Below are 57671 nucleotides of genomic sequence, written 5' to 3' on the forward strand. Positions count from 1 at the left end.
CGACGCCCCAGCCGATCCCGTTGTTGCCGTTGCTATTGCCGCCTACGTTGCTGGTCCCGCCGACGCCCCAGCCGATCCCGTTGTTGCTGTTATTACCGCCGCTTACGCCACCGACGCCGCCCACCCCGCCGGAACCATTCGCATTGTTGCCTTTACCATTCTTACCCGCATATCGATCGAGACCGTATCCCCATGACTCATCTTCCGTGCCATTCGAAGAGGCGGGTCCCGATACATCCTCGTTCGTCGGATCTTCATTCACGATACTGGTGGACGGCTCCGTGCTTCGTCCGTCCGTAACGGTGCCGCCGCCTCCAATGTCATCATGTATCCCCGATGTATCGAAGAGGTTTCCGTTTTCAAGACCCGCGACGATGGCTCCCCATGACTTCCCCGAATCACGCATGGAGGCGATCTTTGATGCGTCCACGTTATAATAGCCCGACAGCGTATCCGTGATTGACTTCTCCAATTCACGAAACTCCACACGGGCCAGCGCCAGTGTATTTTTCAAGGCATACCGTTCATCCGGTGTGGCTTCCGGGTGCCTGTTGATAATGCTCAGGTCCTTTTCAATAATTGATACGAGGTTGCCCGCAACATTCGCCTCGTGAATAAGAGAAAAAAGGCCCTCGGGGACAACTCCGTTTGGAACTTCATGCCCGAGGGCCGTTTGCGTCAGGGCACACAGAGGAATCATGCACACAACGATGAGCATAATCGCCGGGATAAAGCCGAACGGCTTTCTCCTTCCATATATGATCCTCTCTGACACGTCCCTGTCCCCAACATTTTTTCGTTAGTAAACGAAACCACTCCTCTTATACATTCTATATCATTATATTTAAACTAAAACAAGCGTTTTTTCCACATCGGCGATTCGACTACTTCTTGCCGCCGCCCTTACCGCCGCCCTTGCCGCCGCCCTTGCCGCCGCCTTTGCCGCCGCTGTTGCCTTTCCCGTTGTCGCTCTTGCTGTTATTGGATTTGTCCTTGTTCTTGCCGGGAGCGTTTTCGGAATTTCCGGGCGCCGCGGCCAGTGAGTCATCCTCCGCGGCTTCCGCGATGGACTTCTTATTCTCCTTCATGGCCTTGGCGGTGAGCTTGGCGGCATTCTTCACCTTTTCCATCGCCCTGACCGTGAAGCCCTCCTCGGCATGCTTTGTATGGCCGAGCCCCAGGGTGCTGGGATGAACCCCCAGTTCGTGACAGATCTCACCCCAGCCCATACCGCTTTCCCGCATCGCCTTGACGCTGTCGACATCAACATCAGCGACAGCCGCCGTTGCCTCTTCAGCTGCGGTCTCCTTTTCGGCCAGGTTGTCCTCCGCCGCGGTCAGGGCGTCTTCAGCCTCGGTTACCCCGGCTTTTGCATCCGCCAGAGCCGCCTCCGCGGCGGCGACCTCTTCTTCAGTGGCGTCGGGATTGCTCTTCACCGTATCCAGGTTCGCCTCGGCCTCCGCCACCGCTGCATTCGCGGCGTCCAGCGCCGCAGCGGCCTCATCCGCCAAAGATGCGGCCTCTTCCTGGGCCTCAACCGCCTCGGCTGCCTCCGCCTCCAGGGCCGCTACCGCCGCATCGGCGACGTTCTCGGCCTTCTCTTCCTGGGCGGGATTCCAGTTCGTTCCCCCCTCCTCTTCACCGTCTTCTCCCTCGGCAACCGTTCCCTCGTCCGATGTATCGTCGGTATCGCCGACAACCTCATCGCCGACTTCTGTATCAGTCTCGTCCTGTCCCATCACGACACCACCCAGCAAAACAAGCCCGGAGACGAGCAGGACCGTCAGAAGCAAGTGGAGTATTTTTTTCGATTTCATCATTCTTGGTATCCCCCTTTTCCAGATAGTATACACATTATGTGATAAATATATGCAAATACCTTACCAAGAAAACCATAAAAGCCTTGTATGTCCATATTGTGTAGTAATTTCAAATGGTTATCCTTGCCCCCTCTCATTTTCACGCTTCCGGCAAAAAAATTGTTGCTTTTTTGACACGGTCACTAAAGAACAATGATTTCAAGCGGTTAAAAAAATTTTCCTATATGGATTGTTGCAAATGAATTTTGCATGTGCAAAACGTATTTGCGACAATTTGCCCGTTCCCGGGCACATATCCCACCATTCACGATGAACCGACGCCCATTGTTTCCCGTAACTTCAGTTTTCGATGGACACACCGGCCGCGGCGTCTTTATCATACACGGAATGTGAAAAGATGTATCCGGCACATCTCGGCGTTACGATACATAGACCTGCCACGCCCGATAAAAAACCCGAAGCGACTCACCATTCGATGGTGAGTCGTTTCGGGTCGTCTCTCTGTGACGTATTGAATATGCCCTCCGGAATTACCCGACGGGCATGGGTCGTACGACTACTTCTTTTTTTCCTTTTTTTCCTTGACCTGCGTAGACGCAGACTTTTTTTCCAAGGCCGATACTGCGGGGAGCTTCTTTCCCTCTAAAAGCTCGATAAACGCACCGCCGCCGGTGGAGAGATACGAGATGTTCGGAAGCTCTCCGGCGTTCATAACGGCGACATCCGTATCGCCTCCGCCGACTATCGTGAGGGCGTACGATCCGGCCACCCGGGATATCATTGAATAGGTTCCCCGGGAAAACGCATTCATTTCAAACACGCCCATGGGGCCGTTCCAGATAATCGTTTTCGCATCCTGGATGACCAACCCGAACAGGTGTGTCGTCACCGGGCCGATGTCCATGCCAATCCAGTCTTTGGGAATTTCCTGGACCGGTACTATCTTCGTATCGGCCTTTTCATCAAACCGATTGGCGATGACCGCGTCGACCGGCAGGTAAAATTTCACTCCTTTTTTCCGGCATGTCTCGATGATGGCTCCCGCTCGATCCATCAATTCCCTTTCGACGAGGGACTTGCCCGTCTCGTATCCCATCGCCGCCAGAAACGTGAAAGCCATGGCTCCGCCGACGACGAGCTTGTCGACCCGCTCCACCATGTTTTCCAGCGCACAGAGCTTGTCGGTCACCTTCATGCCTCCCAGGATCGCCACCAGAGGCCGGGCGGGGTTCTCTATGGCCCGATCGAAGTAATTCAGCTCCTTTCGAAGCAGAAAACCGCCCACGGTTACATCAAAGTATTTCGTGATCGCGTCGATTGAAGCGTGAGCGCGGTGAGATACGGCGAAGGCGTCATCTATATATACATCCGCCAGGGCCGCAAGTTCACGGGCGAACGCGTCGTCATTGGCCGTCTCTCCGGGATGAAAGCGCAGATTCTCAAGAAGCATTACCTCTTCCGGCCGCATCAGGTCCGCCAGTTCCTGCACCTGCACCCCGATACAGTCCTTGGCCATGATGACGTCCTTATCCAAAAGCCGGGAAAGTCTCCTGGCCACAGGCTCCAGGCTCAGGTTCTCCACCCGCTTTCCGCCGGGACGACCCATGTGGGACATCAGGATGATGCTGCATCCCTCGTCGAGGGCGTAGTTGATCGTCGGCAGGACGCTGCGGATCCTCAAGTCATTGATGATATTCCCGTTTTCGTCCATGGGAACGTTGAAATCCACGCGAATGAGCAGCTTCTTGCCCCTGATGTCTCTGACATTCAAATCATCGATATACGTAACCGTCATACACACACCTATAGTTCTTCACCTATAAAACAGGCAAGGTCAAGCAGCCGTTCCGTATAGCCGCTTTCATTGTCGTACCAGGCCATGACCTTGGCCAGCATTCCGTCTACTACGTAGGTTATGGGTGCGTCGAAAATAGCCGAATACGGCGATGACTGGTAGTCGACGGAAACGAGCTCCTTCTCCGTATAAAGGACAATACCCTTGTAACGATCCTCACTTGCCTCGCGCACGGTATTGTTTATGTCCTCTACCGACGCCTTTGTCTTTAATTCCACCACCAGATCGACCAGTGATACGTTCGGGGTCGGCACCCGCATGGCGAGCCCATCCAGCTTTCCCTTCATATCAGGGATCACCTCACCGACCGCCTTGGCGGCGCCGGTGGTGGTGGGAACGATGTTCATGGCCGACGCCCGGGCGCGCCTCAAGTCCTTGTGGGAGCCGTCCAGGAGGCGCTGATCCATGGTGTACGAGTGGATGGTCGTCATCAGCCCCCGGTTGATACCGAATGCGTCGTTGAGTATCTTGACGATCGGCGCCAGGGCATTTGTGGTGCACGACGCGTTAGAGATGACATTGTGCCGTTCCGGCTGATACTCCTCCTGGTTGACGCCCATCACGACGGTGACGTCAACCCCCTTTCCGGGCGCCGCAATGATGACCTTCCTGGCTCCCGCCGACAGGTGCATGGCCGCATCGTCTCTCGAGCGGAAAATCCCGGTGGATTCCAGGACGACATCCACATCCAGGTCGCCCCAGGGGAGCTTCGATACATCACGGGGCTCGCGGAAGATCCGTACTTCCTTTTTGTTTATATATATCGCGTCGTCGTCGAAGTCAACCTCCGCATCGAAGGTCCCGTGGATGGAATCGTATTGAAACAGATGAGCGAGAATATTGGACTCTGCCCTGCTGTTGACCGCTACAATATCCACATCACCCCGTCGTATGGCGGCCCGCAGCGCATATCTTCCTATTCGACCAAAACCGTTAACTCCTACTCTCAGTGTCACTTGACTATCTCCAATAGCGCTTATATAAGACTGAATGATAATACACAATCCAAGAAGAAATCAAGAAAAATCACCCCCCCTCATACGAGAAATGAACGGTCAAATAAACAGATGGGTACATGTAAAAGAAGTACGGGCCGACATCCCAATGAAGAGAAATATCGCACAGACCGGCGGGAATGAGGGCGGGGCATCATCCGTCTTTCATCGATCCGGTTCGGGAGGACGGCGGGCACGGCGATCCGTCGGCTCGCAGCCGAAAAAAATGGAGCCACGGGGAATTTCCCCGTGGCTCCGTCTTTTTTTCCTTTTTTCCCCGCCCGCTTCGTACACATCCGGCGAGAAACGATTCGAGACGCCCCGTTCCTACAGGCCCACGTCGATGACGTATCCGGGACCGTGGTAGCGATACCCTCCTCCGAGATGTGGGCCCATAGGGGTCATGCAGCCGTCGATACCCACGGAGTGATCGCCGAACCGCTGTCCGTAGCCGCAGCCCACACTGACGCACCCCGAAAGGGCGACGGCGCCCGCCAGAAGCATCCCCACAATCAACGCTCTGAATATATAATATGTGCGTTTCCCTTCCATGACGTCCTCCTCCTCTCCAAAAAACAATAACCCGATATGACCCTTCTCCTCCTGATTATTATTGTGACAAAAAAAGAGAAAACCGTCTGTGCCCAGGCTCACACCGGTATCGGGCGGGATTTTTCACTAAAAAAGGACGGCGAGCGCGCCGAATACTCTCTGTCATGCAAGAAAAGATGAAAAATGAAACGCAATCGGCAGTATGCGGGCATTCGGGGCGAACGAGCCGACTGTCTTGACGCTCCGTCGTCTTCCCCGACTGTACGGTCGAGGCGGCCCCTCTCCCACATTTCAGCCTGAGCGGTTTGTGAAAAAAAAACGCCCCGCTGTGTGACGGGGCGTCTGTCGTCATCTCAAATTTTCTCTTTTTATGTGTGGGAGCGGGATGAGGGCACGGCCCCTCCCCGTCTCTCGCTGCTTCATACCCATCCTCTTCCCGACATTGTCCTCAATCCCCTCTCAACAGATTCGGGGCAGGTCTTCGCCGTAGGGCATGTCGATGACGCGATCGCCCCCGTAGGCGGTTTTCGCGTAGACGGAAACGGCCCGCCGCTTCTCCACAGTACCGATGATCGCCGCCGCCGCCCCGCCCGGTATGGAGCGGATGATCTCGATCGCCCGGGACGCGTCCGTCTCGGCGATATAGGCCACAAGCTTCCCCTCATTGGCCACCGTCAGGGGATCGAGGCCCAGCATCTCCGCCGCCGCCGCCACCTCCGGATTGAGAGGGATGTCCGTCTCCACCAGGGCCGTTGTCACGTCGAAATCGTCGGACAGCTCCACCAGCGCCGCCGCCAGTCCTCCACGGGTCGGGTCCCGCATGACGCGCACATCGATCCCTCCATCGATCAACGCCCGTACGAAGGGCCATACCGGAGCAGAATCCGATTTTACCTGGGTTTCGAACTGTATCCCCTCCCGGCGGCTCATGACGGCGATGCCGTGCTCCGCGATGGATCCGGACAGCAGCACCCGATCCCCGGGCCGAACCGTTCGGTCGTCAAGGTCTATACGACGTATCCCCACGCCGGCGGTGGTGATGAAAATCTCGTCCGCCTCCCCCCGGGCAACCACCTTCGTATCCCCGGTGACGATCGACACGCCGCTTTCCTTCGCCGCCCGACCCGCCGATGCGACGATCCTCTGAAGGGTCTCTATTTCCAGACCCTCCTCGATTACCAGGGAGAGGGATATCGCCAGGGGCTCGGCCCCGGAAACGGCGAGGTCGTTGACGGTGCCGTGGACGCTGAGGCTTCCGATGTCTCCCCCGCTGAAGAACAGCGGTTTGACCACGAAAGAATCGGTGGTGAATACCAAATCCTCCGTTCCGGGAATCCGGGCGGCGTCCGGCAGACGGGAGCTGTCCCCCCCCACCGCCGGGACGATGATTTTCTCCACCAGGTCCCGGGTCAGGGTTCCCCCGCCGCCGTGGGCCAGGACAATTCGATCATGTTTCATACAAGGCTCCTCTCGCACCGGGCGGTGCGCTCCGTGCGGCGATGCGCCGCCTGCTGTATCGGATGTAACCGGTCGATACCGTCGATGTCGTCCGTCGCGTTATCGGCCTTCCCTCTCCGCCCGGGCCGCGGCCACCGCCGCCTGTCCCAGGGAGATGCCGCCGTCCCCCGCCGAAACCAGGAAATTTTCCAGCACCTCTAATCCACTGTCTTTCAGGAGACCGACGAGTCGCTCGGTCAGAAAGGCGTTGGCGAACACGCCGCCGGAGAGCGCCGCCGTATCGACGCCGCACCCGTCCCGGATGCGCGTAACCATATGAAGGATCATCCTCGCCACGCTGTTGTGAAACCGGGCCGCCAGGACCTGCGCCGGGACGCCGCGATCCAGATCGGCTAAGACCGCAGGAAACATATCGGCGGCACGAACCCTCAGGACGCCGCCTTCGTCCTCCCGTATCGACACGGGGTAAAAGCCGTCCTCGTCCGCCGCCTCCTGGGCTTTCGCCTCCAGCTCCATCGGAGCCTGGGAGTGAAAGGTGTTTCGGTTGCAGACGCCGATCAGGGCGGAGACGGCGTCGAACAGCCGCCCCATGCTGCTGGTCAGGGGGCTGTTGAGGCCGGTTGCAAGAAGTCTCGCCGTCAGCCGCCGCTCCTCGTCCCCCAGCACCGGGAGATACCGGCGAGCGGCGTCGTCGGCCCGCTCCCCCAGGGCACAGGCGAGATAGGCATAGGCCATCCGGGGGGGGCTCTTCGCCGCCGCGTCCCCGCCGGGCTGAGGAAGCGGCTCAAGGCTGCCCGCCCGGCGATAGCCGATGATGTCCGCCACCAGGAATTCACCGCCCCAGAGGGTGTCGTCGTCTCCCCACCCCAGGCCGTCCAGGGCCACGCCGATGACCGGATCGGTCCTTTGATGCTCGGCCAGCACCGAGGCGATGTGGGCGTGATGGTGCTGGACATTCACGAGGGGGAGGCCCGATTCTTTGGCGTACCGGGTGGAGAGGTAATCCGGGTGAAGATCCGTCGCAACCGCTTTCGGCGTCACCTCGAGGATCGCCTCCAGCAGGCGAATCGCCTCCCTGAAGGAGTCGTACGCCGCTAGGTTCTTCAGATCCCCGATGTGATGGCTCAAAAAGACGTGGCTCCCTCGGCTTATGGCCACGGTGTTGTTCAGCTCTGCCCCGACGGCCAGGATCTCTCTTCCTTCGGTATCTATCGGCACGGTCACCGGGAAGGGGGCGTATCCCCGGGAGCGGCGAATGAACCGGGGCGCCCCACCGATGACCCGCATGACCGAATCGTCGTTCCTGGTGTGTATCCCCCGATCGTGGATGAAAAAGGCGTCGGCCAGCTCCCCCAAGTCCCTTTGGGCGCCGTCGTTGGTGTAGGCGATGGGCTCGTCGCTGATGTTGCCGCTGGTCATCACCAGGGCGGCATATTCCCCCTTCATCAGAAGGTGATGCAGCGGCGTATAGGGAAGCATGACCCCAAAGCCGTCGCTTCTGGGGGCCGCCAGGGGGGAGATCGGGGCGCCGTCCCTTTTTTTCAAAAGGACGATGGGACGCTCTCCGCCCGCGAGGAGTCGCTCCTCATCAAGTGAGACGACTCCGATCGCGTGAGCGGCGGCGATATCGGGAACCATCAGGGCGAAGGGTTTCTGGTCCCGGTGTTTTCGACCCCTGAGCGTCCTTACCGCGTCGTTGTTCCCGGCGTCCGCTGCCAGGTGAAATCCCCCCAGCCCCTTGACCGCGAGCACCCTCCCCGACTCCAGAAGGCGGATTGCCTCACCCACCGGGTCGTCACGGCCGATGTCCCGGCCGGTCCCGTCCAAAAGGAGCATCCGGGGGCCGCACACGGGGCAGCAGGTGGGCTCGGCATGGTAGCGTCGATCGAGGGGATCGGTATATTCCTCCCGGCAGGCCTCACACATCGGAAACGGCGCCATCGTCGTCCTCGACCGGTCGTAGGGGAGGTCGGTGACGATGGTGTAGCGGGGGCCGCAGTTGGTGCAGTTGATGAAGGGATAGCGATACCGGCGGTCCGTCGGATCGAAAAGCTCACGCAGACACGCCTCACAAGTGGCGATGTCCGGGGAGACCAGGACCGTTCGGGATCCTGTAAGGTCGCTCTCTTGAATGACGAAGCCCGTCTCGCCCAGGACCGGGACATCGTCGGTCGTGATCTTCTCGATACGGGCCAGGGGAGGGGGATCGTTTCTCAGGGCGTCCAGGAAGGAGTCGATACGCATCCGGTCCCCCTCAAGCTCCAGGGTGACGCCCCTCGGCTCGTTACGGACGAACCCACCGAGGCCCAGCCGGGACGCCAGGCCGAAGACGAACGGTCGGAACCCGACCCCCTGCACCACCCCCGTCACCTCGCATCGTACCCGCACCGTCACCTCACGCGCCTCCCGTCCCCGCGAGGTTCGCGGCGTGATTTCCCGTGGGGGATCCCCTGATCTCTCCGCTTCGACATGTCCCTTTGCACCTCGTCAATAATACCGGTAGTAGGCCGCGCAGGTCCCCTCCCGGGAGACCATGCAGGGACCGACGGGATGTGCGGGCGTACAGCGGGTGCGAAAGAGGGGACAATCGGCAGGCGATTTTCTGCCGGTAAGGACCCCGCCGCACAGGCACCCCGCCACCTCTTTCGATTCGACCGTCGGGATATCGAACCGATTGAACACGTCGAACGTCGCATACTCGTCGGCCAGGGCCAGGCCGCTTCCGGGGAGTTTCCCCAGGCCCCGCCACCGGGCGTCCATCGGGCGAAAGACCTCGGACATCATCTTCCTGGCGACCGGATTGCCCTCACGATTGACCGCCCGGCCGTATTGTATCTCCACATCCACCTTGCCTGTTGCGATCTGCGTAAGAATCATCATGACTCCCTGCAGGATATCGGCCGGCTCAAACCCAGTGATGACCGCGGCTTTCCCGCGCCGGGGGATCGGCTCATACGCGTCCACTCCCAGTATGGTGCTCACGTGCCCGGGACACAGAAATCCGTCCACGGAAAGCAGAGGGTCGTCCAGGAGAACCTGAATCGCCGGGGGTATGACCTTGTGGACGGAAAAGACGGAGAAATTCCGTACGTTCCTTTCACGACACCGCCTGAGGGTCGCCGCCACCGTGGGGGCGGTGGTCTCGAAACCGACACCCAGAAACACGATCTCACGCTGAGGCTCCGCCGCCGCGATCTTCACGGCGTCCATGACCGACGCCACAACCCGCACGTCCGCACCCTGTGCCCGGGCGCGCTCCAGGGTATCGCCGTCGGTTCCCGGAACCCGGACCATATCGCCGAAAGTGGTCAGGATGACGCCCGGCAGCCTCGCCATTAAGATCGATCGATCGATATCCTCCACCGCCGTCACGCAGACGGGGCAGCCCGGCCCCGAGATGAGCCGAACGGTATCGGGAAGTCGTGATTTTATGCCGAACCGGCCGATGGCGTGGGTGTGGGTGCCGCATATCTCCATGATGGTGACGGGGGCGTCGATGCCGGCGGCGACGTCCCGCACCCCGGCATAGAGGCGCTCCACCAGGGCGGGATCGCGGTATTCATCGCTATATTTCATCTTCCAACAACTGCCGCAGCATGGCGATCTGCTCCAGGGCAAGCTCCTCGTCCACCTTGTGTATGGCAAATCCGGCGTGGCAGACAATATATTCGCCGATCGTCACCGCTTCATCCATCAGATCAAGGCTCGTCTCGCGCCTGGTGCCTTCAACATCAATAACGGCCTGGTTGTTCTCGTCTATTGAAATAATCTTTCCCGGAAATGCCAAGCACATATTCCGTCTCCTATTCCACCATCATGTCTATAAGTCTCAACTCCTCGGTTCCCCCGACAATCACCACGGCGCTTCCGCCGCAGAGGGGGCACTCCGTATACGAGAATCTGTCCACCTCGCTTTCCCTCCCGCAATCGGCGCATTTGATTTCCACCGGCAATATGGTAAATTCCAGTTCGGCGCCCTGGGCCCGTGTCCCACGGGAGAGGGCCTCGAAGGCCATCGTGAGGGCGTGGGGTTCGATGTGGTTCATGCGGCCGAACGTGAGCCTCAGCGAAAGGACCTTTTCAAACTCCTGCTTTTCGGCATACTCCTCGATGATCACCATGAGGCTCTCCACCAGCGACATCTCATGCACGGGCCGCCTCCCCCAGGGGTCGGCATCCCAGCGCCGAAAGCTCCTCCAGTAAAAGCCTTTCCACATCAACAAACCGCTCTGTCATCCGAGGCGTCATTTCAATGATCATGTCATCGATGCGCTCCGGCACAACCAGGATGAAGCTCGTATGGGGAAGTCTCCCGATCAGCTCCGCTTTGATCAAGACATCCAGAAACTCAATCTCGTGGGCTGATGTGGGCGGGGGAAGGTGGTCCTCGAACTGTTTCCGATCGAACCGATAGACCGAACCCGGCGTATCGTCCGTCTTGATGACGTCGACGATAATGAGGTTTTGGGTGTCGGTAACGGTATCCAGCAGGAGATATCCGAGCACCCCGCCGTCCACAATGCGGACCGAGTCGGGGAACCGGTGACGCCCCTCGAACCAGCGCACGAAGTGCACACCGAAGCCCTCGTCCCCCAGCAGGATATTCCCCAGCCCCAGGACCGTAATATCACATTTTTCCGTCATGTCTGTATCCGCCCTCGGACATCCTCCGTCCGTGTGTCTCCGTCTATTTCCATCCCACGAACGCGAAAACCCGCCCTCTTCATCTCCATCGTTTTACATCCGGCATGGTGGAGGTGCTTTCTCCGATACGCCCTCCCGCCCGGGACATCGCAGGATTCCCGGTTTCTTCACACCGAATATATGAGAAACAGGGGAGAGCCCTCCCGGTTTCCAACGCCGCTCGCGATACGAAAGCGAAAGCAAAATTCTCAATACTCTCGTAGATGGGAAAAGGGGGGATATGCTCCCCCCTTTTTTTAATATAACACAGTTTGTTTTTTTTGTCCCTACTATTGTGCCGTTTACTTGACTTTCTGGAACGTCCTGCCGTTGATCATCGAGGAGACGGTCCCCTCCTTGAAAATCACGTCGTACCAGAACGCCATGTAGATGTGCACAAAGATAAACAGGATAAACAGCCACGTCAGGATATGATGCACATACCTGACACCGGCCAGCCCCCCCATCATCCGTTCCACCGGCCTGAGAATGGCATAGACGACGCCGGTAACCCCGGCATCGTAATTGCCGCCCATCAGGATGAGGCCGGTGATGACGATGAGAAAGACCATGACAAACAACCCGCCGTAGGCCATCGCCTGCAGGGGACCGTACAGGTAATTCCGCTCCGGTTTTTCCTTCGAGACGAATGTGTAGAACTTGATCTGTTTGATGAGGTTCTTCCACTCCGTAAAGGCCAGGAAGTTCTTCCACGAGGCGTGCTGCGCGGGGATGAATCCCAGGTAGACCCTCCAGATGAAGGTGAACACCAGAAACAACCCGAACAAAATATGTACGAATCGGACGTCTCCCATGAAGAACTTATCCACCGTTTCGCCCGCCTCCAGGACGAAGGGTCGGGCGATATAGAAGCCGGTGGCGATCAGAATGAAGATGGTGAGCGCCATCGTCCAGTGTAATATCCTGATGGCCACGGACCATTCTTTTACCGCAACTCTTGTGTCTTCCACCGCAATCACCTCCTGTGACGTTACAGCACCTTGAACTGATTCACCTCGCCGGAGCGCGGATCGATAATGTGCACCGCACAGGCCATGCACGGATCGAAAGAATGGATCGTGCGCAGTATCTCCAGGGGTTGTTCCTTATTTGAAAGCTTCACGCCGATGAGTGACTTCTCGTACGGCCCCCGGCTTCCCTCAGCGTCCCGCGGAGAGCAGTTCCAGGTGGAGGGTACGATGGCCTGGTAATTAGCGATCACCTTGTTCTCGATGCGAATCCAGTGTCCCAGGGCGCCACGGGGAACTTCGTTCATGCCCCTGCCCTGTCCTTCCTTCGGCACGTCGCAGCGGGTCCAGGTTCGTTCGTCTCCGGCCCTGACGTTGGAAACCAGCTCGTCGATCCACGACTCGGTGTTGTCGGCGACCAGCTTCGTCTCCAGGGCCCTGGCCGCGGTCCTTCCCAGTGTGGAGAAGAGAATCGAGGCAGGGGCGTTCAGGGCACCCAGAGTGTAGTCCACCAGGCCCTTGATCTGCTCGTGGCCCTGGGCGTATCCGACCAGAAATCGGGCCAGGGGTCCCACCTCGTAGGGATCGCCGTCGTAACGGGGCGCCTTGCACCAGGTGTACTTGCCGTCCCCCTGGACGTATCCGTCTGCGCCGAATCCGGTGTATTCCGGTTCCGTCTCGCCGTTATAGGGATGAAGCGCCTCCGACCCCTGGTACCAGGAGTGGGTCACCTCCTCGGTGATTTTCTCCTCGTCCAGCTCCAGCGCCTCGGAGAGGTCCATGTTCTTGACGACCCCCCGGGGAAGGAGTGTCTGGTTCCAGTCGTCATCCAGGGGAAATCCGCCGTAGGCGAGGTAGTTGCCCACACCGGCCCCGATGCCCGCAAGTCCCTCGTCGGCGTAGGTCGCACCGGCGATCAGCACGTCCGGGATATACGCCGTGTCCACAAAATTCTGTACCTCGCGGAGCATGAATCGGTACTTCGACAGGCGATCGGCGTCCAGCGCGTCCATAACACAGGTCACGCCGCCGGCAACCAGGGTCTGGGGATGGGGATTCTTGGACCCGAAGATGGCCTGCATGCGCGCGCCGATTTTGGAGATATACAGGGCGTCCAGGTAGTGCGACGTGATCACCAGGTTTGCCTCGGGCGAGAGCTTGTAGGATGAATTGCCCCAGTAGGCGTTCGCGAAGGGGCCGAGCCGTCCCGAGTCGACGAAACGTTTCAGACGCTCCTGCACCGCTTTGTAGTGGGTCTCCGAGCAGTTATAGGGATTGTCATGCACGCTCTTGGCAAGCGCCACCGCCTTTTTCGGATCCGCACCGAGCGCGCTGACGATGTCAACCCAGTCCAGTCCGTGCAGGTGGTAGAAATGCATGATGTGGTCGGTTAAATACTGCGAGGCCTTTATGAGGTTCCTGATGATCCGGGCGTTCGCCGGAGGCTTCACGCCGAAGGCGTCCTCCACCGCCATGATCGACGCCTCGTAGTGTGAGTAGGTACAGACGCCGCAGAATCGCTGGGTAAACAGGCCCGCGTCCCGGGGATCCCGTCCCTTGAGGATGGTCTCAAACCCCCTCCAGAGTGTGATGGAACTCCAGGCGTCCTGGATGGTATTGCCGCCGTCTACCTCCACCTCTATGCGTAAATGTCCTTCGATCCGGGTAATCGGATCGACGATAATTCGTTGCGCCATAATCTATCGCTCCTTGTTCGATATCCGTTACTTTTCGTCCTTCGATTCTTCCGCGGCCTTGTCGTGTCGTTTGAGGGCCGTGACACCGGCGTGAACGCCGATTCCCGCCGCCGTCGCCGCCGCCAGCCCCAGGAAGACACCATCCGCCACCGCCTCGAAACCGATGGACTTTTCCGCAATCGGCTTTTCCAGGGGCGCCATGGTGTCCCAGAAGGCCGGCTCCACGCATCCCATGCAGCCGTGACCGCCCATGATGGGCCAGGACGTGGCGTCGTTGAATCGAACCTTGCCGCAATTGGCGTAGGTGTAAGGGCCCTTGCATCCCATCTTGTAGAGACACCAGCCGCGCTTGGCGCCCTCGTCTCCCCATTCCTCCACGTATTCCCCGGCGTCGTAATGAGAGCGCCTTTCACAGTAATCATGAATGCGCTTTCCGTACGCCCAGACCGGCCGGCCCAGCCCATCGGTGGCGGGCATGGCGCCGAACATGAGGAAGTGGAGCACGGTGCCGGTGAAGTTTATGGGATTGGGCGGACACCCGGCGATATTGACCGTCTTGATCCTGATGGCGTCCCTGACGCCCTTGGCATCGGTGGGATTCGGCCGCGCGGCCTGAACATTCCCAAAAGATGAGCAGCTTCCGATGCAGATGGTCGCCGCGGCCTTCGAAGTCACTTCCTTGGCGACCTCCAGGCCGGTCTTTCCCTTTGAACCCAGGGTCAGGTAGTATCCGTCGAGCCCCGTGGGGATGGCGCCCTCGATAACGCAAACGAATGTACCTTCAAAATCGGCAATGGCCTTGTGGAGGTTTTCCTCCGCCTGATCCCCCGCCGCTACCATCAGTGTCTCGTGGTACTCAAGGGAGATGGTATCAAGCAGGATATCGTCCACGTTCGGGTATGATGAGCGCAGAAACGCCTCGGAGCAGCCGGTGCACTCGGCGAAGTGGAGCCATACCACCGGGAGCCGGCTGAAGTTTTCCGCCGCCCGGGCCACCAACGGTCGAAACGCCGTCGGCAGCATGAGGGCCGTGGTCATAACGGCCGTCCACTTCATAAAATCACGCCGATTGACGCCTCCCCGGGCGAGTGTTTCGTGAAAATCGAATTTCGGGGCGGGAAGCTCCGCTTCCACCCTATCCATATGCGCCCGGCAGTGTTCAAGCAACTCCTCATATTGCGTTTCAATGGTCTGCCGATAGTCGCTTCCGTTCTTCTTTGCCATATATCTCCTCCTTAATTCATCGATGTTTTGCGATTCAGCTCCGATACGGATCCGTACGCACCCGAAAGCGGCGCGATCCATACCGTTGTAATGTGTGCCGGCTGGGCGGTCTTGTCACAATGGGCTTTGGACCGCATGCCGGCTCATATACACCACAAACGCTCTCTTTTCTTTTTCACATAAGGAGAATAAAGCCGAAAGGGCACAGATGCACATCTCGGTATCACGATAGACGTGAGACGGGGGAACCTGCGTCGAAATGGGGAAAAACAGTAGGCGCAGATATAGCGGCTCATGAGGCTCATGATTATTCTCCTTTCCAAACACGGGAGGCGTGGCCGTTTCCAGCCAAACCCTATCGGCCAAGCACCGTGGAGAAGGAGAAAAGCCTCTCCCGAAGGCGACGTATCAAACCACTCTGTCCGGTAAGTCCGTCCACATCTCTTTAGGCACTGTGGCTCGGAGAATCTGTCTGCTTATGTTTTAAAAAAAACGCGAGACTATGTCAAGATATTTCTGCCCGTGCTCGAAATTTACCCGTCCGAGACCCCCACCGTGTCGGTCTCATCCTATGTAATACACTATTTTTAAAACATAAAACGCTTGACAGTGAATCGCTATTCAGTTATATTTGTTTTCGGTTACAAAAAATATAACTACTTCCGAGTTCCTGTGTCCCATCGGGATACATGAACCGATAGGGAAAGAGAGCAATTTCTTTCCCGGCCGCACTCGCAAAGGAAGCATTGACCGCTGTGAACGATCAGCGGCGGTCGAGGCTTCCTTTTTTTTTGGATACCATATCACCTGTTTTCAACCCATTATTACCCATCAAAAGGGTGAAAGGAGAGAGAAGCGTTATGGACGTAACCAGACGTGCATTTCTCAAGCTCTCGGGCGCCACTGCTTTGGGTACGGGATTAGGCCTGAATATAACCAACGCGTATGCCCAGGCCCTGCCCCTGAAAATCCAGTACGCCCGTGAGTCAACCACTATTTGCCCATACTGCGCGGTGGGTTGCGGTATTATTGTACACACCAAGAACGGCAGAGTTGTCAATACCGAAGGCGACCCGGATCATCCCATCAACGAGGGCGCCCTCTGCTCCAAGGGGGGCTCGCTCTACCAGATGGCGGTGAACGACGCCCGCCTGAAAGTACCCCTGTACCGCGCACCCGGCAGCGACAAGTGGGAAGAAAAATCCTGGGAATGGATGATCGAACAGATCGCCAAGCGGGTGGTGAAAACCCGCGAGGAGACCTTTACCCTCACCAATGACCAGGGCAAGACAGTCAACCGCACACTCGGAATCGCTTCAATGGGAAGCGCCGCCATGGACAACGAGGAGTGCTATGTGTATCAAAAATTTCTGCGCGGGTTGGGCCTGGTGTATGTCGAGCACCAGGCACGTATCTGACACAGCGCAACGGTAGCGGCTCTGGCAGAGTCGTTTGGACGCGGCGCGATGACAAATCACTGGATAGACCTCAAAAACAGTGATTGCATCTTAATAATGGGCAGCAATGCTGCAGAAAATCACCCCATTTCTTTCAAGTGGGTACAGCGCGCAATTGAAAACGGCGCAACCCTCATCAACGTGGACCCGAGGTTCACCCGTACGTCGGCCAAGGCGCATATATATGCACCTCTGCGGTCAGGATCGGACATTGCATTTCTGGGCGGCATGATAAAATACATCATTGACAGCAATCTATACTTCAAAGAATATCTTGCCGAGTACACCAACGCGTCATTCATCCTTAACCCGGATTTCAAGCTCCCCGCGGAAAACAACGGCGTTTTCTCCGGGCTCACCGAGACCCCCACCGGCGGCAAATACGACAAGTCGACATGGGCGTTCGTCAAGGACGGCAGGGGCGTCCCGGTTCGGGACAAGACCCTCTCCGATCCGATGTGTGTCTTTCAGCTGTTGAAAAAGGAATTTGACCGCTACACCATCGAAACGGTTTCGAGGGTAACCGGCACCCCGGAAGACAAGCTGAAGACCGTATACGAAACATACGCACAGACCGGGACCCCGGATAAGTCCGGCACCATCATGTACGCCATGGGCTGGACCCAGCACACGGTGGGCGTGCAGAACATCAGGACCATGTCCATCATCCAGCTGCTTCTGGGTAACATGGGCATGGCCGGCGGCGGTGTGAACGCCCTCAGGGGCGAGTCCAACGTGCAGGGGTCTACAGACCATGCCCTGCTGTATCACATCCTCCCCGGCTACCTTTCCACCCCCCATACCGGATGGCCGACCCTGGACGACTACAAGAAGACCACTGTCGCCTCCGTCTCCACAAAGGACCCCCTCAGCGCCAGCTGGTGGACCAACTATCCCAAGTATATTGTCAGCCTCCTTCGGGCCTTCTACGGCCTGAACGCGACGCCGGAGGAAGGGTATCTCTACCTTCCCAAGCTGGACCCCGGCGTCAACTATTCGTGGCTGAAGATATGGGACGAGGTCTACAAGGAAAACATCAAGGGTGTGTTCGCGTGGGGCCAAAACCCGGCATGTTCCGGCGCACACTCCAACAAGGTGCGTCAGGGACTCGCCAAGCTGGATTGGCTGGTCAACGTCAACATCTTCGACAACGAAACCGGCTCCTTCTGGCGGGGCCCGGGCATGAAACCTGCGGACATCAACACCGAGGTGTTCATGCTCCCCTGCGCGGGATCGGTCGAGAAGGAAGGCAGCATCACCAACTCCGGCCGATGGATGCAGTGGCGCTACAAGGCAGTTGAGCCGCCCGGATCGGCAAAACCCGACGGCGACATCATCAGCGAGCTGTATTTCAAGATCAAAGAAGTCATGGAGGAAGAGGGGTCCGTTTTCAAGGATGCCTTCACAAAACTGACCTGGGACTATGGCCCAAAGGATTTCTTCGGCAAAATGACGGCGTTTGACACTCATTACGCCGCCAAGGAGATCAACGGCTTCTTCCTGGAAGACAAAGTCATCAACGGCGTATTGTATTCCAAGGGAGATTTGGTCCCGTCGTTCGGCTCCCTCCAGGATGACGGCTCCACGTGCAGCGGGAACTGGCTGTACTGCCAGTCCTATAACGCCTCCGGCAACAACGCCGCACGTCGTAACAACAAGGATGAGTCCGGCATCGGCCTCCATTCGGAATGGGCCTGGTGCTGGCCGGTCAACCGGCGCATCATCTACAACAGGGCGTCGGTGGACCTCTTCGGCGCACCCTGGGCGCCTCAAAAGCCCGTCATCAAGTGGAACGGCGCCAAGTGGCTGGGAGACGTCCCCGACGGCGGCTGGGCCCCGATCTACAAGGAAAACGGCTCCGTGAATTCCGCCTCCAAGCTTCCGTTTATCATGAAGCCCGACGGCGTCGCGTCGATTTTCGGTCCCGGCAGGGCCGATGGACCGTTCCCGACCCACTACGAACCCACGGAATGCCCGGTAGAGAAAAACCTGATCAATCCGGATCAACTTCTCAACCCGACGGTATACCGGTTCGATAAGGAAGACGTCGGAAGCGACCTGGACACGTTTGCGGGGGTATGCGACCCGAACTATCCGATCATCGGCACCACGTATCGCGTCAGCGAGCACTGGCAGACGGGTATCATGACCCGCTGGCAGCCGTGGCTGGCGGAGATGCAGCCTGCGAATTTCGTGGAAATGAGCGAGCAGCTGGCCGATCTCAAGGGTATCAAGAACGGTGAGAAGGTGCGTGTCACCTCCGCCCGGGGCTCCGTGGACGCGGTGGCCATTGTCACCGCCAGATTCAAGCCATTTCTCGTGGACGGCAATACGATACATCAGGTGGGAATGCCCTGGCATTACGGCTGGAGGACCGCCAAAAACGGTCAGAACAGTGACCCCCTGAACGCAAAACCGGACGTGTTCACCTACGGTGACTCCGCAAATCTTCTGACCCCCTCCATCGGCGACCCGAACACCATGATTCCGGAGACAAAAACCTTCCTTGTCAACATTGAAAAACTGAAGGGAGGTGGGGAATAATGGCAGCGACATACACAATGAAGAAGAAAGAAATGGTCAAATTGGTTGACCTTACGAAATGTACCGGTTGCCGCTCATGCCAGGTCGCCTGTAAGAACTGGAACCAGCAGCCGGCGGCTCAGACCGAAAATGTCGGGAGTCACCAGAATCCTCAGGACCTCCAGCACAACACATGGACGCTCATTCGCTTCCATGAGGGGACCGATGCAAATGGAGATATGTACTGGGATTTCAGGAAGGACGGCTGCTTCCACTGCTCCGACGCCTCATGCGTCCGCGTGTGCCCCACGGGGGCCCTCAGCTACGGGGAGATGGGGGCGGTCCGCCTCAACCAGGAGCTGTGCATCGGGTGTCAGTACTGCACCATCGCCTGCCCGTTCAGCATCCCGAGATACGACAAGGTTACCAACAAAACCTACAAGTGCACCCTGTGCGAGGATCGCATAACCAACGACCTGCCCCCCGCGTGCGTCAAGGCCTGCCCCACCGGCTGCCTGTCCTTCGGTCCCAAGGAGGACATGATCGCGGCCGGCGAACAGCGGGTGATTGCGCTCAAGGAAATGGGGCATGAGAACGCGTCTCTCTACGGCAAGGAGTATGTGAACGGCACCCATGTCATGTACGTGCTCACGAAGCCGGAAAAGGAATATGCGGAACTGACGGTCAAGCCGAACGTCCCGGTTGCGGTCAGGCTGTGGCGGGGTGTGGCAAAGCCGCTGGGCCTCCTCTCGATCGGTGCGGTCGTCGGCGCGTCGCTGCTCCACTATTTCATCAAGGGTTCCAAGGCGCCCAAGGAAGAAGAGGGAGGTGAATAATCATGGCTACGGCAAAGGACAAAACCATCATCGCGTCAACGGCGTATGAACGGATCGTCCATTGGTTTCTGGCGATTCCCTGCCTCCTGCTGGTGCTCACCGGGGTCATCCTGGCCTTTCGGTCCTTCGAACCGCTGGCGATCATCTTCGGCGGATATAAAAGCGTTGTGATCATCCACCGCGCGTGCGGGGTGATTTTCACAATAGCGCTGTTCCTGGGCATCCAGATCTGGTATAAGTACGCCGGATACCTTGACAAATCGGACATCCAATGGCTGATGAACGCCGGCGGATATCTGTGGAAGGCCGACATCCCCAAGCCCTACAAGTACAACGCGGGACAGAAGCTCTTTTTCCTGACCGTTGCGGGTTATGGAGTCGTGATGGTCATCACCGGATTCCTCCTCTTTTTCAAGGGGAGCCTCAACCCGACTTTGATGAGCTGGGTCGTCGCCTTTCACGCCCTCGGCGTGATGATTATCGGCGGCTTTGCCATGGTGCACATCTACCTGGGCACCATCGGTACCGAGGGCAGTCTGTACGTGATGACCGACGGCAAGGTCTCGAAGGCGTGGGCGAAAACCCACATGCCCGGCTACTACAAGGAAAAAATTGAGGGGAAGAAAGACTGATTCTTCTCTTTTCTCTACAAGCACCGAGGGCGGCCTTTCAGGCCGCCCTCTCTATTAAATGCCGATCAAACACTCTTTTTTCATATTCAGGCATATTTTTTTATTTGCGATTCATACCTCCCTGTAGGATACTGAACTGTGGATACACTGCAAAAAGAACTGACCGCCATTCAACGGGCCAAGGAAGAACACCGGGAGCTCATCGACGTCCTGGATCTCCTTGAAAACCTCGTCGAGACGTCACGGGACGATTCGATCATCGCCTCAACCCCGGAAGCCCCCCCCGCCGGATCAAGCGACTTCGCCCTCCGCCTGTCGGACGGATTCCCGATAGCGGATGAAAAAACCGTCCCCCTCTCCATCAAAGACGCCCACGCCCGATTCGACCGCGTGGTGGGTGTCCTCACCGTTCGAAATCCCGAGGCGGGATCGCGGATTGTCGAGGCGCTCCGTGATCCGCAGCGATTCCAATCCCTCCTTGATACGGCGTTTCCAGGCGAGATCGGATTGCTTGATCCAAAGGGTGACTCCGAGCCGCTCATTCTTCTGGCGGCACACGAAACGCTGCGCCCCGCATTCGATGTCCTCTGGAATATCGCCCGCACAGACTACGCGGACGCCCTGTCGGGCTGGAGCGAACTGTTCTGCCCGATATGCGGCGCAAGGCCGAACCTCTCCTTCATCGAAGAGGAGGAAAACAGGTCCCTCTTATTCTGCAGCCGGTGCCCCGCACACTGGAGCTTCTCCAGAGTCACCTGCCCGTTCTGTGGAGAAACCGACCACCGGAACCTTCGCTATTTCCAGGTCGAGGACGATAACTCCCACCGGGTGTATGTCTGTGACACCTGCTCTCACTATATAAAAGCCGCTCTGGGAGAATCGGGCCGGCATATACACGCGCGCCTTCTGGACCTGTTAACGCTCCGTCTCGACGCCGTGGCGCGTCGGGAGGGGTACACGCGGGACACGCTGGATCTCCTGGGGATTCTTCTCTTGGATATACCGGAGTCGGAAGGCGCTTGAGTCTTTTGATGCGCTGTTTTTCGCACCTCAACGAGATTTAGGATTCGCACCCACCCGTCCCAGGCCGCTATAGACCAGAAACGACCCGTCCCTGACCATGCCCACGAGCATCAGCCCCGCGTCCCGTGCCGCCTGGACGCCCCGGTCCGTGGCGGCGGAGCGGGAGATCAGCGCGGAAACCCCCAGAAGACGCGCCCTGGCCACGATGTCCGACGCCACCCTGCCGGAGGTGATCAGCGTCATCCCGTCGGTGGGGATACTGTTGATGAGGGCGAATCCCGCCACCTTGTCGATGGCGTTCCTTCGGCTGATGTCGCTCCGTGCCGCCACCGCTTCCTCCCCGTCCACAAGCAGCGCGATGTGGCTGCCGTGGGTCCGATCGTGCACATCCGAGTGCGCCTCCATGAGCCGCATCAAGGAAAATATCCGCTCCGGCGTCATCACGCCGCTCCCGGCGCACCCGGCCTTTTCCGGGGGGATATCCACGACGGTCCGATGATCGTCGGTCATGGTGAAACCCACAGAATCCCCCAGGGCCCTCCGGATCGCCTCCGGCGGGGCGCCGACATCCACAACCGCCCCGCGCCCTTCGTCGATGATGGAGACGGAGAGCACATTCGCCGGGGAGACACGGACGCCGTGGAAAAACAAAAATCCCAGCGCCAGCTCGTCCCACGCGCCGGGGGACGCGGTGAGGCTCACCATTCGGCTTCCGCGCGCCGTGATCACCAGGCGCCCCTCGACGATGACGTCCGAAGCTTCCCGGGAAAGACGTGTGCCGACATATCGCTCGATCGTCTCCGCGGCGATCTTCTCGTCTATGGTATCCTGTCCGAAGGGCGGTCCCCCGCCCCCTCCGTCGCGTTGTGACATATCGTGCCGTTTAAAAAACAAACCGCATGGGAGACATACATACCACGTCGGCGTCACGCCGTCAACGCCCATCGCCACGCCGGCCGTCTCCGGCGGTACTCATGCCGCGCGGTATGATCGTCGTTTCAGGGAAACGGGCTCGTTTGCCGCCCGTGACGCACGAGGGGAATTCTTTTATTTTTTTAATTCAAAATGGAAAAATGCGCGGTGATATCATCCGGTGCGGACATGGGGAATGTCCGCTCGGCCGTTTGAGCGCCTTAAAAAAGCTCCGACGGATCGAAGACGACGTAAACGGCCGGGCGCACGTCGCCCCACGAAAAGCGGAACTCGCACGCTGAACGAATAGTCATTGAGACGTTCGGCGGCGGGATGTGCTCCATCTCCCTTACACGAAGGGCCACGCCGGCCCGGACTCCACCAGCACGATCTCCTCGCACCCGGGACACCAGAAGGCCTGCGCCGTCTCGGCGGCCACCACCCCCAGCTCCGGGTCGGTATTGACCGATACCAGGATGGTCTCCACCAGGCGCAGCTCCGCCCCGCATTCGAAGCAGGTGGCGTAGACGTCCTCGTCGAAATCGATGATGTCTTCAACGAAGAACTTTATCCCGTCCTTGACTACAATCTCTCCCACTTTCATGGCTATCCCCCGGATAAACCTGTGTGTCGCAAACGATAGTCTCGGTTCCCGGGGGATGAAATCCGCGCATCCTAGTATTTCTCGGAATCCTTGTATAAATATACCGCAGGCTGTCAGGGGAAAGGTCGTCGGTTTTATATGCATGAAGCGGTGAAAGGCCGGTGAGATATGAGGGCAGAGGAAAAAAATGATGAACAAAACATGCCGGAAAGATCATTCCGATCGGCGCATGAAAAGAGCATTCCCCGATCACCGAGTTGAATGATATTTCATATGGGCTATAACACCTCCAAAAAGGTCTCTTGAGGCTATTATTCTACCGGGAAACGGGATGGATGTCAAAAGTTATTTATGAGACCATAAGTAATAGTTTATGTGCTGTTTTTTTTACTGCCTTGTCGGTGAACTGAGGCGCGCTTTCGGATCACATACACACCGTCATACCATCCGGGCGAAGCGATGGGGCGATCCCTTTGCCTTTGCCCTGTTCCCTATTTCCCCTAAAGGAGGAGTGACGGCCCGGCCCAGAGGCGTCTCACTCCGGAGGCGAGCCGTACAGTATCCGGGTGGGGGGTTCGAAAAAAAAGCAAAAGAGTCCATAATTCGATGAGTATTTTTCACCATTCTTAGCATACGCTCCTTTTTATAATTTCATTAACGTAAAATGTTAATTGACACATTGTGAGAAATTTACTATATTTACCAATAGTTAATAAAAAACTGAGGTTTCAAAATGAAGTTAGAAAAGTTGATAATATCAAATTTCAGAGCTTTTAACGGTACTCACGAAATTTCATTCAATGACTTAACGGTATTCATTGGAAAGAATGATATAGGAAAATCTTCAATTCTGGATGCTCTCGAAATTTTTTTCAATTCAGGTAAAATTGATTCCTCTGATATTAGTATTCACCCAAGTCCAAAAGATAATACTACCAGTAGCATCGGATGTGTTTTTTCTAAACTACCAGAAGAAATTATCCTTGATGCGAATGCAAAAACATCTTTGAAAGAGGAATATATACTAAATAAAGATGGTTTTTTAGAGATACATAAATCTTTTAATTTTTCCTCTGCAAAAAATCCAAAAGCTAAAATAATTGCAAAGGCTTACCATCCAACAGAAGAAACCTTTAAAGTATTATTGCATAAAAAGAACGCTGATTTAAAAAAACTGGCAGAAGAAAAAGATATTCCAAGCAACGTAGACAAGAGATCAAATGTTGAGCTAAGAAAATTCCTTTGGAGTACTATCGACGATTTAAAATTTGACAATGAAGACATCGATCTAGAAAAAGAAGATGCAAGAAAATTATGGGATCAAATTTCGAAAAAACTCCCTCTATTTGCACTATTCAAAACAGATCGGCCAAGCACAGATGAAGATTCTGAAGTACAAGACCCCATGAAACTTGCTGTAAAGCAGGTAATAAGTGAAATTGAAAATGAATTAGAAACCATCAAAGAAAGAATTAAAGAAGAAACTCTTGATGTCGCAACAAGAACGGTTGAAAAACTTAAAGAAATAGATAGCACTCTTGCAGAAGAACTTAAACCAACTTTTAAAGAAGAACCAAAGTGGAGTAATATTTTCAAACTTTCACTAACTGATGAAAATCAGATACCTATTAACAAGAGAGGGAGCGGTGTAAGACGACTTATCCTTATAAGCTTTCTACAAGCAGAGGCTGAAAGAAAACGATCTTCTGAGAATAAAGATAATCTTATTCTTGCTATAGAAGAACCAGAAACTTCACAACACCCAGACAATCAGAAACTATTAATCGAGGCACTTGAACAACTATCACAAAAGGAAGGTTATCAAATAATAACAACAACACATGTACCTGCATTGGCAGGATTAGTGCCTATAAGAAGTATACGGTATATCGAAAAGGCACCAGATAATATAAGACAAATTCAAACAGGTACAGATGACACTGTATTGGAAAAAGTATCTAATAGTCTCGGTGTTCTGGCAGATAGGAGAGTTAAAGCCATAATTTGTGTTGAAGGTCCCTCAGATGTTAAATATCTAAAGTGTTTTTCAAAAATTCTTAACAAAAAAGATAACGAAACACCAAACCTAGAGAATACGAATGAAGTTGTGTTCATTCCTATGGGTGGCCGAACTTTACAAGATTGGGTAAACGATAAATATCTTAAACCTTTCGGTCTACCTATGTATTATATTTTTGACAGAGGAGATGAGAATAAGTATGAGGAACAAGCGAATAACATCAATAGTGACCAAGATAAATCAATAGCATACATAACTAATGAAAGAGAAATCGAAAACTACTTACATTCATCTGCTATTGAAAAAGCGATTGGAGTTCGAATAGAAATAACTGATACCAATAAAGTAGCTGAGGAACTCGCAAAACATATTCACTGTAGTGCCCCCAACGCCAAAGAATGGAAAAATTTATCTCCGGAGGAGATAAAGAAAAAAACTACCAGATGTAAAAAGAGATTATGCAATGAAGTATTACCATTTATCACATTAAAAATGATTGAAGAAAGAAATGCTATCGAAGAAATTAGTATGTGGCTTGAACCATTAAAATGATTTGAGAATAATTACTTTCAGAAATAATTCCTGAACGGGTGGGTTAACAGAAATACGTCCATGTCCCGGATGAGAGACGGGGGGATGGTGGTGGCCACGCCGATATTCTGGACGAGTGTGTTCATCCCCACCACCAGGCCCACGCACTTGAGCATGTCGTCCCGAAGGTCCAGGGCGAAGACCGGACCGCCGGAGTTTCCGGGCATGAAGATATCGTTGGCGACGATAATAAAGGCGTTTTCGTCGGTGAGGATCACGTCCGCGTCCGGCTCGGATATCTGGGCGCCGATGAGCTTCGGGTGTCCGTCGCCTCCGTAGCCCATATAATAAATGAAGAAGTTCATCTCATCGGGCGTCGGCCCGAATTCGAAGGACGTGGTATGTTCCACGTCATAAAAGGACATCAGGTGCAGCAGGAGAAGGTCGTAGCTGGGATAGCGCCTGACCACCTTCAACGGGACAACTTTCCCCTGATGAAGGAGAAACATATCCCCGGTCATGTGCGAGTCCACGTGATTGGCCGTCAGGACGAAGAGATTCCGATGATACTCAAAGACGATGCCGCTCCCCATGGCATCGGTTGTATAGACCGGGTGAATGCCCCGATACAGATCCAACACCTGCTCCTGGTCGATCCAAAAGCTGTTCCGGGCGTAATCGCTTTTGGGCAATCCCCAGAGCGTGGATTTCAAAACCGAAAACAGGGGCGGGACTATCCCCGGGGCGATCACCAGCAACAGAAAAAGCGCAAGCAGCGTGCCCAGAATCATATTCCGGAAGCGCGTCTTCGATTCCTGCTGTTTCTGTTTCTGCTCCGCCAGGGCGGCCAGGGCGGCCGGTGAGAGCCGCTGTTTGTGATTCTGTGTATTCATGGCGATGTGTTTACATATATCATTTTCGCGCTCGTTTCGTCAATCGTCAGGCGGGAGTGTTTATGAAAAAAACACGGTTTTGACGAATGGTGCTCACGCCCGTCGAATGCTCTTCGGCGATTTTTTGTATCACCGCTCTTTATACGGGTCTCATCCCGTCGTCTCCTCCGGGATCGGGGTTCCCTCCGCCGGGAGGAACTGCGCCCGCACCCACCGCCAGGCGGAGGTCACCCGGGCAACCACCCTAAGATCCGTTACCTGCCGGGAAAGCCCCAGGGCCTCGGCCACCGCCTCCTCGTGTCCCCGGTAGCGGGGCGGCAGTTCAAAGAGCGTCCGGGAGGCGTCCCCCTCCGTCGGCTCCACGACGGAAGGCCCCCACACTCCCCGGGCCGCCGCCAGCTCCCGGGCCGCCCTTGGGTACACGACACGGCGGGCCGGCAGCACCAGCCAGGGTCTCGTTCGAAACACCGGGAACTCCCCCTCACACGAAAGACGCCCGAAGCTGCGGCGGGGGACTCCTTCCATCTCCCGGGCGGCGAAGGCGGTCACCGGTAAGAGTCGTAAGTCATCAACGGACGCCGCGCGGTTTCCCAGAAGATCGCCGACGATCACAACGCCGTATACGGTCATGCGCATGGACCACCCGGCCAATCGATACGCCAGGTAGAGGACGATGAGCACCGCCACAAGCCCCAGGATGGGGCTGATGATCGCCGTAACCGCCAGCATCGCCAGCACCGCAAGCCGCAGCCCCTTGAGCACCACGCCGGTAAACGGCACGGGGGAGATCAGCGTCAGCGCCTCCACGACGGCGCTGGCCAGCCACACCATCAGGAATATTCCGCCCGCGAGTATCGAGGAGACGACCACCGCGATGCCGCCTACGATCCCGCCGACACCGCCCCCTTCCCCCGTCCCGTCCGCCGCCCAGGCCGTTCCCGGCCCCAGAAATCGAAAGAGGCTCGACACCGCCTCGCCCACGGGCTGGGTCAGCACCTCCACCAGCCCCGGCACAATGGCCGCCAGGGCCAGGGCCGCCAGCACGTACTGCTGGGCCAGGGCCACGCCGTCCAGCACCTTTTTCGAGGGGGGATACGCCTCGCCGATGGTGTCGTTGAGCCCCACCAGCACCAGGAGTATCGCCAGCAGGATCAGAAAAACCGGCGAATAGAACCACCGGACGCTCTCCCCGTCCCGGACCGCGTTGATGTAGTGATAGCTCCCCACCACCATCAGCCCGAGGAGCGGATTGACGGCGATGCCCACGGTCTTGGACAGCTCCCGGGATATCGCCGTTCCCCGGTCGTACATATCGGTGATGTCCCGGGCCGCCTCGCTCACCGCCTCCAGTTCCTCATCCTGGGAGGGGGCGGCCGCGGCCACGCCCAGAGACAGCGCCGCAACAACCAGAAGCGCCACAACTCGTTTCATACGTCACCCCGCCATACAGGCCGACTCACAGGTCACATGCGCCTATCGCGTGTTCCTCTTATAATACCACGACCGTTTCTGCGAGGAAACGGTTTTTCGCCCCTCCCCGGGAGAGGGGCGACTTTCTTTCGCCCCTTTTTCCCTTGACAGGTCCCCGCAAGATTCCTATAATATGATGGCCAACATACGTTGGGGCTGTAATCATGATACCGGGCGGCAGGGGGGGCCTATCGACGGCGACCGGCAGCCTCCGGTTGTGTGAGAGTAACACGGTCGTACCCCGCCCCTTCCACAGCGGCGGTGCGGGGTCTCCCTCGGTATTGCGGGCAACGGCGCGCATGCGCCCCGGTGCCCGGAAGAAGTTTTTCGCCGCGGGGTGAAAGGAGGACAGATGGTCGAGCGACTCACCGACAGGCAGCAGGAGGCCCTGGATTTCATCCGGGCGTACACCGAAGACCGGGGCTACCCCCCCACGATGCGGGAGCTGGCCGACGGCCTGGGCCTTTCCGGCCCCAAGGGCGCCAAGGAATACATGGATATCCTGGAGCGCAAGGGATACATCCGGCGGGAGCCGGAGAGCTCCCGGGCGCTGACGATTATCGACGGCGGCCGGGGGGAGGGGGACGCCGGGCCGGGTCTCTTCTCCCGCCTGGAGGGGATCCCGGTGGTCGGGCGGGTGGCGGCGGGGATGCCCATCACCGCCGTGGAGAATATCGAGGGCTATTTCACCCTGGCCGGCAGGCGCACCGACGACCTGTTCATGCTCCGGGTCTCGGGAGACAGCATGATCGAGGCCCACATCGCGCCGGGGGACATGGTGCTGGTCAATCCCCTGTCCCGGGTGGAAAACGGGGACATCGTGGTGGCCCTGCTCGACGGCGAGGCCACCGTCAAGCGATACAAGACCAGCCACCGCCCGGGGCCCGAGGGGTCCGGGGTGGTGCTCTACCCGGAAAACCGAACCATGCAGCCCATCTTCGTGGACGGCGGGATGGATTTTTCCATCGTCGGCAAAGTGGTGGGCGTGGTGCGGGACATGGAGGGGGATCTGGTGATGCCCGAATAGGTCCGGGGGGGGGAGGGGGGAGCGAAAGAGATAGGGAGCGTGAGAGATAATCACCGGCAACCGGAAAGAGGCCGGGATAAGAGAATTTTTATAATAGAAGTAATGTATACCCCGGTCGAAGGAGGTCCTCCCCGGTGACGGGCCGACGCCCGGTCATGCCGCTCGACCCCTCGCCCGGCGGCGGCGCGGTGTGTCCCCATCGGCGGCGGAGTGAAAACAGGCTCCGCCTCCCGGCCTCGCCCCGCAGTAAGTGAATATCCAATGACACACATCAGCCACGCATACATGCCGCGGAGAAATACACCATGCCGTTCGTCATCGGAGAGTCCGTTACGGTGGGCGCCGTCTTTGGCGACGGGCGGGTGAATCCCAAGTGGTTCATCTGGCGGGGGGAAAAATATCCGGTGGACGGCATCACCTACACCTGGCGGGACCAAGACGGACGGGACACCGTCCACCACTTCGCCGTGCTGGCCTGCGGCAACCTCTACGAGCTGTGCTACCGCGAGCGGCGGATGAACTGGTTTCTGGCGTCGGTGGAGGTGGAGGGGGGGTAGATATTATTCCCCGTCAAACTCTTCCGGGTACTGCTCGTGGAGATACGTCAACAGCGCCTCGGCGGCGATACGCACGCCAGTCGGATTCCAGTGGGTGTCCCCCGGATAGTAAATCAGATCGTTGATATCGTTCTTTTCACGATATGCCATATAGTCCGGGAGGACATTCACGCACGGGACCCCTCGACGCGCAAGCTCCTTTTCGAGGCGCGGGATAAAATCATGGTACGGTCCCGCCCCGGCAAGGTCGCCGTATATCGTGTATTTATCAGGTATGGGCAAAAAGATCATTTCGATGTTGTATTCCCGTTCCAGCACCTCCCGGATTTCCATGATAACGTCCGCCATGACGGCGACGTCTTCCTGCGAGAATTCCAGATTGTACGCGTCTACCTCGGCGTATGAAAACAGCATATTCGGTTTCAGGGAATATTTCGGCGTCAGATCGGGCAGCTCGTGAAACAGAAAGAACCTGAGCGTGGACAAACAGGAAACAAGCCACCGGGTTCCCTGGAAGTTCAAAAACGTATACTCGATCTTGTCCTTATGGAGATAGATCGCTTCGAGGTGCGTGTCAATCTCCTGGAGAAAGGAGGACGCCTCCTCCCGCGTCTCTGTTTCCGAAACGACGTCTTCTTCCGGGGCGGGCGCCATTTCCGGGATCTCCCGTGCGATCAGGCGTTCCACCTTCTCCCACACGAGAAAGGTTTTTCCCTTGGGAGCATATTGGAGCTCGGACAGCATGACAAGGGGGTTGTTTCTCCCCTGTGATCTGAGCGCCGCGTATACGATGATCGATGTGTTTTTGCCGGTCTCCCGTGAGAGTTCATACCCGAGGAGCTCATCATTGAACGCGACAAAGCTGTCTCCAAACAGAACGACGTCGGCATCATTCACCTCCACGAACGTCTCGAGGTCCGACCAGGGAAACTCGTCCGGGATTTTTGATTTGAACACCGCCACCTTGTTCAGGTCATACAGGTCCCCATAGTGCGCGCCGTGACCGGTGACCGATTTTCCCATTTCCGGGATATGGCTTGCCACAAGGAGAAAAAGGAAATACAGCGCGGCGATGTAAAAAAGACCCTGGACGATTATCGATTTTTTCCCGTTCAGCATGGCTCTTCATCAAAAATTGAAATAAATAAAGTCCGTCCCGTGGAATACACCGAGGAGGAAAAAGGAAAGAACGAACACGGCCCAGATGCATATCTTCACGGAAAGGGGCGTCTGTTGTTTTACTCTTTCGATATACAGGGGGGCGCTTTCGGACAGCACCTCCCAGACAATCAGGCATCCGACAAGGACGAGAGAAAGGACGAGGTTGAACACGCCCAGGCCGACATCAAGAGAACCGGAAAAAAACGGCCCCCGGCCGACGCCCGCGATCAGGGCGACGGCGTCGTACATGGACGCCGAGCGAAAGAATATCCAGGCGAACGTTACCAGGTGAAACGTCAAAAGAATCTTGCCCGTTTCATTCAGCCACGGTCTCTTTGCCGGCGGAGCTGTGGGGAACACCCGGGATTTCTTCGCCGTGAGGTGATGGACGACATAATAGAGACAATACAAAAGCCCCCAAAACACAAAGGTCCAGTTCGCGCCGTGCCACAGGCCGCAGATGAAAAAGGTGACAAAAATATTGAAAAAGAGCCGCGCCCTGGTCACCCGGTTCCCGCCGAGGGGAATATATATATAGTCCCTCAGCCACCGCGACAGGGAGATGTGCCACCGTCTCCAGAAATCGGGAATGGACCTTGCCAGATACGGCCGCTGGAAGTTCTCCATAACGTTGATCCCGAGGATCTGGGCGCTCCCGATGGCCATATCGGTGTATCCGGAAAAATCGCAGTATATCTGAAAGGAATAAAAATATATCGCGAGCACCAGGGCCAGGCCCGTATATTCATCGTAGTTGCCGTACACCTCGTTGACATACATGGCCAGGCGGTCGGCGATGACGATCTTTTTGAACAGACCGAAAAAGAACCGCTTCAATCCCTCTTGCACCATCTCCGCATCGAAACCGGGGGTCTGTTTCAACTGCGGTATGAGAGATCCCGCCCGCTCGATGGGCCCGGACAGCACGATCGGGAAAAAGGAGATGAAAAGGGCGAAGACCCCCGGATTTTTTTCGGGGGAAACCTGCGTTCGATAGACATCGACGAGATAGGCGACGGCGAGAAAGGTGAAAAACGATATCCCCGTCGGCACGGCAACATGGGAAAAGGATTTCGAGAACGTGACCCCGAACAGGTCGAGGAGGCCGGCGGCGCTTTCCGCCAGAAAACCGGCATACTTGAAATAGACGAGGGGCAAAAGCACACAGACGACGGACAGGACGAACACGGCCTTTCGGACCGCCCCGTGCAGGGGCCTTCCCATGACGAGCCCGGCGGCGTACGACGCCGCGGTCACGTAGAGCAGCACGAGCACGGGCACAATGCCCCAGTACAGATAGAAGTAGTAGCCGAACAGCAGCAGAAACAGCCATCGAATCCGCTGCGGCAGGAGGAAATAGATGCCCGCCGCAACGAAGAACAGCATGATGTACAGAAGAGAGGAAAGTATCATCGCGTATTATCCAAAACGGGTGTTTTTCGGCGCATGTGCGGATTCGGCGAAACGGGCCTTCGGTTTTTCGAAAAAACCATCGGCGCACACAGCCCCGCGTGCGGATTGCATCCGGGCGCGCATCCCACACGATGCCGTTTCTCCCGGAAGCACGGAAAACGGGTGGATTTCGTCCGTTCCCCGCGATTTTTTATTGTTTTACAATGGTTTTGAAATGTACAACCATCACCGCCGTCTTGTCAATCTTTTTTCTCGTTTAGCGGCACCCTCGTTTTTTCCCGGGCGCTGCACGCCGCGCCACGCGGGGGGCGGAGAAGCCTGTTTTGAGCGGCGGGGGAGGGGAAGGGTAAAATCCTTCCATTACTCATAGCATATGCTAAAATAGATAAATATATTTTTGAAAAATACGTGAGTAGTTGATTATGTTAGAAGAATTTTTTCTTACCACAGGTATTAGGTTTATTTATCGGCTATGGGAAAAGCTTGCAAAAAAATTTAAAATTAAACGCGGCAAACTAATTCACGTTATATTCGAAGAAGAATATGCCGAAGAATTTTATTCTTTTATTCCCTTTGTGGATATTATCAAATACAGGGACGATCTTTTACAAATTCGTGATGCGTGGATTATGTTCAAAGGAGATAAAAATCCTTTTGGAAAGAAGGAGACAACAACATACAAATACTCTTTGAATAGAGACTCAATAACTCCAAAAGAAATAAAACACAGCGAAGAAGTTTCTTTCGGACATGTATGGCTCCCGCAAAACCTTTCTGAAATAGTAGAATCAAAAGATGTTCATCTTTTTTTCAAGGATGGTAAAGACAAAGAACACTCCTACTGCTTTGAAAAAGAAAACTTATCTTCTTTGAGACGTTGGTTTTCAACTCGACAGATTAAAAACAGTGACTACATCGTTCATATTATATGCGGAACTGAAATAACCCGCGACCACAGGGGCAGGATTATCGATAATAAACCCAGCCTCTTTTTCACTAACCCAAGAAAACGAGGAGATGTTCCTGTTAAGGAATTTGCATCTAATCCTCTTCCTGTTTCAATGATTCAACCTTCGGATTCCACCACTAACATTGATGAGGTTCTTCCTCTTGAAATAATAAAGTATCGCTACTGCCCGGAAGACCCGAATTTTTTTCTTTTTTTTGTTAAGAATTATCACCCACATCAAGCTGCTGTCACCGATCGAGGAGTTTTACAATACGGTGATGAACATTTTGAACTTCGTGGTAACTATTACTCTACCGTAATAAAGTATAAACATAAAATTAGTTCCACCAAAGATTTCGAAGATATCCATCATGCAATGTCCGTTCTTGGATTAAAAGAACTCCCTATAGAGGCCGCTATTAAATTTGCCGGGAAAAAAGAAATTCTGGAAGGCGAAAAACCAGCTCCTTATTACGCGAATAATGGCATTATTCCTTTCGGTCAAACTTTTTGGGTTGTAATGAAAATAAGAGATAAAAAAGGTAAGGAACTATTGGGGAAAAGCGTAAAAGTCGTTTTGAAAAACGGCGGTATGCCTGTGAGTCGCCCCTTCGAATTCTTAGTCGGGACCGAAAAAGAACTCATTGAAAAGCACACTACTAAGATTTCTTTTTCTCCTTTTGTCCTCTAACATATTTTTTCTTATTTTTAAAAAACCCATGACCACCACACCCGACAGCCCGTTACCCAAAAGCTCCTTCCCGGGGCCGAGGCACTACCGCCCCGGCGGGGAGATTGAGCGGGTCGTGCTGCATTTGGATATGGACGCCTTCTTCGCCCAGGTGGAGCAGGTCACAAACCCCCATCTTTTGGGAAAGCCCATCGCCGTGGTGGGGAGCAAAAAGCGCACGGTGGTGGTCACCTCCTCGTACGAGGCGAGAAAATACGGCGTCAAGACCGCCATGACCATCGGCGAGGTGAGGCGTCTCTGCCCGGAGATCATCTTCGTCCCCGGCAACAACCGGAAATACATCGACACGTCCGTGCGCATCATCAACGTCCTCAAGGAATTCAGCCCCGACGTGGAGGTCTACTCCATCGACGAGGCCTTCGTGGACATCACGGGCTCCTTGCGCCTCTTCGGCGGGTCGGAGGCCATCGCCCACAGCATCAAGGAGCGCATCCTTGATGAGGTGGGGCTGACCGCCTCCATCGGCGTTGCCCCCAACAAGCTGGTGGCGAAGATCGCCAGTGACCTGAAAAAGCCGGACGGCCTGGTGATCCTCACGGAAGCCGACGTCCCCGGCCTGATGGAGACCCTCCCCATCGAGGAGGTCTGCGGCATCGGCCGGCGCACCGCCGCCAAGCTCCACTCCCTGGGCGTCTCCACCTGCGGCGAGCTGGGACGCTACCCGGTCTCGGTGCTCACAAAAAAATTCGGCGTCATCGGCGAATACCTCCACTGCATGGGCAAGGGCCTCGATTCCAGCCCCGTCATCCCCGCAGGGCAAGAGGACGACGTCAAAAGCATCGGCCACTCCATGACGTTTCCCTTTGATGTGGAGGACAGAGACGGCCTTTCCCATTATCTGCTGCTCCTCTCGGCGAAGGTGGGGCGCCGCGCCCGGCGGGCGGGATGCGCCGGGCGCACCGTGGCCCTCTATGTCCGCTTCGCCGACTTCACCGGAGTGGGCAGGCGGACCACCTGCCACCACCACATCCAGCTCGACGCCGACATCTATGAGACGGCTCTTGAGATCCTCTCCTCCATCGAGCTGACCCAGCCGGTGCGGCTTCTGGGGGTGAGCCTCTCCAACCTGACCCATACGGGACGGCAGCTCCCCCTCTTCTCCGGGGAGCGGCGGGAGTTCTTATTGGCCCGCGCCATGGACTCCATCCGGGATCTCTTCGGCGACGACGCCGTGGCCTACGCCTCCATCACGGACCGCATCAGCGAGGCGGGGGTCATCTCCCCGGCGTGGCGTCCCGCGGGACCCCGGCGGGTGGACCCGCGATGAACCATGAAAAGACGCCTTGCGTCGCAGGTTGTCCGCGAAGGTTTTTACCCGAACCCCGTTTTTTGTTGACTCCCGGGAGTATCCTTGATATCTTATTCAGGTTAAAGAATTCTAATAAACGGAGATGCTTCACGCAGATGCTATCGAATACACGAGCGGCGCTTTGTGTTCTCGCGGCGATGTTCCTCGCCGCGTCTGCGTTTTCCCAAACGACGGACCCCGTCGCCCGAAGCAACGAGATCGTCGCGGAACGAATGACGGAGCTGGAAAATCAGCGGGGACCGGCGGAGACCTACACCTACGGCGCCATCACCGACGACGAGAACAATCGGGAGCTGTTCCGGGTCGCATCAAAAATATCCGACCTGACGGGGCTCGATTTCGTCGCCCTCGCCTCCATCCAGCAGCTTGGGGGGGAGGTGGAGCTCTACTCCGTGGCGACGACCCTGCCGGGAGATCTCCCGGGAAAAGACGACATGCTCCGGATACTGGCCAGGAGCCGGCTCAGGCATTTTGAGCCGTATTATTATGAAGCGTATTTCAAGGACTACCCCCAGGACGACACCGCCGCATTCTCCCAGGCCGTGGCCGACGAGGTGTGGCTCGCCTTCCGGGAGGAATACGGCGACCTGAGCGACACGGATCCCGAGGGGCTGGCGGAGAAATATCCCGCGGCGAAAAAGGCTGCGGACCTGACGGGGCTGGATATCATACCCCTTTCGGGCGTACTCGCCACCGGGGGATATGACGGACTCTCAAAGTTGCTGATGGTCATGCCCGAGGAGCTCCCCGGAAAGCATGAGGCCATTGGAGAAGTCGCCGACGAACGCAGGAAAAGCCGATAGTATCGTCTTCATCACACAGCGAACGATCGGTCACATATGAACAGCACATACAGACATAACGCCGGCATGACACGTACCGGCGTATTCTTTTTTCCCAAAAAGACAGAGGTCCGACACACCTCAGGGGAAGAAACTCCCGATATCTTACCATTCGCACCCCCTGAGCGCTCGATCGAAGGAAACAAGGTATAACAGACATGGCACACCGAATCGAAGTGGGACTGCTCCCCGGCTTCAAGGACGCCGCCGGAGAGAAAATACACCGACGCATCACCGACGACCTGGGCATCGACACGAAGGACGTTCGGACGATCCATGTCTTCACCCTCGACATGGACCTTTCCAACAACGAGCTGGTTACCATCGCTGAGAACCTCTTTGTCGACCCGATCATACAGCACTACACCGTGGACGCCCCATTGGCCTCCGATTTCGATCATCTCGTGGAGGTCGGTTTTCTCCCCGGCGTGACCGACAACGTGGGCAGAACCGCCACCGAGGGGGTCCACCTGATCCTCCCGAACCGCATCACGGCCGATGGGCGGGTGCACTCTTCCATCCAGTACCTGATATCCGGGGATGTCTCGCCCGAGGAGGTTGAGCACATTACGACGGGCCTTCTGGCCAATACCCTCATTCAGCGATTCGTCATCCTGGACAAAGAGAGCTTTGACAAAGAGGGAGGGGTGACGGTCTCGGTGCCCCGTGTATCCGGCCGGGTCTCCACCGAGATGGAATTGATCGACCTGGAAATTCCGGACGAGGACCTGGTATCCCTCAGCAGGGATCGGGTCCTGGCCCTCTCCCTGGAGGAGATGCTTACCATCCGGGAATACTTTCGCGATGAAAAGGTGCGCACGCAGCGGACCGCCGTTGAGCTGGACGGGCGGATCACCGACATGGAGCTGGAGGCCCTGGCCCAGACATGGTCGGAACACTGCAAGCATAAAATTTTCAACGCCCACATCACCTATTCCAACGAGAACGGGGAGAAAGAGGAGATCAAAAGCCTCTTCAACACCTACATCAAGGGCTCCACGCAAAAAATCAGGAACAAAAAGGGCGATGATGACTTTTGTATGTCGGTCTTCGTGGACAACGCCGGCGTCATAAAATTCAACGACGACTACAACCTCGTCTTCAAGGTGGAAACCCACAACAGCCCCTCGGCCCTCGATCCCTACGGCGGCGCCCTGACCGGCATCGTCGGGGTCAATCGGGATCCCTTCGGCACGGGACTGGGCGCCCGCCTGATATTCAATACCGATACGTTCTGCTTTGCCGATCCCTTCTACACGAAAGAGCTTCCCCCCCGGCTGCTGCACCCCAAGCGGGTGTACGAAGGCGTCCGGGAGGGGGTGGAACACGGCGGCAACAAGAGCGGCATACCCACGGTAAACGGCTCCATCGTCTTTGACGATCGGTTTCTCGGAAAGCCGCTGGTCTATTGCGGCACGGGGGGCATTATGCCGGCGGTCATTAATGGGAGACCTTCCCACAAAAAGGCCGCGAAAGTAGGGGATCGCATCGTCATGACCGGCGGCCGCATCGGGGCCGACGGCATCCACGGCGCCACCTTCTCGTCCGAGGAGCTCCACGAGGGATCCCCGGCCACGGCCGTACAGATCGGCGACCCCATCACCCAGAAGCGCATGACAGACATGCTCCTGGTGGCCCGGGACCGCGGATTGTATAACTCCATTACCGACGACGGCGCCGGGGGGCTTTCCTCTTCGGTGGGGGAGATGGCCAGGGACACCGGCGGGTGCGTCCTGACCCTGGAGCGCGCCCCCCTGAAATACGAGGGACTCCGCCCCTGGGAGATTCTCCTGTCCGAGGCCCAGGAGCGCATGACCCTGGCCGTACCCAAGAATCATATCGATGAATTCATGGAGCTGGCCGAACAGATGGACGTCGAGGCGACCATCCTGGGCGAGTTCACCGATACCGGAAAGTTTCACGTCCTCTACGAGGGAAAGACCATGGCGTATCTGGACATGGAATTCTTCCACGACGGCGTCCCCACGATGCACCTCGACGCCTTGTGGTCGCCCCCCTCCCGCCCGGAGCCGACCTTTCCCTGTCCGGACTCCCTCAACGATTCGCTCCTCGCCATGCTGGGCCGCCTCAACGTCGCCAGCAAGGAATCTGTGATACGACAGTACGACCACGAGGTTCAGGGCACCAGCGTCGTCAAGCCGCTGGTGGGACAGATGGACGACGGGCCGTCGGATGCGGCGATTATCCGCCCGATCCTGGACAGCCTCGAGGGCGTCGTCATCTCCAGCGGCATCTGCCCCAAGTATTCGGACATCGACACCTACCACATGGCCCGGGCCGCCGTGGACGAGGCGGTCAGAAACGCCGTGGCCGTGGGCGGAAACATCGATTACATGGCGGGGCTGGACAACTTCTGCTGGTGCGATCCGGTCAAGAGCGACAAAACCCCGGATGGTGAATATAAGCTCGCCCAGCTCGTCCGGGCCAACCGGGGCCTCTTCGACATCACGACGGCTTACGGCATCCCGATGATCTCGGGCAAAGACAGCATGAAAAACGATTACATGATTGGGGACACAAAGATATCCATCCCCCCGACGATCCTCTTTTCCATCATGGGCCGTATCGAGGACATCACGAAATCGGTCACCATGGACGCCAAAACCCCCGGCGATTTCGTCTACGTCCTGGGGCCGACCGGGTACGAGCTCGGGGGATCAGAATATTTCGCCCATCACGGTTTCACGGGCGGCGCGGTTCCGGTCGTGGACGAGGAAAAAAATCTCCGGCTCTATCGGGCGCTCTACCGGGCGATTCAGGACGGTTTGATCGAGTCCTGTCACGACATCTCCGACGGCGGCTTGGGAGCCGCCCTGGCGGAGGTCGCCGTCGCCGGAGATCTGGGAATGGAAATCGATCTCGAGAAGGTTCCCACGGGCGTGGCCGAGGAGGAGCGGCGGGACGACTATCTCCTCTTCAGCGAATCCCAGGGGCGATTCGTGGTGACGGTCAAGGCGCATAAGGCCAGCGAATTCGAGAAGGCGCTCTCTGTATCGGCTTTCGGCCTTGTGGGCGCGGTCGTCGAGAGTGACGACGACAATCGGCTGGTCATCCACGGGTGCGACGGCAGCACGGTGGTGGACCTCTCCATCGACGCACTGCGGCACGCCTGGAAGCGTCCGCTGATGTTTTAGCGTCCCATATCGGGACGATACGAGATCGACGGACTCTTTTATTTTCTTTCACCCACTTACGGCACAAAGATACGAACATGGCACAGAACGGGACACCGAAAACAAAAAGGACGAACGGGGCGAACTCCCACAACAGGAAAGAAACACAGGCCCTGGCCCCGCAGGTCAGGGTGATGACATTATCCGGCAACGGCATCAACTGCGAAAGAGAGACCGCCCACGCCTTCTCCCTGGCCGGGGCCTCCGTATCGGACATCGTCCACGTGAGCCGCGTGGTATGCGGCGAGGTGTCACTCAATAACTACCACATCCTCGCCCTGCCGGGCGGTTTCCTCGACGGCGACGACCTGGGCGCCGGAAAGGCGATGGCGAACCGCCTGAAATTCGCCTCCGTGGCCGATGGAGAAAAGCGGCTCATCGACATGATCATGTCCTTCATCGCCGACGGCAAGCTCATCCTGGGCATCTGCAACGGCTTCCAGTTGATGGTGAAGACGGGCCTGCTCCCCGGCCTCGGGGGAGACTATACGAGGCAGACCGCAACCATCACATACAACGACTCCGGCAGATTCGACGATCGCTGGGTGCGCCTTTCCGTGGATGAGTCATCACCGTCTGTCTTCACAAAGGGACTCACGGACGCCTATTTTCCGATCCGCCACGGCGAGGGGAAATTCGTCGCCCCTGACGACGTCCTGGACGCCCTGGAGGAGAAGCACCTGGTCACGCTCCGTTACGCAGACGAGGACTATGATCCGACCATGCAGTACCCCCAGAATCCGAACGGGTCCCTCCGGTCAATCGCGGGCATCTGCGACGAAACCGGCCGCCTGATGGCCATGATGCCCCACCCGGAGGCGCACATCCATAAGACCCAGCATCCCCGCTGGACCCGGCAGGACCGTGCGGACACGGGTCCGGGCCTGGTGATTTTCAAGAACGCGGTAGAATACGTCGTACAGCACCTGCTCTGATCGTCCGTCCCGATCGATCGGGATCGGAACGTGACGATGTCCCTGACGAAGGAAATATCGCGGCGAAATCATCCACGGTCCCCCGTTTCCCTTTCTTCCCGATATACATTTAATTTCTTGACAAATTTGTACTAATATGCTTAACTCTAAATTTGTATATTGGCATAAGCCGCGTCATGCGGTTTTTTTACGTATCACGCACAATGACAATGTGAAATCTCACAGTTCGATAGAAAAGGTAGCAACCGATGAAGAGAACCTTTCAGCCCAGCAACAGGAGGAGAAAGAGAAATCACGGCTTTCTGAAACGTATGAGCTCTCCGGGCGGCAAGAACGTCCTGCGACGCAGGAGGGCGAAGGGAAGAAAAAGGCTCGCCGCATAGGTATCGGATCGGCCGGAAACGAGCGGTGTATTACGTGTGACACCACACGCCGAGAATACTCTAAAAAACGCTTTCCATGTAAGCACACATTTTCAGACACGTTCTCTCACCACCCCGAATCCGGCATCCGGTATTCCGCCGCACACCGCGAAACAGGGGAGGGTATATTCGCCTCCAGAGATTGATGTGCTACAGAAAGCGGCCGGAAACCACATATGCGTGTAACGCCGAGCCGGAACGAGCGATCGCTTCATTTTTCACATCCGCGCCTCAGAACACGATGAACCGTGAACCCGAGCCTCTCCCTGACACACACAACAAGAGATACCCTGAATACCAAAGGTAAAACGAGTGCCTCCGGGGCGGCACGCCGCGTCCGTGCACACCACGATCCGAACGTGTCAATCGATGAACAAGCACAGTCGTCACAGGCCGAGAACCAGCGATTCACAAAGCGGGAAAGGCTGCGTACCCGTTCGGATTTTCAGCGGGTATACAGAACCGGCGTTCGCGTTTCGGATGATCACTTCACGCTGATCGCATCATTGAACCTTCCCGATACCAGGCGGGTGGGCATCAGCATACGAAAAAAGGTCGGCAAGGCCCACGACAGAAACCGCATGAAACGACTTCTCAGAGAAGTGTTTCGGCGAAATAAGAACAGGTTCCCGGAAGGGTGTGATTTTGTCCTGGTGGTCTCATCACCACCGTCGACGCTCACCTACTCGGCCTTTCAAGAAGCCATTCTCTCCCTCACAGACAAGCTTTCTGGGCGCCCCCTTACCCGGGGCCGTCGGCACGATCCGACATAACAGCGCTTCATCGGTTATTGGAAACGAAAGAACCACCCGGACACTCATTTTCAATTCCCGATATACTCGGAGGCAAGAATTAGATGGACAAACGGACACTCCTTGCAATCGCCCTTTCATTTCTCATCATCGTTGCCTGGCAGCTGTTGATCGTCAAGCCCCAGCAGCAGACGCCGGATGAGACCATTGTTGCGGAAGAGACTCCCGAATCGACGCCGGAGGTTATCGAGGAGGACGTCCCGCCGGTCACGGAAGAACCCGAGGTCGTCACGCCGGCTCCGATTCCCGAATCGACGCCCACGGATTCCCCGGAACGATTCATCGAAGTGGACACCCCCCTCTACACCGCCGTCATCACCACCCACGGCGGCACCTTTGTCGAGTTCCTGTTGAAGGACTATACCGAAAGCATCGACAACCACCTTCCGGTCAACATCATACACGAAGAGGCCGAGAGCCTTTCTCCCGCCCTGTCGTTTGACACCAATATGGGCAGCTTCGATGAGGACGTTATCTACTCTGCCTCGGTGGAGGAGGATGTGATCGTCGTGGAAGGAACATCGGAAGACGACACCGCCTCTCTGGTCCTCACATACGTCTCCGACACATTTCATATAACAAAGACTTATACCTTCAACCCCTCGACGTACGAAGTCGGCGTGGATTTTGATATCGTCAACATGAGCGAGCACAAGGTGAAAGGGGAGCTGGAGATTTCCCTCTTCCAGTATATTGACCCTCAGAAAAAGCGCGGTCTCTTCAGCAAGTACACCTACCCGCCCACCTTCATCACACTTATCGGGGACGATTTGAAGAAGACGCCGGGATCAAAGCTAAAGCCGAACGAGGAGGAATTATATACGGGCGATATCCGCTGGTTTGGATATGACACCAAATACTTCATCTTCGCCGCCGCCGGGGGCGACCTGGAGGACGGCGAGGTGGAGGCGGCCCGATTCAGCAACGACCTAGCCTCGGGATCTTTCCTCCTTGACGACCTGAGCATCCCCTCCGGCGGTGCATTCGAGGAGGGCTTCGCCCTCTACCTGGGTCCCAAGGAATCCCACGCCATGGAGAACGTCGGGTACGATTTCTACCGCGCCATCGACTACGGTTTCTTCAAGTGGCTGGCGGTTCCGCTGGTGATGCTCCTGAACATCTTTTTCTCCTTCGTGAAGAACTACGGCGTCGCGATCATCTTCCTGACCATCGTGGTCCGCCTGATCCTGTTCCCCATCACCTTTAAATCCATGAAGTCCATGAAGGACATGCAGAAGCTGCAGCCCCTGGTCACGGAGCTCCGGGAAAAATACAAGGACGACAAGGAGCGGATGAATCAGGAGGTCATGAAGCTGTACCAGACCCACAAGGTCAACCCGGTGGGCGGTTGCCTGCCGCTTTTGCTGCAGCTTCCGGTGTTCATCGCGCTGTACCGCGCCCTCTTCGTCTCCATCGAGCTCCGCCAATCGCCCTTCATCTTCTGGATTAAGGACCTGTCGGAAATGGACCCCTACTACATCACGCCGATCGTGATGGGGGCGTCGTATTTTCTCCAGCAGAAGCTGACACCCTCCAGCGCCGATCCGACCCAGCAGAAAATGATGATGATGATGCCGATCATGTTCACGATCATCTTTCTCAATCTCCCGTCGGGACTGGTGCTCTATTTCTTCGTCAGCAACCTGCTGTCCATCGGCCAGCAACTTTACATGAACAAGATCAAGAAAGACTGATAGATATGCCCATGGAAGACTATGAGAACAAGGGCATCGTTATTAAAGACGACAGCCTTGAAAACGCCCTGACACGGGCATCCGAGCTTTTACATATCGACCGCGCCCGGGTTTCATACCGCGTGATAGAATCGGGCAGCGGCGGCATTTTGGGCCTCTTTGGAAAAAAGAAGCTGGTCATTCGCGCCTGGGCGGACGAACTGATTCCGAAAGATATTCTCACACTCCCTGATTCTCCGAAAACGGACATTCACGGGAAGCAAGAGGCCTCCGGAAAGGGGAAAAAACCCAGGGGGCGGGACGCCTCCCCGGAGCGGGACACACGCCGCACGCGGGAGAAACCCAGAGGCGACGACACACCCCGGGAACGGACCGCTATTGATCCGTCCCTTCGGAACGATCCGCAACTCATGGAGGTCAAGGAATTCCTCACCGGCCTTCTGACGCGCATGGGCGCCGAGTTCACGATTTCCGAGTATCGTACGGAAGACGGCATCCTGATGAATGTCTCCAGCAACACAGAGGGTATGCTGATCGGCCGAAAGGGACAGACCCTCGACGCGCTGCAGTATATCCTCAATCGCTACCTGTCCCGGCCTTCCGGATTCAACGGGAAGATCACCCTGGACGTGGAAAACTACCGGGAGCGACGGGAGGCAAAGATACAGAAAACGGCCCGAGACATCGCGAAGAAGGTCAGAAAGACCGGAAAGCCCATCGCGGCCCAGCCCATGGCGTCCGGCGAAAGACGCATTTTTCACCTCGCCCTGAAGCACGACACCGACCTGTCGACGGAAAGCCGGGGCAGGGGGGAAAAGCGTAAAGTCATCGTCTATCCGAAAAAGACGGATAAAAATCGTTCGTAATCTTTTTTGAGACCGGCGAAACGGCGCCCACCATACGGAATATACACCCGATCCGCCGTATCGCCGGCTGTTTTTTTCTCAATGAACGACCCACGCCGCACACGCCCACCCGCCCCTCCGATGGAACATCCAACGGAAATCGACGGCGACACCATCGCAGCGGTCGCCACCCCTCCCGGATTCGGCGGCATCGGTATCGTTCGCCTCTCCGGACCCCGGGCGCTGGAAATCGGGAGATACCTCTTCACGCCGACCTTGGAATCGGCGGACGCCGCACCCCCCGCCCCCCGAACCATGCATACAGGCTGTTTCGTGGACGAGGACGGGGACACCATCGACCGCGGCCTCTTTCTCTTCATGCCGGCCCCCGCCTCATACACCGGAGAGGACGTCGTTGAGCTTCACGGACACGGCAGCCCCCTGGTCATGGAGCGGCTCCTGTTTCACGCCGTCGCCCGGGGCGCCCGGATCGCCGAGGGGGGGGAGTTCACCCGGCGGGCCTTCATGAACGGCAAGCTCGACCTGGTTCAGGCGGAGGCGGTGGCGGACCTGATTTACGCCTCATCCACCGCCGCCGTGAAAATCGCCACGGCGCACCATATGGGCGGGCTCTCCCGTGCACTCTCCGGGATATCGGAGTCGCTGCTTGTGCTCCTCTCCGATCTGGAGGCGGCCGTCGACTTCCCCGACGACGAGGATGATCACGCATCACTCGATTTCGTCCCGGATCGCATCGTGGAAATACGAACGCACATAGAATCCCTCCTGGACACGTTTCACCGGGGGCGAATCCTCACGGAGGGCGCCCGGGTGGTTATCGCCGGACGGCCGAACGTCGGCAAATCGAGCATCATGAATCTGCTCCTGGAGCGCCCCCGCTCCATCGTCACATCCGATCCCGGCACCACCAGGGACACCGTCGAGGAGATGATGGTCATCGGTCCCGTTCCGGTCCGCCTCATCGACACCTGCGGCGTTCGAGAGGCCCTTTCCGCTCCGGAGCGGGAGGGCGTCGCACGGACGCTGGTTGCTGTGGAAGAGGCGGATTTGGTACTCGTGGTGATCGAGGCGGACCGACCGGTGAACGATGATGAGCGGGCGCTGTTATCCGGCATCAATGAAGATCGGTGTATCGTCGTCTGCAACAAGATCGATCTCGTCCCCGGCGGCCCCGAATCATTCTCTCCCCCCGACACCGCCCGGATGACCGTCGTGACGTCGGCGACCGCCCCGTACGGCATCGAAGAGCTCACCGGCGCCATCAGAAGCCGCCTTGCGATCCCGCAGACGGGCTCATCCCCCAGCCAAGAGGACCGGATCGTTGTGAGCAACGCCAGGCATTTCGCGGCCCTCACACACGCCCGGTCGTCGCTGAACGAAGCGGCGGCAAGCGCCGCCCGCCGCGAGTCGCCCGAATTCGTCTCCATGGACATCAGGGGGGCGCTTGCCTCTCTGGGCGACATCACGGGGGAGGTGACCGCCGACGACGTGCTGGATGTCATTTTCTCCCGCTTCTGTGTCGGGAAATAATCCCTCCCGTCCAATATCTCGCCCCCATTCGTACATCGTACTCTCAACGCGCCGTTTCACGTGAAACAGGTCGTTTCTATCCCCCGGGGATGTTTCACGTGAAACATTTCCGACCCCGTATCCTTCCCGCACGGGCCCATTTTGATGCTTTTTACTTTATCCGTTTTCGCATCTGTGCTATAGTGAGTCACTTTTTTAGCCGAGTGCGAGAATCATGGGAAAAATTTTGTGCATCGCCAATCAGAAGGGCGGGGTGGGGAAAACCACAACCGCCGTGAACCTGTCGGCCAGCCTTGCCGCCGCCGAGAAGAAGACCCTCGTCATCGACATCGACCCCCAGGCGAACACCTGCAGCGGCCTCGGCGTCGATAAGGACTCGGTAACAGAAAACATCTATCATGTCATTATCGAACAAACCCCTCTGAACAGCATTATCATTCAGCCCCTCCCGGAGCTTCCCTACCTGTACCTCGCGCCCTCCAACACCGATCTGATCGGCGCCGAGGTGGAACTTGTGGGGGCGCTTGCCAGGGAGACGAAGCTGAAAGCAGCCCTTGAAGATACAACCGACTCTTTCGATTACATCCTCATCGATTGCCCCCCGTCCCTCGGACTCCTGACGGTCAACTCCCTCACCGCCGCCCACGGCGTCATCGTCCCCCTCCAGTGCGAGTACTTCGCCCTGGAGGGCCTCGGCCAGCTCCTCAAGACCATCAACATCATCAAGAAAAGCCTGAACAAGGGGCTTTCCATCGAGGGCATCCTGCTGACGATGTTCGATATCAGAAACAACCTCTCTCACCAGGTGCTCGAGGAGGTGTCCCAACATTTCCCCGACCGTATGTTCGAAACCGTCATCCCCAGAAACGTCCGCCTCTCGGAATGTTCCAGCTTCGGAAAGCCGATTATCCTCTACGAAATCGATTCCAAGGGCGCGAAGAGTTACCTAGATCTTGCCCATGAAATCATCAGGAGGGAGAAGTAAATGGCCAAAAGAAAGGCACTGGGCAAGGGCCTTTCCGCCCTGATTCCGGATGCCGCGACTGAGCCTTCCGGGGATAAGGGGAGCCTCTTCGCCGTCGACATCTCCGATATCTCCCCGAACCGGTTTCAGCCGAGGCACGGATTCGACGACGCCGGCCTCGATGACCTGGCCCGGTCCATCGCCGAAAAGGGAGTTATCCAACCCCTCATCGTCCGTGAGGTGGATGACGGATACGAATTGATCGCCGGCGAGAGGCGTCTCCGCGCCTCCAAGCTCGCGGGCCTCGCCGAGGTCCCCGTCGTCATCAAGGACGTCTCGGACGCCGAATCCCTGGAGATCGCCCTCATCGAAAACATTCAGAGAGAAGACCTGAATCCCCTCGAGGAGTCCGAGGCGTACCAGCGACTCATCGATGAATTCGACATCACCCAGGAAGAAATGGCGAAGAGAGTCGGTAAGGATCGAACCACCATTACCAACTCTCTTCGCCTCCTCTCCCTTCCCGATACGATTAAACGATACCTCGCCACAGGCGAGCTTACCACCGGTCACGCCCGCGCACTCCTGTCCCTGGGAGATACATCCCTCATGCTCGCCACGGCGAAACGCATCATAACCCAGGGCCTCTCCGTGAGGGCCACGGAGGCCCTGGTAAAAAGGCTCAAGGAGGGGGCACCCCCCTCTGAAAAACCGGCCCGAGATGCGCACTACGACGACCTCGAGGAATCCCTTACCCGCTCTTTGGGAACGAAAGTTCGCTTGACTCCCCGGGGCGAGGGGGGTAAAATCGAGATCGAATATTATTCCCCGGACGAGCTCGATCGTCTGTTGGAGTTGCTTGGAGGATGACCACGCGTTCCGTATCTCGCGTCGGGGTGAGTAACATATTCCCGGACCCGCTGTCATTCCCCCATTTTTTTATATACGTCTTCATATAAGCACAAGGAGCAGATATGTTCGGCAATATTAAGTTGCTCGGGGGAAAGACCCCCGACAAATTTGACAAAACCGCAGAGTTGAACGCATTCATCGGTCAGGGAACAGAGTTCGACGGAACATTGACCTTCGTGGGAACCATCAGGGTTGAGGGTACCCTCAGGGGAGAAATTTCCGCCAAGGACATCCTGATCGTCGGCGATCACGGGGTTGTCGAAGGTGAGGTCGACGTTGATACAATCATCATCACCGGATTGGTCAGGGGGTCCATTCGGGCCGCCCGCAGCGTCGAGATTACCCCGCCGGGCAGGTTCTATGGCGATATTGAAACACCGAAATTTATTCTGAGGGAGGGGGGTATCTTCGAGGGGAACTGCAAGATGCAGGACATCCATCTCGGCGACGAGTCGACCAAGTTCGCCGCCGCCTCCCGGGACACGGAGCACTCCTGGATCAAGGTTTCGGACAAGAAGGGGAACGGCGGCGGCTGATCGCCGTTCAGATCGCATTCGATACCGACCGACATCGGGGGACGGCTTTCGTCTCCCGATGTTTCTTTTTCTCCTCATTGTGCCGTCCCATGTCGTCCACCCACACTCCGAAAGATTGTCCCCTCCCGCACCGCCCCGCCTCCCCTTACGTTCGGCACGATTCCACCAATCCGGACACTCCCCGCATCGACGCCTTACATGATTTACCCTTACCGCCCACGGTGCCCTGCATACGGCCAGGATCGGCTCCACCCCCCTTTTTTGAGAGCCCCCATCCACCCGTCATAAGTAATATACCGATCCTCGTGAGGAGATCGATCGGAACGCGTGCCACCCGCACGATACCGGTCCGATATCGGCATCATTTCGGGTGTCCGATTCATATTCACTCTTGATCTTTTTTTTCTCTTTTCTCTTGACATGAATATTATCCCTATGGTAGTTTCTATCGGTTGAGGTTGAATGAGTAGTCATTCATTTATTTATTTGAGGAGTTTCCCTTGATCGAGCTCAACTTCACATTCTTCATACAGTTGTTCAATTTTCTCGTGCTCATCGCCGTTCTCAACTGGCTCCTCGTAAAACCGGCCATGAAAATCATCAATGAGCGTCGCAGTCGGGTTGAGGGAAGCGACGAGGAAACCCGTCTTCTCCTGGAACAGGTGGAGAAAAACACGGCCGAATACCAGCAGCGATTATCCGAGGCGCGCATTCTGGCTAACTCCGAAAAGGAAAAGCTCAGGCACGAAGGCTCACAGCAGGAAGCCGACATCGTGAGAAAGGCCAGAGAAGAGGCCCGGACCATGCTCGAGGAAATGAAATCCGGTATCGAACGGGAGACTCTTGCCGCTCAAGATGCAATGAGAAGCGAGATTGAAGCACTGTCCCGTGACATCGCTGAAAAAGTTCTCGGCAGGGGGGTTTAAATGGTGTCCGAGTTTCTTGCCCGCATAAAAAAAGACAAAGTCCTTCTCGGCATGATCATCTTCAGCATACTCGCCATTGCCGGTGCAATCTGCGTCAGTCTCACTAAATTCGGCGTCCTCTCTCTTCCGATGAACGAAAACAGATTGCTTGAGGATCTTGCCTGGCGCATCGCCAATTTCTCCATTCTCATCATTATCCTTCACGTCGTGTTGACCGACAGAGTCATCGACTTCTTTAGAAACCGTACCCAGGCCATCCGTGAGGCTCTTGAGACCTCTTCCAAGGCCAAGAGTGAGGCGGAAAAGAAATATCAGGAAGTCGCCGATATGCTGTCCCGCGCCAAGAAGGAGATCGAGAACATGCATGAATCCTTCATCGAGGAAGGCAGGCTTGAGCGCGATCGGCTGATCTCCAACGCCGAGAAGGAGGCCGAGAAGATAAAGATCCAGGCTAAAAATACGGCCGAGCAGGAAATCCGCGCCGCCCGCTTCGCCCTCAGGGCCGAGGCGGTTGAGCTTGCGGTGGAGCTGGCAGAAGAACTGTTGAAGAAGACCATAACCGAAAAAGACTTAAAACGGATCACGAAAGATTACATCGATAAGACCTCAGAACTGTTATGATTCAAGATACGATAGCAAAAAAATACGCCAAGGCGTTGTTGGAGCTGGGACAGGAGGACGGCCAGGAGGAACGGTACGGCCGTGATATCGCCGACCTTGAGTCTTTTCTGACAAAAGACGAGTCTCTCTGGAGCTGGCTCACCGGCCCGGTGGGAGACTATAAGGGAAAGCGGGACACCCTGGACAAGATCCTCTCTCAAACCAACGCGCCCCAGATAATACAAAATTTCTTTCGACTCCTGCTGGAAAAGGACCGGTTTGTCCTCATCCCCGTCATCGTCAGGTCCTACCAGCGCCTTCTCGACGAGGTACTGGGTCGCGTTCGGGCACACATCATCACAGCAAGCGACCTGACGAAAAAAGACGTCAGCGATCTCTCCGAGCGCCTCTCCACCGCCGTCGGCAAGGAGGTCGTGTGTGATATCACGGTTGATCCCTCCATCATAGGCGGCATCATCGCCCATGTGGGAGGTCTCGTTTTCGATGGCAGCATCAAGACAGAGTTGCATACCATTCGCGATAATCTCAAGAAAGGACAGATGGTATAAACAATGGAGATACGTGCTGAAGAAATAAGCAGTCTGTTAAAAAAACAGATTCGAGATTATGAAAAAAAGCTGGAGATCAGCGAAAGCGGCGCCATCCTCTACGTCGGTGACGGTATCGCCCGTATACACGGCCTCGATAACGCCATGAGCGGCGAGCTGCTGGAGTTTCCCGGGGAGCTGTACGGCATGGTGCTCAACCTCGAGGAAGACAACGTCGGCGCCGCCATCTTCGGAGAGGGCTGGCATATCAAAGAGGGCGACATCGTCAAGAGAACCGGCCGCATCGCTGAGGTGCCGGTGGGCGAGGCGCTCCTGGGTCGGGTGGTAAACGCACTCGGACAGCCCATCGACGGCCTCGGTCCCATCGAGACCGAAACCTACAGCCCCATCGAGGTAAAGGCCCCGGGTATCGTCTATCGCCAGCCGGTGAACGAGCCGCTCCAGACCGGCATCAAGTCCATCGACTCGATGACCCCCATCGGCCGCGGCCAGCGGGAGCTGATCATCGGCGACCGCCAGACCGGTAAAACCGCCATCGCCATTGACACGATCATCAACCAGAAAAACACCGACGTCGTGTCCATCTACGTGGCCATCGGTCAGAAGCGGTCCACCGTCGCCCGGTTCGTCGATCTCCTGAAAAAATACGACGCCATGGAACGGACCATCATCGTTGCGGCCTCTGCGTCCGAACCCGCTCCGCTTCAGTATATCGCTCCCTACGCGGGCGTGACGATGGGCGAATTCTTCCGGGATTCATCCCGGCACGCCCTGATCATCTATGACGACCTCTCAAAGCACGCGGTCGCCTATCGGCAGCTTTCTCTCCTGCTCAGGCGTCCCCCCGGCCGCGAGGCCTATCCCGGCGACGTGTTCTACCTCCATTCCCGGCTTCTGGAGCGCGCGGCGAAGCTGTCCGACGACAAGGGGGGCGGATCTCTGACGGCTTTGCCGATCATCGAAACCCAGGCGGGAGACGTGTCCGCATACATCCCCACAAACGTTATCTCCATTACCGACGGCCAGATATTCCTGGAGACGGACCTGTTCTATTCCGGCGTCCGCCCGGCCATCAACGTGGGTCTGTCGGTATCCCGGGTGGGCGGTAAAGCCCAGATCAAGGCCATGAAACAGGTTGCGGGATCCCTCAGGCTGGACCTGGCCCAGTACCGGGAAATGGCGGCCTTCGCCCAGTTCGGCTCGGAGCTGGACAAGGCCACCCAGGCACAGCTCAACCGGGGCAGCCGCCTGGTCGAGATCCTCAAGCAACCCCAGTATAATCCGCTCCCAGTGGAAAAGCAGGTTCTCATCATCTTCGCCGCCACCCACGGCTTCGTCGACGATTACCCCGAGGATGCGCTCAGGCGCTTTGAGGATGAGATGTATACATTCTTCGACGCCAAGTACCCCGATCTCATGGACGAGATCAGGAAACAGGGGGCGCTCTCCGGCGACCTGGAACGACAGGCGAACAAGGCGTTGGAGGACTTCAAGAAAAGTTTTGTCGTCTCATAGTCGGAAATATATACCATGGCGAGCCTGAAAGACATACGAAAACGAATCCAGTCGGTGAAAAACACCCAGCAGATTACCAGCGCCATGAAGATGGTCGCCGCCTCCCGGCTTCGCCGCGCCCAGGAACGTATTGAACGGGCACGGCCGTATGCCGAAGAAATGGCGGTGGTCCTTTCCGATCTGGCTGTACGGGTTCATGCGGACTCCCATCCGCTGCTTACCCGTCGTCCGGTGGGCAAGGTCATGCTCATCGTCTTCACCTCGGATCGCGGCCTGTGCGGCGGCTTCAATCAGAACATCATCAGGACCGCGGAGCGCTTCATCAGGGAAAACAGAAAAAAATACTCGAAAATCACCTTCACCATTATCGGTAAAAAGGGGTACGATTATTTTAGAAGGCGCACCACCCCCATCTTTAAAAACTACACCGGAATTTCGGGAAGCATCGAGTATCGGCTCGGCGAAACTATCGTCCAGGATGTCGTGAAATCCTTTCTCGATGGATCGATGGACGAAATCTATCTCCTGTTCAATAAGTTCATCACGCCCATGACCCAGGAGGTCGTGTTCGATCGGCTGCTCCCCATCTCCCGGTCCAAGGCCAGGGAAAACACCACGCCCGTCGAATACCTGTTCGAGCCGTCCCAGGAGTACGTCATCGAAGGTATCATCAAACGGCATCTGAATACTCAGGTTTTCCGCGCACTCATCGAATCCGAAGCATCGGAGCTGGGCGCACGGATGACCGCTATGGACAGCGCCACATCTAACGCTGAAGAGATGATAGAAAAATTGACGCTGGATTACAACCGCGCCCGCCAGGAGGCCATCACCTTGGAGTTGATGGAAATCGTCAGCGGCGCGGAGGCCCTTTAAAACTCAAAGAAAAACACGCCGGATGCATTGAGTGCATTCCGCGTTCATATACCGTTAGTTTTGGAGTGACAGACAGAACGCTGATAACAAGAGAGGCGCTTTGAATATGAACGAAGGCAATATTATTCAGGTTATCGGTCCGGTAGTTGACGTGTACTTCCCCGACAAGCTTCCGGAAATCTACACCGCCATCCGTATAACAAATCCGGCCATCAACGACCGGGAGGGAAATCTGGTGGTCGAGGCCGCCCAGCATCTGGGTGACAACATTATCCGCTGCATCGCCATGGACACCACCGAGGGTCTGGTTCGGGGCATGAAGGCAGTCGATACCGGCGATCATATTTTGGTCCCCGTGGGGAGTGAAACTCTCGGTCGTATCATGAACGTCGTCGGCGATCCGGTTGACGAATTGGGCCCCATCGAGACGGAGGAAAGGTGGCCCATACATCGCCCCACTCCCGAGTTCGTGGAACAGAACGTGAGCGTCGAAGCCTTCGAAACGGGCATCAAGGTCGTCGATCTTCTGGCTCCCTACTCCCGGGGCGGTAAGATCGGGCTGTTCGGCGGCGCCGGCGTCGGGAAAACCGTTTTCATCATGGAGCTGATTCACAACATCGCCGTTCAGCACGGTGGTTTTTCCATCTTTGCCGGTGTCGGCGAGCGAACCCGTGAAGGAAACGACCTGTGGCTCGAGATGAAAGAAAGCAAGGTTCTCGACAAAGCCTCGCTTGTGTACGGACAGATGAACGAGCCTCCGGGAGCCCGTGCGAGGGTCGCCCTCTCGGCGCTGACCGTCTCCGAGTACTTCCGCGACGTGGAGGGGCAGGACGTGCTCCTGTTCATCGACAACATCTTTCGCTTCACCCAGGCGGGGAGCGAGGTGTCGGCCCTCCTGGGACGTATCCCCTCTGCGGTGGGCTATCAGCCCACACTGGCGACGGAGATGGGCGAACTCCAGGAACGCATCACCTCCACCACCAAGGGATCCATTACCTCGGTGCAGGCCATTTACGTTCCCGCGGACGACCTGACAGACCCGGCCCCGGCGACGACCTTTGCCCATTTGGACGCCACCACCGTTCTCTCCCGACAGATATCGGAGTTGGGCATCTATCCCGCGGTTGACCCCCTAGACTCCACCTCCCGGATTCTCGATCCCCAGGTTGTGGGCGAAGAGCACTATAGGGTCGCCCGTGACGTTCAGCTCGTGCTCCAGAAATACAAAGACCTCCAGGACATCATCGCCATCCTGGGTATGGACGAGCTGTCCGAAGAAGACAAGCTGGTTGTCTACCGGGCACGGAAGATTCAGAGATTTCTCTCCCAACCCTTCTTCGTCGCAGAAGAGTTTACCGGCTCAGCGGGCAAGTATGTTCCCCTGGAAGAAACCATCCGCGGCTTCAAGGAAGTTGTGGAGGGAAAATACGATGACATTCCGGAACAGGCCTTCTATATGGTCGGCGGCATCGAGGAAGTGCTGAAAAAGGCCAAGACCATTTCCGGTTAGCGAGAGGGCCGATCAAGAGGGCCGATTAAGAGGGCCGAGAGAAGGGCACGAGAGGGGAAACGGGAGAGGGGAGAGGGGAGGACGTCTCTCTTTTCCAATCGGCACAGCAACAGCGAGAGCGCTTTTTCGGCGCCGTGTGTGAGGATTGAAAAAAATGGGATTCTATCTGGAAATCATTACCCCGGATAAAAAATTCGTCAGCGAGGAGGCGGATAAGATTGTGTGCCCCGGTGAGGCCGGGGTATTCTGCGTCCTCCCCGGCCACGCGCCGATGTTGTCTTTGTTGAAGCTGGGAGAGCTGCGCTACGTCGATTCAACGCGCTCGAACGAGCACTTCATGGTGGTGACCGGCGGTTACGTGGAGGTGACCCAGGATAAGGTCTCGGTCCTCGCCGATGAATGCGTTCGTCCCCGGGATATCATCCTCTCCCAGGCGGAGGCCGATATGGCCAAGGCCGAGGAAAAACTCAAAACCGTGGATAAGGACACCGAGGCGTACCGAAAGGCGAAGTGGAACTTAGACTACGCCCAGGCCGTCGTCAAGTTGGGACAGAAATTACAATAATAAAAAACTCAAAAACCTTTTTTTGATTGAAATGAAAAAGGGGTGGCGATTTCGTCACCCCTTTTTTAACGTACTCTTTGATGTCGGGTCAGTCAGCAATCGTTCCATATAACATGAGATCGGCTATCGCCTCCTTCCTCTCGTCCAACTTCTCCCTGGTAAACTGATCCTCTCCCTCAATCGCTTCTAAAATCGGCGCCAGCAAGAAATATGAAATGCTCAGACCAATACTGGAGATCAAGTAATGTTTCGCACTTTTTTGACGTACGATCTCTCCCGCCAGCTCCTGTTGTTCCGAAATGAATTCTTCCGTCTGGGAAAAAAAATCTTTCAGGTATTTTTTTGAAATCTTCGATACCCGGTCCGAATCCAGGTTCAGCTCATGTATCATGATCTTGAGGAAATCCCTGTTGTCGTTGAGAAATTCCATATACCGATATATCATGTCCCGTATAAGCTTACCGTCAAAAACGTCCGTTCTCGGCATTCGGGCAAACTCCCCCATGATGGAAAAGATCTCCTCAAAGGTCCTGTCCAGAACGACGGCATACAGTTTTTCCTTGTTCTTGAAATAGTGATACAGCGTCGCCGAGTTTATTCCCGCATGTCTCGCGATCTCTCTGATGCCGACGGCGGAAAATCCCTTCTTGGCGAACGCCTTTTTCGCCGCAGCAATGATCTTTTCTCTTTTTTCTTCACTCATCGCTTCACCAATATAAGAGGCATATACTCACCGCCCGTTACCCGTTCTCCTTTTCAGTCCTTCCTCCCCACACCACCATACTTCTCCCGGATCCTTTCACGATCAGCCGCTTCATCCCCCTCAATTCACCCGCAATCTACTCATTCCCCGCCCCTCGTTGTGAAACGACGGCAAGGGAAAATGTTCAATCAATCGTTCGATGAAATATATACCATGAAGGCTTCCGTTCGTCAAGGTTTTTCCGGTTTTCTTTTTTTTATGAATTTATTATGTATCTATCGTGTTGTGTGGGGTGTAATACAATATCTTTTCACTCTAGAATTCGCATATTAGATTTCCTTCCCCCCTGCCTCTTCCCTCTTTACATATACCATCTTTTAATCATGTAAAAACCAACAAAAAAACCCCGAGGTTTCGCAAAACCTTCGGGGCTTTTTCCGTTTCATGTCGGTTATGATGATTTCGTCGGGATTTTTGGGATCAGCCATGACAAAAACGCCCTTTCGCTTCGGGTTTGGAGCGCCACCGTCCCCGGTCCGGTCAACTGCACCACCAGGCCCTCTCCGCTAAAAACGGTGCTCTTGAGGCCTCCCACCGTCTTCACCTCGTAGGAGATGCCCTCATCGAAGGCTACAAGATGGCCGGTATCCACAATATACTGCTGTCCCTGTGCGAGCTTGATCGTGTGGATGGCGCCGTAGCTGGCCATGATCAGTGTGCCGGTCCCGCTGACACGGAGCATGAAAAGCCCCTCGCCGCCGAGAAATGTCTTCGCCCCTCCCCACTTGGTATCCACCTCCACCCCGTCCGATGAAGCCAGATACGATCCCGATTGCACCAAAAGACCGTTTCCCTTCATCTCCGTGACAACCACGTCCCCCGGCAAGGTCGGCGCCAGTGTGATCTCTCCCCCGCCTTCCGGCGCGGTGTACGTATTCATGAAGAAGCTCTCTCCCCCCAGGGCCGCTCGGGCGAGGGACTTCATAATGCCCCCCCTGGCCTTTGTTTCCATCTTCATTCCCGCGCTCATGCTCACCATCGCCCCCGCCTCCGTCCTGATCGATTCGCTCGGACCCAGAGCGACGATCGCCAGAGAATACGACGGGCGATACTTGACGTCTACCTGCATATCTTTCTCCCGTATTTAAGTGTTGTTATCTCATTACTCGAGACGGACCGCCGCCTCCCCTCATTGTGTCACTGAACATTATCTCACGAAAACCATGCGGCGATCCTTTTTTTCTTCATCGAGGGATGTTCCCTCCCCTCTACCGAAGTTTTTCCAGGTTTTCTCGGGCAAGTTGTACGGCGGCCTGACGTGTCGTAATCCGTTTCTTTTTACTTTCCTCCACGCAATACCTGACCCCCTGTCGAATGCGGGAGCTGAATTCCCCGAAGACCTCTTCGATCTTACATTCTCCGGTCAGAATCAGGCCGAATCCCGCCGCCGCGCCTGCGTTCGCGATAAAATCGGGGATGACCAACACGCCCCTCTTCATGAGCCTCTCCTGGGCCCCGGTTGTGATGGGTATGTTCGCCCCTTCAAGAACGAGCTTTGCGTTCACCTGTTTGACGTTTTTTTCGGTTATGGCGTTGGCTATCGCCGCCGGCACGATGATGTCCGCGCCCGAGGTCAGCCACCCGTCCCCCTTCCCGGTTGTGAAATCGAAGTCCAGCTTGTTCCTGTCCACCGTTCCTGCGGCGTCCCTCGCCTCGATCATCTTTTCCACGTCCAGTCCGTCTTTCGAGATGATGCTTCCCTCAATATCCGTCACGGCGATGATTTTCACACCCCGTCGCGCCAGGTTTCTGGCGGTGATGGCGCCCACGGTGCCGAATCCCTGCACAGTGGCCGTGGCTCCCTCCAGGGAGATATCCAGAAGTCCCGCCGCCTCGTCGGCCGCCTCGGCGACGCCGTATCCGGTGATGAGCTCCTCAAAGCTTTCACCTCCCAGGTTTGAAAATTCGATACCCTCGGGCAGCTCCAGGGTAATGCCGAGCTCCCCCGCCTTTTTCTTGGCGAACGCGATGGGATCAACCCCGGCGTTTTCATTTATGATCCTCACATCCTCCGCGTCGGTTCCCATGTCTTCTGCGGTTATATAAATCGTATTGAGGTAGGGTGTGGCGAGCCTCCCGAACGCGGCCGAAGCCTTTCTCTTGTCCGGGGAGCGGGGATCAAACACGATGCCGGACTTGGCGCCTCCCACCTTCACGCCCATCGCCGCGAATTTGTATGTCATGGTCCTTGCCAGCATCCCGACCTCTTCCAGCGTCACCACAGGACTCATGCGGCATCCACCGCCGCACACCCCGTTGATGAGCCTGTCAACCACGATATAGGCCGTCACGCCGGTATCCGGATCATGAAGCGTCACCT

The 57671-nt window shown here is 56.5% G+C and carries 50 protein-coding genes and 1 riboswitch (1 of these 51 running past the window's edge); of the genes, 27 read left to right on the forward strand and 23 right to left on the reverse strand.

What is annotated here, in order from left to right:
- The 14 genes from JW885_10605 to JW885_10670 form a co-directional block, all read right to left on the reverse strand.
- Positions 1-775 (reverse strand): hypothetical protein (locus JW885_10605; GenBank protein MBN1882613.1); only part of this gene is annotated, 775 nt, incomplete at its 3' end.
- Positions 776-884: 109 nt separating this feature from the next.
- Positions 885-1820: a hypothetical protein gene (locus tag JW885_10610; protein ID MBN1882614.1), complete on the reverse strand. Its 936-nt coding sequence runs from the start codon at positions 1818-1820 to the stop codon at positions 885-887.
- A 556-nt stretch (positions 1821-2376) separates the two neighbouring features.
- Entirely contained in the window at positions 2377-3615 is a 1239-nt protein-coding gene (locus JW885_10615; GenBank protein MBN1882615.1) for a phosphoglycerate kinase, read from the reverse strand.
- 8 nt (positions 3616-3623) lie between these two features.
- Positions 3624-4631, reverse strand: coding sequence for a type I glyceraldehyde-3-phosphate dehydrogenase (gap, locus tag JW885_10620; GenBank protein ID MBN1882616.1), 1008 nt, complete (start codon positions 4629-4631; stop codon positions 3624-3626).
- 366 nt (positions 4632-4997) lie between these two features.
- Positions 4998-5222 carry a hypothetical protein gene (locus JW885_10625; GenBank protein ID MBN1882617.1) on the reverse strand — a complete coding sequence of 75 codons (225 nt, stop codon included), beginning with the start codon at positions 5220-5222 and terminating at the stop codon, positions 4998-5000.
- A 459-nt stretch (positions 5223-5681) separates the two neighbouring features.
- Positions 5682-6680: a hydrogenase expression/formation protein HypE gene (gene hypE, locus JW885_10630; protein MBN1882618.1), complete on the reverse strand. Its 999-nt coding sequence runs from the start codon at positions 6678-6680 to the stop codon at positions 5682-5684.
- A gap of 99 nt (positions 6681-6779) precedes the next feature.
- Positions 6780-9074, reverse strand: a complete 2295-nt coding sequence (gene hypF, locus JW885_10635) for a carbamoyltransferase HypF (protein ID MBN1882619.1) — start codon at positions 9072-9074, stop codon at positions 6780-6782.
- Between the two features lie 93 nt (positions 9075-9167).
- Positions 9168-10256, reverse strand: a complete 1089-nt coding sequence (hypD, locus tag JW885_10640; protein MBN1882620.1) for a hydrogenase formation protein HypD — start codon at positions 10254-10256, stop codon at positions 9168-9170.
- Positions 10246-10473 carry a HypC/HybG/HupF family hydrogenase formation chaperone gene (locus JW885_10645; protein ID MBN1882621.1) on the reverse strand — a complete coding sequence of 76 codons (228 nt, stop codon included), beginning with the start codon at positions 10471-10473 and terminating at the stop codon, positions 10246-10248. The genes hypD and JW885_10645 overlap by 11 nt, the downstream gene beginning before the upstream one ends.
- Before the next feature lie 10 nt (positions 10474-10483).
- The gene (locus tag JW885_10650) at positions 10484-10831 is read right to left on the reverse strand and encodes a hydrogenase maturation nickel metallochaperone HypA (protein MBN1882622.1); all 348 of its coding nucleotides are present in this window, start codon (positions 10829-10831) and stop codon (positions 10484-10486) included.
- Complete coding sequence (locus JW885_10655; protein MBN1882623.1) at positions 10824-11324, reverse strand: HyaD/HybD family hydrogenase maturation endopeptidase; 501 nt, start codon at positions 11322-11324, stop codon at positions 10824-10826. The genes JW885_10650 and JW885_10655 overlap by 8 nt, the downstream gene beginning before the upstream one ends.
- Before the next feature lie 341 nt (positions 11325-11665).
- Entirely contained in the window at positions 11666-12334 is a 669-nt protein-coding gene (cybH, locus tag JW885_10660) for a Ni/Fe-hydrogenase, b-type cytochrome subunit (GenBank protein MBN1882624.1), read from the reverse strand.
- Positions 12335-12354: 20 nt separating this feature from the next.
- Complete coding sequence (locus JW885_10665) at positions 12355-14028, reverse strand: nickel-dependent hydrogenase large subunit (GenBank protein MBN1882625.1); 1674 nt, start codon at positions 14026-14028, stop codon at positions 12355-12357.
- Between the two features lie 27 nt (positions 14029-14055).
- Complete coding sequence (locus JW885_10670) at positions 14056-15171, reverse strand: hydrogenase small subunit (protein ID MBN1882626.1); 1116 nt, start codon at positions 15169-15171, stop codon at positions 14056-14058.
- A 377-nt stretch (positions 15172-15548) separates the two neighbouring features.
- Positions 15549-15729, reverse strand: a riboswitch (molybdenum cofactor riboswitch).
- Positions 15730-16112: 383 nt separating this feature from the next.
- On the opposite strand from JW885_10670, the gene fdnG reads away from it, so the two are divergent.
- From fdnG to JW885_10690, 4 genes are all read left to right on the forward strand, one after another.
- On the forward strand, positions 16113-19253 hold the full coding sequence (gene fdnG / locus JW885_10675) for a formate dehydrogenase-N subunit alpha (GenBank protein ID MBN1882627.1): 3141 nt from the start codon (positions 16113-16115) through the stop codon (positions 19251-19253).
- A gap of 17 nt (positions 19254-19270) precedes the next feature.
- Positions 19271-20068, forward strand: coding sequence for a 4Fe-4S dicluster domain-containing protein (locus JW885_10680; protein ID MBN1882628.1), 798 nt, complete (start codon positions 19271-19273; stop codon positions 20066-20068).
- Positions 20069-20070: 2 nt separating this feature from the next.
- Positions 20071-20700: a formate dehydrogenase subunit gamma gene (locus tag JW885_10685; GenBank protein MBN1882629.1), complete on the forward strand. Its 630-nt coding sequence runs from the start codon at positions 20071-20073 to the stop codon at positions 20698-20700.
- A gap of 138 nt (positions 20701-20838) precedes the next feature.
- Positions 20839-21723: a formate dehydrogenase accessory protein FdhE gene (locus JW885_10690; protein ID MBN1882630.1), complete on the forward strand. Its 885-nt coding sequence runs from the start codon at positions 20839-20841 to the stop codon at positions 21721-21723.
- A 27-nt stretch (positions 21724-21750) separates the two neighbouring features.
- On the opposite strand, the gene JW885_10695 is transcribed toward JW885_10690, so the two are convergent.
- Both JW885_10695 and JW885_10700 read right to left on the reverse strand, forming a co-directional pair.
- A complete protein-coding gene (locus tag JW885_10695; protein MBN1882631.1) occupies positions 21751-22596 on the reverse strand; it encodes a formate dehydrogenase accessory sulfurtransferase FdhD in 846 nt (281 codons plus the stop codon).
- A gap of 388 nt (positions 22597-22984) precedes the next feature.
- A complete protein-coding gene (locus tag JW885_10700; GenBank protein ID MBN1882632.1) occupies positions 22985-23239 on the reverse strand; it encodes a hypothetical protein in 255 nt (84 codons plus the stop codon).
- Positions 23240-23972: 733 nt separating this feature from the next.
- Between JW885_10700 and JW885_10705 the strand changes: the two genes are divergently transcribed.
- Complete coding sequence (locus JW885_10705; protein MBN1882633.1) at positions 23973-25811, forward strand: ATP-binding protein; 1839 nt, start codon at positions 23973-23975, stop codon at positions 25809-25811.
- A 17-nt stretch (positions 25812-25828) separates the two neighbouring features.
- Here the strand turns inward: JW885_10705 and JW885_10710 are convergent, their stop codons facing one another.
- Together JW885_10710 and JW885_10715 are read right to left on the reverse strand one after the other, a co-directional pair.
- Positions 25829-26683, reverse strand: a complete 855-nt coding sequence (locus tag JW885_10710) for a trypsin-like peptidase domain-containing protein (protein MBN1882634.1) — start codon at positions 26681-26683, stop codon at positions 25829-25831.
- Positions 26684-26833: 150 nt separating this feature from the next.
- Positions 26834-28114: a hypothetical protein gene (locus JW885_10715; GenBank protein MBN1882635.1), complete on the reverse strand. Its 1281-nt coding sequence runs from the start codon at positions 28112-28114 to the stop codon at positions 26834-26836.
- A gap of 391 nt (positions 28115-28505) precedes the next feature.
- Between JW885_10715 and lexA the strand changes: the two genes are divergently transcribed.
- On the forward strand, positions 28506-29180 hold the full coding sequence (gene lexA, locus JW885_10720; protein ID MBN1882636.1) for a transcriptional repressor LexA: 675 nt from the start codon (positions 28506-28508) through the stop codon (positions 29178-29180).
- 305 nt (positions 29181-29485) lie between these two features.
- Positions 29486-29737, forward strand: a complete 252-nt coding sequence (locus JW885_10725; protein MBN1882637.1) for a hypothetical protein — start codon at positions 29486-29488, stop codon at positions 29735-29737.
- A 3-nt stretch (positions 29738-29740) separates the two neighbouring features.
- Here the strand turns inward: JW885_10725 and JW885_10730 are convergent, their stop codons facing one another.
- Together JW885_10730 and JW885_10735 are read right to left on the reverse strand one after the other, a co-directional pair.
- On the reverse strand, positions 29741-30856 hold the full coding sequence (locus tag JW885_10730; protein MBN1882638.1) for a hypothetical protein: 1116 nt from the start codon (positions 30854-30856) through the stop codon (positions 29741-29743).
- A 9-nt stretch (positions 30857-30865) separates the two neighbouring features.
- On the reverse strand, positions 30866-32311 hold the full coding sequence (locus tag JW885_10735; GenBank protein MBN1882639.1) for an MBOAT family protein: 1446 nt from the start codon (positions 32309-32311) through the stop codon (positions 30866-30868).
- A 422-nt stretch (positions 32312-32733) separates the two neighbouring features.
- Here JW885_10735 and JW885_10740 point away from each other — a divergent pair, with 422 nt between their 5' ends.
- The 20 genes from JW885_10740 to atpC all read left to right on the forward strand — a co-directional run bounded on the left by JW885_10740 (position 32734) and on the right by atpC (position 54588).
- Positions 32734-33951, forward strand: a complete 1218-nt coding sequence (locus JW885_10740; GenBank protein MBN1882640.1) for a hypothetical protein — start codon at positions 32734-32736, stop codon at positions 33949-33951.
- A 28-nt stretch (positions 33952-33979) separates the two neighbouring features.
- Positions 33980-35278: a DNA polymerase IV gene (gene dinB, locus JW885_10745; GenBank protein ID MBN1882641.1), complete on the forward strand. Its 1299-nt coding sequence runs from the start codon at positions 33980-33982 to the stop codon at positions 35276-35278.
- 137 nt (positions 35279-35415) lie between these two features.
- Positions 35416-36123 (forward strand): hypothetical protein, encoded by a 708-nt coding sequence (locus tag JW885_10750; GenBank protein ID MBN1882642.1) that lies wholly within the window; start codon positions 35416-35418, stop codon positions 36121-36123.
- 197 nt (positions 36124-36320) lie between these two features.
- Complete coding sequence (locus JW885_10755) at positions 36321-39317, forward strand: phosphoribosylformylglycinamidine synthase subunit PurS (GenBank protein ID MBN1882643.1); 2997 nt, start codon at positions 36321-36323, stop codon at positions 39315-39317.
- A 77-nt stretch (positions 39318-39394) separates the two neighbouring features.
- A complete protein-coding gene (locus JW885_10760) occupies positions 39395-40291 on the forward strand; it encodes a phosphoribosylformylglycinamidine synthase subunit PurQ (protein MBN1882644.1) in 897 nt (298 codons plus the stop codon).
- A gap of 248 nt (positions 40292-40539) precedes the next feature.
- Complete coding sequence (gene rpmH / locus JW885_10765; GenBank protein MBN1882645.1) at positions 40540-40674, forward strand: 50S ribosomal protein L34; 135 nt, start codon at positions 40540-40542, stop codon at positions 40672-40674.
- A 398-nt stretch (positions 40675-41072) separates the two neighbouring features.
- Positions 41073-41486, forward strand: coding sequence for a ribonuclease P protein component (rnpA, locus tag JW885_10770; protein ID MBN1882646.1), 414 nt, complete (start codon positions 41073-41075; stop codon positions 41484-41486).
- An 83-nt stretch (positions 41487-41569) separates the two neighbouring features.
- On the forward strand, positions 41570-43219 hold the full coding sequence (gene yidC, locus JW885_10775; protein ID MBN1882647.1) for a membrane protein insertase YidC: 1650 nt from the start codon (positions 41570-41572) through the stop codon (positions 43217-43219).
- Positions 43220-43230: 11 nt separating this feature from the next.
- Positions 43231-44085 (forward strand): Jag N-terminal domain-containing protein, encoded by an 855-nt coding sequence (locus JW885_10780; GenBank protein ID MBN1882648.1) that lies wholly within the window; start codon positions 43231-43233, stop codon positions 44083-44085.
- 120 nt (positions 44086-44205) lie between these two features.
- The gene (gene mnmE / locus JW885_10785; protein ID MBN1882649.1) at positions 44206-45615 is read left to right on the forward strand and encodes a tRNA uridine-5-carboxymethylaminomethyl(34) synthesis GTPase MnmE; all 1410 of its coding nucleotides are present in this window, start codon (positions 44206-44208) and stop codon (positions 45613-45615) included.
- Between the two features lie 214 nt (positions 45616-45829).
- Complete coding sequence (locus tag JW885_10790) at positions 45830-46600, forward strand: ParA family protein (GenBank protein MBN1882650.1); 771 nt, start codon at positions 45830-45832, stop codon at positions 46598-46600.
- Positions 46601-47449, forward strand: coding sequence for a ParB/RepB/Spo0J family partition protein (locus JW885_10795; protein ID MBN1882651.1), 849 nt, complete (start codon positions 46601-46603; stop codon positions 47447-47449).
- 104 nt (positions 47450-47553) lie between these two features.
- On the forward strand, positions 47554-48027 hold the full coding sequence (locus tag JW885_10800) for a polymer-forming cytoskeletal protein (GenBank protein MBN1882652.1): 474 nt from the start codon (positions 47554-47556) through the stop codon (positions 48025-48027).
- A gap of 500 nt (positions 48028-48527) precedes the next feature.
- Positions 48528-48953, forward strand: coding sequence for an ATP synthase F0 subunit B (locus JW885_10805; protein MBN1882653.1), 426 nt, complete (start codon positions 48528-48530; stop codon positions 48951-48953).
- A complete protein-coding gene (locus JW885_10810; protein ID MBN1882654.1) occupies positions 48954-49574 on the forward strand; it encodes an ATP synthase F0 subunit B in 621 nt (206 codons plus the stop codon).
- On the forward strand, positions 49571-50122 hold the full coding sequence (gene atpH, locus JW885_10815; GenBank protein MBN1882655.1) for an ATP synthase F1 subunit delta: 552 nt from the start codon (positions 49571-49573) through the stop codon (positions 50120-50122). Before JW885_10810 ends, atpH begins: the two co-directional genes overlap by 4 nt.
- A 3-nt stretch (positions 50123-50125) precedes the next feature.
- Positions 50126-51637: a F0F1 ATP synthase subunit alpha gene (locus JW885_10820; protein MBN1882656.1), complete on the forward strand. Its 1512-nt coding sequence runs from the start codon at positions 50126-50128 to the stop codon at positions 51635-51637.
- Between the two features lie 15 nt (positions 51638-51652).
- Positions 51653-52513, forward strand: a complete 861-nt coding sequence (atpG, locus tag JW885_10825; protein ID MBN1882657.1) for an ATP synthase F1 subunit gamma — start codon at positions 51653-51655, stop codon at positions 52511-52513.
- A gap of 100 nt (positions 52514-52613) precedes the next feature.
- On the forward strand, positions 52614-54023 hold the full coding sequence (atpD, locus tag JW885_10830; protein ID MBN1882658.1) for a F0F1 ATP synthase subunit beta: 1410 nt from the start codon (positions 52614-52616) through the stop codon (positions 54021-54023).
- A 154-nt stretch (positions 54024-54177) separates the two neighbouring features.
- On the forward strand, positions 54178-54588 hold the full coding sequence (gene atpC / locus JW885_10835; GenBank protein ID MBN1882659.1) for an ATP synthase F1 subunit epsilon: 411 nt from the start codon (positions 54178-54180) through the stop codon (positions 54586-54588).
- A gap of 88 nt (positions 54589-54676) precedes the next feature.
- Here atpC and JW885_10840 read toward each other — a convergent pair whose 3' ends face one another.
- The 3 genes from JW885_10840 to JW885_10850 form a co-directional block, all read right to left on the reverse strand.
- On the reverse strand, positions 54677-55291 hold the full coding sequence (locus tag JW885_10840) for a TetR/AcrR family transcriptional regulator (protein ID MBN1882660.1): 615 nt from the start codon (positions 55289-55291) through the stop codon (positions 54677-54679).
- 451 nt (positions 55292-55742) lie between these two features.
- Positions 55743-56420 (reverse strand): TIGR00266 family protein, encoded by a 678-nt coding sequence (locus JW885_10845; protein MBN1882661.1) that lies wholly within the window; start codon positions 56418-56420, stop codon positions 55743-55745.
- 139 nt (positions 56421-56559) lie between these two features.
- Positions 56560-57671, reverse strand: partial view of a Glu/Leu/Phe/Val dehydrogenase gene (locus JW885_10850; protein MBN1882662.1) — the 3' portion only. The gene runs 28 nt beyond the window's last position; 1112 of the gene's 1140 nt are visible here — the last part of the coding sequence; its start codon lies beyond the right edge, outside the window; it ends in the stop codon at positions 56560-56562.

It is taken from the genome of Candidatus Zymogenaceae bacterium, assembly GCA_016931225.1.
Classification (GTDB): Bacteria; Desulfobacterota; Zymogenia; order Zymogenales; family Zymogenaceae; genus JAFGFE01.

Bases quoted from the DNA above. Each gene is read 5' to 3' on its own strand.
- JW885_10670 (MBN1882626.1), bottom strand. From the start codon at position 15,171: ATGGATAGGGTGGAAGCGGAGCTTCCCGCCCCGAAATTCGATTTTCAC.
- JW885_10610 (MBN1882614.1), bottom strand. From the start codon at position 1,820: ATGATGAAATCGAAAAAAATACTCCACTTGCTTCTGACGGTCCTGCTC.
- JW885_10665 (MBN1882625.1), bottom strand. From the start codon at position 14,028: ATGGCGCAACGAATTATCGTCGATCCGATTACCCGGATCGAAGGACAT.
- JW885_10685 (MBN1882629.1), top strand. From the start codon at position 20,071: ATGGCTACGGCAAAGGACAAAACCATCATCGCGTCAACGGCGTATGAA.
- JW885_10845 (MBN1882661.1), bottom strand. From the start codon at position 56,420: ATGCAGGTAGACGTCAAGTATCGCCCGTCGTATTCTCTGGCGATCGTC.
- JW885_10755 (MBN1882643.1), top strand. From the start codon at position 36,321: ATGGCACACCGAATCGAAGTGGGACTGCTCCCCGGCTTCAAGGACGCC.
- JW885_10730 (MBN1882638.1), bottom strand. From the start codon at position 30,856: ATGCTGAACGGGAAAAAATCGATAATCGTCCAGGGTCTTTTTTACATC.
- JW885_10800 (MBN1882652.1), top strand. From the start codon at position 47,554: ATGTTCGGCAATATTAAGTTGCTCGGGGGAAAGACCCCCGACAAATTT.
- JW885_10735 (MBN1882639.1), bottom strand. From the start codon at position 32,311: ATGATACTTTCCTCTCTTCTGTACATCATGCTGTTCTTCGTTGCGGCG.
- atpG (MBN1882657.1), top strand. From the start codon at position 51,653: ATGGCGAGCCTGAAAGACATACGAAAACGAATCCAGTCGGTGAAAAAC.
- rpmH (MBN1882645.1), top strand. From the start codon at position 40,540: ATGAAGAGAACCTTTCAGCCCAGCAACAGGAGGAGAAAGAGAAATCAC.
- JW885_10705 (MBN1882633.1), top strand. From the start codon at position 23,973: ATGAAGTTAGAAAAGTTGATAATATCAAATTTCAGAGCTTTTAACGGT.
- JW885_10710 (MBN1882634.1), bottom strand. From the start codon at position 26,683: ATGAATACACAGAATCACAAACAGCGGCTCTCACCGGCCGCCCTGGCC.
- JW885_10760 (MBN1882644.1), top strand. From the start codon at position 39,395: ATGGCACAGAACGGGACACCGAAAACAAAAAGGACGAACGGGGCGAAC.
- JW885_10625 (MBN1882617.1), bottom strand. From the start codon at position 5,222: ATGGAAGGGAAACGCACATATTATATATTCAGAGCGTTGATTGTGGGG.
- JW885_10725 (MBN1882637.1), top strand. From the start codon at position 29,486: ATGCCGTTCGTCATCGGAGAGTCCGTTACGGTGGGCGCCGTCTTTGGC.
- mnmE (MBN1882649.1), top strand. From the start codon at position 44,206: ATGGAACATCCAACGGAAATCGACGGCGACACCATCGCAGCGGTCGCC.
- hypE (MBN1882618.1), bottom strand. From the start codon at position 6,680: ATGAAACATGATCGAATTGTCCTGGCCCACGGCGGCGGGGGAACCCTG.
- JW885_10840 (MBN1882660.1), bottom strand. From the start codon at position 55,291: ATGAGTGAAGAAAAAAGAGAAAAGATCATTGCTGCGGCGAAAAAGGCG.
- dinB (MBN1882641.1), top strand. From the start codon at position 33,980: ATGACCACCACACCCGACAGCCCGTTACCCAAAAGCTCCTTCCCGGGG.
- JW885_10655 (MBN1882623.1), bottom strand. From the start codon at position 11,324: ATGACGGAAAAATGTGATATTACGGTCCTGGGGCTGGGGAATATCCTG.
- JW885_10790 (MBN1882650.1), top strand. From the start codon at position 45,830: ATGGGAAAAATTTTGTGCATCGCCAATCAGAAGGGCGGGGTGGGGAAA.
- hypD (MBN1882620.1), bottom strand. From the start codon at position 10,256: ATGAAATATAGCGATGAATACCGCGATCCCGCCCTGGTGGAGCGCCTC.
- atpH (MBN1882655.1), top strand. From the start codon at position 49,571: ATGATTCAAGATACGATAGCAAAAAAATACGCCAAGGCGTTGTTGGAG.
- JW885_10615 (MBN1882615.1), bottom strand. From the start codon at position 3,615: ATGACGGTTACGTATATCGATGATTTGAATGTCAGAGACATCAGGGGC.
- JW885_10750 (MBN1882642.1), top strand. From the start codon at position 35,416: ATGCTATCGAATACACGAGCGGCGCTTTGTGTTCTCGCGGCGATGTTC.
- JW885_10645 (MBN1882621.1), bottom strand. From the start codon at position 10,473: ATGTGCTTGGCATTTCCGGGAAAGATTATTTCAATAGACGAGAACAAC.
- atpC (MBN1882659.1), top strand. From the start codon at position 54,178: ATGGGATTCTATCTGGAAATCATTACCCCGGATAAAAAATTCGTCAGC.
- lexA (MBN1882636.1), top strand. From the start codon at position 28,506: ATGGTCGAGCGACTCACCGACAGGCAGCAGGAGGCCCTGGATTTCATC.
- yidC (MBN1882647.1), top strand. From the start codon at position 41,570: ATGGACAAACGGACACTCCTTGCAATCGCCCTTTCATTTCTCATCATC.
- JW885_10740 (MBN1882640.1), top strand. From the start codon at position 32,734: ATGTTAGAAGAATTTTTTCTTACCACAGGTATTAGGTTTATTTATCGG.
- JW885_10695 (MBN1882631.1), bottom strand. From the start codon at position 22,596: ATGTCACAACGCGACGGAGGGGGCGGGGGACCGCCCTTCGGACAGGAT.
- JW885_10820 (MBN1882656.1), top strand. From the start codon at position 50,126: ATGGAGATACGTGCTGAAGAAATAAGCAGTCTGTTAAAAAAACAGATT.
- JW885_10680 (MBN1882628.1), top strand. From the start codon at position 19,271: ATGAAGAAGAAAGAAATGGTCAAATTGGTTGACCTTACGAAATGTACC.
- JW885_10700 (MBN1882632.1), bottom strand. From the start codon at position 23,239: ATGAAAGTGGGAGAGATTGTAGTCAAGGACGGGATAAAGTTCTTCGTT.
- JW885_10780 (MBN1882648.1), top strand. From the start codon at position 43,231: ATGGAAGACTATGAGAACAAGGGCATCGTTATTAAAGACGACAGCCTT.
- JW885_10715 (MBN1882635.1), bottom strand. From the start codon at position 28,114: ATGAAACGAGTTGTGGCGCTTCTGGTTGTTGCGGCGCTGTCTCTGGGC.
- JW885_10810 (MBN1882654.1), top strand. From the start codon at position 48,954: ATGGTGTCCGAGTTTCTTGCCCGCATAAAAAAAGACAAAGTCCTTCTC.
- JW885_10795 (MBN1882651.1), top strand. From the start codon at position 46,601: ATGGCCAAAAGAAAGGCACTGGGCAAGGGCCTTTCCGCCCTGATTCCG.